Origin of the sequence: Prevotella disiens (genome assembly GCF_900454955.1) — a bacterium.
Classification (GTDB): domain Bacteria; phylum Bacteroidota; class Bacteroidia; order Bacteroidales; family Bacteroidaceae; genus Prevotella; species Prevotella disiens.
This window is the reverse complement of the sequence record NZ_UGTL01000001.1, coordinates 807,401-865,071: the sequence shown is the minus strand read 5'-3', so window position 1 is coordinate 865,071 and position 57,671 is coordinate 807,401. Positions and strand designations below refer to the sequence as shown.

Genomic DNA, 57,671 nt, shown 5'->3' with positions numbered 1-57,671 from the left:
TTGTTGGTTCTAATATTTTCAACACTTTGCTCATCGTGGGAGTAGCTGCTACGATTGCACCAATGGCGATTTTGCGTTCAACTGTAAGGAAAGATATTCCATTTGCCTTGGTGGCTTCAGTCATTCTGATGATGATGTGCTTTGATGGTAAGATAAGCCGATTAGATGCAGCCATTCTCTTTGCTTTTTTTGTCATTTTCATGTATATGACTTTATCAAGTGCAAAGGTTGAAAAGAATGCTGCTGAGGCGGAAAGTGAGTCTACTGATACTTTAGAAAGTAAACCTAAATTGTCGGGCATTATGTCTGTCGTTTGGATTGTGGTTGGTTTAGGCTGTTTGATAGGCGGTAGTACGCTTTTTGTTGATGGTGCTATTAAAGTGGCAAGTTACTTAGGAGTATCAGAGGCGGTTATTGGTTTGACCATTGTTGCAGGCGGTACATCGTTACCCGAACTTGCTACAAGCGTTGTAGCAGCAAAAAAAGGCAAGAGTGCGATTGCAATTGGCAACGTCTTAGGCTCAAATGTTTTTAATGTCTTAGGCATTTTGGGTGTTACGGGGCTTGTTAGTCCAATGCATTTGCAGGGAATTACAATGACCGATATATCTGTTTTGGTGATTTCTATGATAATGATTTGGTTCTTTTCGTTCACAAAGTACGTCATTGAGCGTTGGGAAGGCTTCGTTTTGTTTGCTTCTTTCATTACTTATGCCACTTATTTAATTCTTGGTGTAAGCTAATTTTCGCTCCTTTTTTTAGCGTGTGAAAGGCTTTATTGATAGGCTTTCACTGTTTACAATGTAAATCCTTGAGCGATTATAGTGTTGTCGTTGGTGCAATAACACTGTAATCGCTCAAATGTTTGCAGTGCTATCCCCTTTTCGAAATGTATAAGTAGTTTGGTGTTGTACACGTTTGTACAATCAGTTGTACAACAGCTGTATAATGAATTATACAAGCGTGTACAAACTTATCGTTGCACTATGGTGTTGATGGGGGAATAAGCGTTCAAGTAGCGTTTATTCTCAGGGGGAAATGTTTGGTGTAAACCTTATGAAAGCCTATCTTTTGCGGTTTAATACCATTGTACAGCATTGGTAATACCGCTGCGTTTGTCGTATTTAAGTGCATCGGTGAGCGTTGCAGCGTTGGCACGGAAAGTGAAATTATACGACGTATAAGGCGCAAGAACAATTGATGCACTCATATTAAAGCAGTGCAAATCGCGTGAAAGGCTTGCTGTTGTCATACTCATTGCGTGGTAATCGAAGTCGTAACCTGTTGAGAAATTAATGTTCCAACCATCGCTAATGCGTATGTTTCCGCTGACGTTTAAGGTTTGAGAGAACTTGTAAGGATAGCGCATAGTCTTTTTGTTGAACGTTCCTTGTAGGTTCTCGCGCATGGTGATACCATATCCTATAGTCAATGACCACGGCATACTGAAGCGCATATAGCCGTCTTCATCGGTTTCAGCAATGTTGCCACCACGACTTTTAGCAGAATATTTGCCTTGTTCCATCTTGTCGTCTATGTTCGATTCGATTTTAGTGTCAGGTCCTTCTTCATCTTTGTGCGTGTCATCGTCCTCTTTGTCTTTCCCACCACCAAACCATTTCTTTATCTTTTCAGGGGTAAGTGTGAACGAAAAGTTTTGCGACATGCCTTGGAAGCGTGGGAGACGGCCAAAGCCCCATTCTGAATGGTTACCCACAAATGGTTTTCCGTTGGCATCAAGTTCGTAGGCGTAAGTTGCAAATTGGGCATTCATAGAGAAAGTATAGTTCTTCCACCATTTTAAACGAAGGCGCATGCTGAGGTCGCTCCATGGGTGCCAATCGGCAGCAGCATTGTAAGACATGGACGCACCCAATTCGTCAATGATGCTTATCTTGCGATACCCTGTTGAATCCTTGTCGCTTCTAATCTTCATTTCAATGTTATTGCTCACGTCCCATGTTATCATTTCCGTCTTGGATCTCCCAGGAACACTATACAATTGCTCTTGAAATGGAGAATATTCAACGAGCTTTACGTTTCCGTTAGCGTCTGTATATTGATAGCTATCGTAGTATCCGTAACGGCGTGTGCCAAAATTTGGCGCATAAGAAAAGGTTATCGAAGGTGTTAAAACGTGGCGAATGGCTTGTATTTTGTTACCAAAAATTTTCTTGTTTGGTACCCAAAAACCATATAATTTAGTACTTGCCGAAAGATTTAACGACCAGTTATACACGTTATAAAAGCCTGAAATCGTGTCTTTTTTCTCTTTTCCTGCTACATTATCCCAACTGCGTGTAACCTTATTGGTGTACATACGGTCGGTAAAACTAAACGAAGGCGAAATATTAATGTTGTCAAACAACGTAAAATTACCTTGTATTGGGATAACGTGTTGAATGCCATGACGCCATTCTTTTGCAAAGTTAGCCTTTAACAGATGACTTTCTTTTGCGTTAATAGAATTAGAAAGCTGCCCCGTATAGCTCATGGAAATTTGCTCATACCAACGTGGCTTACCCACTAATTTCTTGCGTTTGAAAGGATAAAGGCGGCTCAAACTAACGTTCAAATCAGGCAAAGTGAGCTGAATTGTAGAGTCAATCATGTTCTGATTCAGGTTCATTGACGTACTAATAGATAGCCCAATATTTGGAAATTGCTTACTCCAACTTACGGAAGATGTACGAGTTGATTGCGTTCGAGCTTGTGGATTATACATACTATTGAGGTTGTTACGCTCATAACTTGACGTTGCAAAGTTCACACTCGCTGACAAAGAACTATTAGGATTGGCTTTTGGGTCTTGCGAATGATGCCATTGAACCTTGAAACTCTTTTGTTCCATGTAGTCGGGAAGCCCCTTGTCGCCAGTCTTGGTGTCTTGGTAACTAAACAGAAACGAACCAGAAAATCTGTAACGCTTGCGGTAATTTGTGGCAGCACTCACTCCCCATGAACCACGCGTATAGATTTCTCCCAATATTTTCAAGTCCCATTTATCGCTCAAAGCAAGGTAATATCCACCGTCACGGAGATAGAAACCACGTTCATATTCCTCGCCATAGCTTGGCATAATGATACCGCTTGAATATTTTTTACTGAAAGGAAAAAATCCGTAAGGTATTGCTAAAGGCAACGGAACATCGGCAACAACAAGGTAGGCTGGACCGAAAACAACATCTTTACCAGGGCGAACTTTGGCACGCGAAAGGGCTATATAGAAATCAGGGTGAGGCTTATCACAAGTGGTATAGCGACCATGCTCCAAATAGACCACACCTGACGAATCACGTTTTGCCTTTTCTCCGCTGAGATAACCTTCTTCTTGATGCGTGTATATTCCTTTTATCATACCCTTTTGCGACTTAAAATTGTATGCCATAGAGTCGCTACTGTATTCCTGACCGCTCATTGTAAAGACAGGTTTCCCCTTGATATTGTTTTCTTGGGTTGAGTCTGTTGTACCATTCGCACGCACAAGGCTGCTATCCATATTGAGTGCAACGTTATCACTCTGGAGTTTCATCTTCTGATAGTCTACCTTTGCCATACCATAAAGATATGCCATGCGTTTTGTAGCGTCGTAAACAAGTGAATCTTCTGCCGAATATTTTACAGGTGCTTCTATTCCATTCGACTTTGATTTCATGATACTATCGGTACGAATGGAATCGTCTACGGCTTTGTTATGGCGGAAAATAGCCAACTGAAGTGAGTCCATTTTCGTGGTATCTACTTGTGGAGCGACTGCTTCATTGCCTTTTTTCATACGATGTAGCAACGGGTCTACCGCAATTGTCGTATCGTTTTGCGGAACTATTTGGTGCTTAAAACGTGAGGGTATAGAAGGTACTGCCATGGCAATTGCGATGACAGATGATAAAAGCGGTATGATGAACTTTAATTTCATTGCCTATTATCGTGCAAAATTAAGCAAATAATGGGATAAATGGGAGTTATTTTTCTATTTTAACTTTTTGAGGGTTCAAAGTATTTGCGCCATGCTCGAAACCTTTCCACGCACTCATCACCAAACTTTTCCAAACTTTTTTCGGCTTGCTCGAATGTCTTTTCTACATCAAGATGCGTTTTAGAAAAGAATTTATCGGCATAACAGATGAGTTGTTCTTCGATAGTTTCGGGTAAAAAATCTTGTTCTGGTAAAGGTATTGCTTGCTTTTTAATTGTTTCTTTCGTTAGTCCTGTACCTGTATGGCGTTCGCAAACACGAGCGTGGTGTGGGAAACCTTCGGCTCTTAGCAATTCAGCACCGATGCGTCCATGCAAAATATAAGGCGCATCGCCAAAGCAATGAATGCCCGATGCGTTACATTGAAAGATACCAATGTCATGTACCATTGCTGCTTCTTCCACGAATTGCCTGTCAATGTGTAATTCGGGGCGTTCGTCTACGATTGTCAAAGCCTTGTTAGCAACGCTTCGGCTGTGTACAAGCAAAATGTTTTTAAGTTCATTTGCTTCGGGATAATATTTATCTATAATGGCTTGATAGTCCATTTTCTTTTATTTTTTTAATTTCTCTCAATACTTTTGTCTTGGCACATTTAAGCCCTGGCGTCAAGGGCATATTATCGTAAAAGTGCAATGTGGTTTCTAACTCGCTTAAAAGTTCTGGAAAAAACTTGCATTGTTGGAATGATAAATATATGCTTAGCGACCTTATGCCTATGGGGTGAGCAAAATTCGTGATATTGTTAAGACAAAAATCAAGAAATGATGTTTCGATTTCACTTTCTGAAAAAGTCTGCTTTAAAAGGATTGTGAGCAATAATCGAAGTTTGGTAGGATTAGAAGTGCGCTGCGCTTCGTCTATCATGAGTTGCTTTTTGCTCTTTAATCGTTCCCGTCCACTTTTATTAAAATGCGACATTATCCATGCAACGTTCTCCGAAACTCTTCGTTCGTCATCGAATAGCAATTGAAAGAAATCATCGAAAGCTTCTTCATCGTACATTGTTTGCACAATAGAAGCAATTTGTTTTACCTCTTCTTCGTGTATTCTTCCTATTAATCGCCCTCGCAATTCCATTTTTCCTATTTATTGAGTAAGACTGTTCCACTATTGAACGATGATGATTGGTAATGATTCTTCAGAAAAGACTGTACGAGCGACACCTTCTATTATAAGTAAACGATTTATTCACTGGCTGCAAAAGTTTTAAACTCTCTGCAACTTGTGAATAAATCGCTACCAATATAGTGTTTCAATAATTACTTTTCGTCGCGTTGAATGTAGGCAATCACATCGCCCTTATTGATTTTAGAGCCTTGCTTTGCGTTGATTTCAACCAATTTACCGCCCAAAGCAGCAGTTACTTCAACAAATTCACCCCATGGAGCAAGAATATAGCAGAACTTTTCACCTTCTTTATATTCCTTTCCAATGAATGGTTCTACTGCTGGTGCAGCTTCACCATCGCCTTGGAACTCCCAGAATATTTGTCCTTTGACAGGTGAAACAATCGCATCTGCCTTAGCGTGCTTGAATGCTGTTGCTTCTTCAACGCTAATTTTTGCACCAAGCTTAGCATCTTTAGCCTTCTGAAGGTCAGCAAGGAAATTCTTTTTAGCTTGTCCGCTCTTGTAATTGCGATATTGTTCTGGGTGCATAGCCAATTCGAAAAGCTCTTCGTCGTCTTCTCCATATTCCCAACCATTTTCGTCCATTTCCTTGCGGAAATCGTCCAATGCGTGTGGAAGCAATGTGTGTGGGTCGGCTTCAGTAAATTCAAGACCTTTCTCTTTCGCCAATTTAACGAGTTCTTCGTCAATCTTTCCTGGCACTTTACCACTCTTTCCGAGAATCATACCCCACATAGAATCGTCCATCATAACGAATCTTCCCTTACCTTGTTCAATAGTAAGGAGGTTCATCAAGGCGATATTCTTAGTGTATTGAGAGAAAGGAGTAACCAATGGAGGGTAGCCTACACGAGGCCAAACGTAAGCAACTTCGTCGAAGAGTTTTACCAACATATCGTCTAACGACAATTCTGGTTCGCCCTTTTTCTTACGTAAGTTGTTGATAGTAGTGTGAATGCCACCAAGGTCTGCCATCATTGAACCCATCATACCGCCTGGAAGACCACAACCAAGCAACAAAGAACTGCTGATTTTGTTCTTAGGATTGATGAAATAGCCCAACCATTCGTCAATAAATTCCTGTGTCATGGCACGCGCTTTCATATAAGCGTCCATGTTGATTTCTGGCACATCGAAACCTGCATTCTTCAACATACTTTGAACAGAAATAAGGTCAGGGTGAACCATACCCCATGACAATGGCTCGATAGCTACGTCAAGAATATCGGCACCATTCTTTGCCACTTCGAGCATTGATGCCATTGAGAGACCAGGCCCAGAGTGTCCGTGATATTCAATGATGATTTCAGGGTGCTTGTCCTTAATCATCTTTGTTAATTGTCCGAGGAATGCAGGCTGACCGATACCTGCCATGTCCTTCAAACAGATTTCTTCTGCGCCAGCTGCAATTTCTTCGTCAGCAAGTTTGCAGTAATATTCTAATGTGTGAACTGGCGAAGTCGTAATACAAAGCGCAGCTTGTGGAGTCATGCCAGCTTCTTTTGCCCATTTAATAGATGGTGCAATGTTACGAATATCGTTCAGTCCGTCGAAGATACGAGGAATATCTACACCTTGTGCATGCTTTACTTTGTACATTAAGGCACGTACATCGTCAGGCACAGGGTACATACGCAAAGCGTTCAAACCACGGTCAAGCATGTGAGTTTTGATGCCTGCTTCGTGAAGTATCTTTGTATATGCACGTACTGCTTTGTTAGGATTTTCTCCTGCAAGAAGGTTTACTTGTTCGAAAGCACCACCGTTTGTTTCTACACGAGCCAAGCAGCCCATTTCAACAAATACTGGGGCAATACGCTCCAACTGATCCTTGCGTGGCTGAAACTTTCCTGAACTCTGCCACATATCTCTATAAATGAGACTAAATTGAATTTTCTTTGCCATATTTTTATTACCTTTCTAACCCAAATTCGCTCATTGCGCATGAGTTTCTGGTGTGCAAATTTAGAAAAAAAATATTATACATCGGTACAAACATCTAACTTTTTGAATAATTTATATTCCTTTTTGCACAAACATAACACTTCTGTGCATGATTGTAATTTCTACTTTACACTATTCCCAATTATTTTATAAAGCTAAATAAATCTTTACAACTCATACGAGTTTCTAGAATTTAGAACAATATCCTTTGGATACGATTTTAACATAGCCTATTTTGCGGCTCAAAACAGGCTATTTTGAACGTCAAAACCTATTGTTTTGAATGGTAAAACAATAGGTTTTGAAACTTGATTTATAAGTGATTGATTTACAGATAGATACAAGTTAGTCAAAATTTCCCCTATTTTTCGCTTTGAATCGATGCTATGCAAGTCAAAAAATAGCGTATTTTGGGGCGTATAGGTCATTTTGCAAGATAAGAATTATCCTTGTGCTTTAATTCTATTTTTTTATTATCATCAGGGTCTCCTTGCCAAAAAACAGAATAGAATCTGAATAGTAAAGGTCTAGACCTCCTTGACCATTTCTATTTGGCAACTCGTATGTAATATGAATCAACTCATTATTAATGATAGACCAAGTTGCTTTATTCGTATTTATTTTAATTCCCTTGTTTTGTGGAAAAGGATTGATTTTTTCTATCCAGGTTGTTTGACATAACATTCTTGTTATCAATGTATTAGAAAACCTATTGTTTTGCATTCCAAAAACGGCTGTTTTGCAACGCAAAACCTACGCTTTTACCGTGCAAAACAGCCGCTTTCAGGCTGCAACTAATCAGCGAAAATGAAGAAATATAGAAGTTGGTGTAAACTGACTGAAAATGAGCAGGAAACGAAATAATTTGCATAGAAGTGCTCTTTTCAAAAAGGGCAGGAATATGCAGATTTAGGCAGAAGTTCAGTTACTAGAGCGTTACCCGATTTCGTCATAGGTAACGATGAAGTAATATTCGGTAACTGAATTATTTTTGCTCGTGTGGCTGTTGCTGCGGTCGGCAGTTTTCTGCATAAGTGAGGAACGCTTTGAAATTGGTATTTTTGCCACAAAACATCAAAGCGTATGAAAACAGAAAAAATGAAGGTGTTGCTCTACCTCAAAAAGAGCGGTCTTGACAAGTCGGGTAAGGCACCGATTATGGGACGGATAACCATTGGGCGTTCCATCGCACAGTTCAGTTGCAAGCTCTCCTGCAATCCTGACTTGTGGAATCCCCGTGAGAGCAGAATGGACGGAAAAAGTCGTGAGGCGGTGGAAGTGAATGGCAGGTTGGAGAACTTGCTGCTGTCCATTCAGTCAGCTTATCAGTCCATGCTATCCAAAGGTTACCCATTTGACGCAACCGATGTAAAGGAACTGTTTCAAGGCAGTGTGCAGACACGGTGCATGCTCATCGAAAGACTTGATATGCTCATAAAGGAGAAAGAAAGTCATGTCGGTGTAGACATCAGAAAAGAGTCAATGGCAAGCTATCACTCCACGAGAATCCACTTGCAGGAGTTCATCCAAGCGAAATATAAGGTTTCTGACTTAGCCTTCTCACAACTAACTGAGAACTTCATCCATGAGTTTCAGCAGTACTTCTTGGGGGAGTGTGGATTTCAGGAAAGTTCATTCTACAATGTCGCCACCCATTTGAAAACAGTTTGCAGGCTGGCTTACCGTGAGGGGTTGGCAGACGGTCTGCTTTTCGACAAAGTCAAAATCAGCAAGGGTAACAAGAAACTCCCCAAAGCACTTGACAGAGGGGCATTTGAGAAGTTAAAGACTCTCCACTTTGAGGACTTGGAGGAGGAAATGGAAACGGCAAGGGATATTTTCCTCTTTGCCTGTTATACGGGTGCTGCATATTGTGATTTGATGGAACTGGACAAGTCCCATCTTGTGCGTGATGACGAGGGTAGCCTTTGGCTGAAGTTCAACCGCCAAAAAACAGGTGTGCCTTGTCGTGTCAAACTGTTGCCCGAAGCCATACGGCTGATGGAGAAGCTCCACAGCGATGAAAGGGAAACATTGCTCCCTTTCATGGGATATGCTACTTACCAATCTTATTTGAAAGCCCTGCGGCTTCGTGCAGGCATCTCGTTTCCTTTTACCACACATACGGCAAGGCACACATTTGCCACGCTCATCACGCTCGAACAGGGTGTACCCATTGAGACCGTGAGTAAGATGCTGGGGCATTCCAACGTGAGCATGACCGAGCGTTATGCAAAGGTAACACCGCAGAAACTCTTTGAGGAATTTGACCGTTTCCTTTCTTTCACCGAAGAGATGCAGTTGGCTATCTAATCCTTATCAAGTCATTTGATTTCTTATCTATTCATTTAATTAACTTCAAACCACCAAGACAATGAGAAGTACATTCAAGATACTGTTTTATATCAACAAACAGAAGACAAAGGCAGACGGCAATACCGCCATTCTCTGCCGTATCACCATCAACGGAAAGAATACAGCCATTACCACAGGAGAAGAGTGTAAAGTCTGCGAGTGGAACACCAAGCAGGGGTTGACAACCAACAGGAAGACCAATCAAAGAATCAATGAGTTCAGGGAATTAGTAGAGAAAACCTATCGGGACATACTGACGAGGGACAGAGTGGTAAGCGTGGAACTTATCAAGAACCGCTTGCAAGGTATTGCCACCAATCCGACCACGCTCCTTGCCATGAGCAGGGCCGAACTGCAAACAGTCAAGGAAAGTGTTGGCAGATTAAGGGCAGAGGGAACTTATCTGAACCTGTTCTATTCTGACAGAAATCTCCGTGAATTTGTAGAAAACAAAGGAGTGCAGGATATATCCATCGGAACAATTACAGAGGACTTGTTCGAGGAATACCGCTTCTTACTCAAAAAGCGTGGACTGAAAGCATCTACCGTCAACAGCAACCTCTGCTGGCTGAGCCGACTAATGTTCCGTGCGGTCAGCAAGAGAATTATCCGCTGCAATCCGTTTGAGAATGCCAAGTATGAGAAAGAGGAAAAGAAGATACGCTTTTTGCAAAAGAGCGATGTGATGAAACTTATGGCAATGAAGATGAACGACAGAGAAGCGGAGCTGGCAAGACTGATGTTTGTCTTTTCCTGCTTCACAGGCTTGGCTATTTCAGATATGGAGAATTTGGAATACAAGCATATCCAAACGACAGCGGATGGACAGATGTATATAAGAAAGGAACGTCAGAAGACCAAGGTTGAGTTCATCGTGCCGTTACATCCCATAGCGGAAACCATAATCAGCCATTATCGGAAAGAGCCGGAAAGAAGCGAGGTACAGCAGACGGTGAAAGAAAAAGGCGACCACCTTGTTTTTCACCGTGATTGCAGCCGCAGTGTCATGGATGCCAAACTGAGTATTGTGGGAAAGGCTTGCGGTATCTGCCAAAGACTTTCCTACCACATGGCAAGACATACATTCGGCACGATGAGCCTAAGCTCAGGAATACCCATAGAAAGCATAGCCAAGATGATGGGACACGCATCCATATCCAGCACGCAGATTTATGCGTAGGTAACGGATAGTAAGATTTCTGAGGATATGAACAGGCTCATTGCAAAGTACAAGGCAGAAGATGAAGATAGGGCAAATGTAAATACGGAAGCAATAACAAACACAACGACAATTCCGTTAGTTGTCAATTCAAATGGCAGAAAGGAGGAAACGGCATGAAGGCAGGCAATCATCCCAAAAGAAAGGCAAGCGCAACCAATCAGCGCAGTTATCTTGATTGGAGCAGCAATATGCAGATTGTTTACAAGGGAAACGGAGCCATAGCCATGACAGAGGGCGAACTTGCAAGGTTCTTCGGAGTAACATGGAGAAAGCTCAATGGCAGGCTTCAAGCAATAGCCCACAATCCCAACCTGCACCCCGATGAGAGGAGTACAGGCGAGGAAGATATTTATGCAAACAAACAACTAAAAGGTTATGCGCCGCTCTATCCGCTCTCAACAATCATCGCCCTATCCTTTCAGTTAAACAGTACGGAAGCACATTTGTTCAGAGAGTATATCTGTGAGAGATTGCAGAAACCTGCATCCGTGATAACACCGATATTTCTGTTCGGTAACACGAATAACTAATGATTATTTCTTATCTTTCCTTTTTCTTTCACCGATTATATCTTACTACATAACTACAATAAGAGATAACACGGTGAAAGAAAAAGGATTGTGCCGTAGTTGGAAGATGGAATAACTATTACTACCAAGTGGCTACATACTACATCTATCCTTTATTCGCAAAGTGTTTCAGAAGCTGTACTTCATCTTTACCCATGCTTCGGAGTTCTTACTGTACATTTGAAACTTGCCTTTGTCGGCATGGAAATAGTCGTAGCCAGCGGTGAGTTCGATTTGGTCGTTAAGAGAATAGGAAGCCGAGAAACGATTGAAGATGCCGCCGTTTGTTACATCAATGTAGGCAAAGGTGGAGAGTTTCAGCGTGTTGCGCATCAGTTCCTTGGAGATACGTGCCGTGGCAAGTGCGGCATGCCGATAGACGGAAAGACCGTCAAGGTTCCCTGCCGTATATTTATGGAAGTATTGTGCACTGAAATTCCAATCGTTGCCCAGATACCAGTCCACACCGGCAAGGAAGTTGTACGTATTTCGGCACACCACATTTTGTCCCACACCTCTGCTTTGCGCCTCATCGAAATAGCAAGCAGCCTCGCCGCGAAGGACAAACTGTCCAACAGGCAGAGAGCAGTCGACCCCGAGCATCGTCATGCGGTGGTATTCACCCTTGACTAAAAGCGACTTTCCATCGTTGGACACAGTAAGGGAAAGAGCGGGCATCTTGTTCCACGTTCGCAGGACACTCAGTGAAAAATCAATCCCGCTGAGGTTGGTCGTTATCCGTCCGCCGTACTCCATATTCCGAAGTCTTTTCTCTGGTTTTCCACTTTCCAAATCTATGGTATAGGGAAGAGGGGCTGACGGCAGAGTCAATGCCCACGGATTGTGCCTGTCGGTGGGAAGAATGAAGAAATCCGCTACAGGATTGCATATCGCCTCGAATGTTACCGAACGCCATGTGTATCTTGTACGCAGGGCATTGACGGGCATACGGATGTCATCGTAGTCCTGCGCAAGGAACTCGGTGTAGTCGCAGGGCGACACGCAGTCGGTCAGTCGGAGGGCATCTGCCACTCCCCACACCACAATCTGTCGCCCCACGCGAAGGTCAAGGTTTCCTTTGGCGTATGCGAGATATGCCTCACGCAGTTCCAGTCCCGTGCGGTCTTTCAGTATAGCGTTGTAGGTGGCATTCATGGAAACAAAAAGGGAAGCAGCACCTTTTTCGAGTTTTACCTCTCCGCGTGCACGGGTTCTCGAAGCCATCCAGTCGGCTTTTCCCTCGGTGCGTGCGGCATGGTAAGTATCGAGAAATCCCTTTACCTGAACACGCAGGGAGTTGTCCTCCGTTTCTTCCTCTTGTATGTATTCCGCATCAACGGAATCGGTTTCCACCGCCGAGGTGTCAATCTGGGCTGCTGCCTGTGCCGAGAGCATCGGCACAAGCAACAGCGTCCATAATCGCAGCATTCTCATGGTCAGAGTCCTTTCTCTAATTTGGAGACGGTGAAGAGATTGGGCTGAACCTTCACGTTGAACCGCTGGTTGTTCATACGAATGATGGTCTTATGCCCCGTCTGCACGTTCTCCATCTGCATGAAGTGCATCGTCCAGAAGCCCTGCACCTTGTTGATGTTGGAGATGGTGAGCCGGCGGTGCAGCTTCTTCAGTTTATCGTAGTATTCAGCCTTGACCGGTATCAGGCAGTCCTGTCTGATCCATGTGATGCGATACGAATAGATCTCATCCTTGTCCTTGGGCGTGGACTGCACCACCCAGCATTTCTTTCCTCCCACGACCTCCTCGCGAAGCAGTTTGTGTGTTTCCTCGTCCACGCTGCGCGTGTTCATGTCGTTGTAGGTGAAGTCGCTGCCCATAAAGTAGTCGGTCTTCGACGATTTGCCGCTGATGCGTCTCGTCTTCTTCATCGCTGGCAGGTAGAGCCACTTGTCGTCCACCTTGTTGGCGTTGTCGTAGTCCCATGTGAGGAAGCCCGTACCTTTTACATCGCCGGGATAGGTGAAGAACATGATTTTTTTCGTGTTCCTGCCCACGTCCATTGCCCACGATTCGAGCTTGCGCACACGTTTGTGCCCGCTTCTCTGCACGAGCGTCATTTCGATGGTGGCATAGCGTGTGTCGCCATCGGCACGGTTTCTTACTTTCTGCATAACGTCTCTTCCTGTGAGACCTGCGGCGTTTGCACTGCAAATCGCAAACAAGGCGATGAGTGTCAATACTAATTCTTTTGCTTTCATTTTATACTGTTTTTTATTGTGAATTTGTCTTTTTTTCTTTGCCAAACACCCTGAGATACTTAAAGAGAACCGGTGTGAGGAACAGGTCGGCGAGCAATGCCGACACCATACCCGCCACGGCAAGGATGCCCCAGTTGACCATCTGCGTGGCGTTCGACGACATAAATCCTGCGAACGTCGCCGACACGACCACGGTGGACATCACGATGGCAAGCCCCTCGGTGCGGAACGTACCCTTGATGGCGTCAGCGTAACTGCCGCATCGGTTGTACTCCACATGGCTGTGGTTGATGAAGTGGATGGTGTCGTCAACGGCTATACCGAGTATCATCGGTATAAGAGAGGCGGTCATCATGTCGAGCGGATAGTCGAGCCAACCCATCATACCGCCCACTATGACCGCAGGAGCGAGGTTGGGGATCATGCCCACCAAGCCGACCTTCCAACTGCTGAAGACGAGCACGAGGATCACGCCGATGACCAGCACCGAGAGCAGCATCGACCACATCTGCCCACGCTCCACGTATTGCTGCATCACGGTGAACTGCGGTATGTTGCCCACCATCGAGATGTGCGCTTGAGGGAAGAGCCTCCGTGCCTCTGCCTGCAATGCGTCCATTTCCTTCTCCGCCTCGTTGGAGTTGTAGTTCTTGATTTCCACTTGAAGGCGTAGTCGCCGGTAGTCATAGTCCATCCAATACTCCGACTCCGTGCCGCCGGCGTTCTCGTAGAGCAGGAGGAGCTGTGCCACCATGTCTGCATCGTCGGGAATACGATAGAATTGTTGCTTGCCACCGTTGAGCGTGCAGTTCATGTCCTTGATGATGTCCGTCACGGAGTTGTGCCGCTTGGTGAGTAGATAGCCTTCTGTGATGGTAGCCAACTGATCGAGCCGTTTTAGGTTCTCGGGCTTCTTTGCGTCGTCTGCGTGCGGCAGTGTAATCATCAGGTCGTAGGAATACATCGACCCCAATTCCGTATCGCACAGGTCGAGGAACTTCTTCACATACTCCACCTTGCGCCCCATTGTCTTCTCCACATCGAACGCCGGCTCGATGAAGAACAGACCGATGCCGCAGAACAGCGTGAGCACCGACGACACGACAACGATACGCCGATGGTTGCGCATGACGAACCCGCCGAAACGCTCGAAGTGGTCGCCCACATAGCCCTCAAAGCTGTGCGACATGTTCGCGTGTGGCTTCCTGTCCCTGCCCAGCGACAGCAGCACTGGCGTAACCACGAGACACGTGAGCAGCACCGACAGCAGGCAGAGCGAGGTGTTCAGACCAATGGCTTTCATCGGCACGATGCTCATGGAGAGGAACGTCATCATCGCCGCCACGGTGGTCAGTCCCGAGAGCAATACGCCCCAGCCCGTCTCGCCCACGGCATCGGTAATGGAAGCCTTGCGCCTACCCGTTTCCACAAATCGTGTCTTGAAGAAGTTATATAGGTGAATGTTGTAGGCAATGGAACAGGCAAAAGTGAGTATGACGGCTATCATCGCCGTGCTCATGTCGATGTAAAGCCCCGTCCAGCCTATGATGCCGAAGCCGATGAGCAAGGCACATATTGAAGTGATTAACGGTGCAACGACTCCACGCAGCGAACGGGTGACGACAATCATCACCACAATGGAAACGAGGAAGGCGATGGCGAACAGCCGTCCCATCTCGCCCTTCAGATAGACGAACTTCTCATAGCTCATATAGGGCATTCCCGCGGCAGCAGGCGACAGTTCCGCGTATTTCGCCTTGCCGATGATGTGCCCGGCTTCCTTGCCCGTAAGCATATCAGGGGCAATATCGCTCGTCTTCTTCCACACGCTGTCAGCGGGGAACGGGCGTAGCTTCACCATGATCCATGTCATCGTGCCGTCCTTCGACACGAGTTTCTTCGAGAGGTAGGGCTTGCTGTATGCCTTGCGCCTAATTTCTTTCAGTCCGGCGGCATCCGATGGGATTTGCTCGGGCACAATCTGCTCGATGGTCATGCCCTCGTCGGTGCCAACGGCAAACTCAAGGTCGGTGAGCGACGTTACCTTGTCGGCATACGAGAGGCTGTCCTTCAACTCGTTGCTCAACTCACGGATGAGCGTGAGGCTTCGCTTGGAGAACACGTCCTTGTTCTTCACCAATACCGCCACATAGTAGTCGTTGCCGAAGATGGACTTGAACTCATCTGTTTTCAAGAGCATCGGGTCGTCGCTCATAAAGTAGTCGTCGAACGAGGTCTTCATCACGATACGCTTCGTTCCCACGAACGAGAATGCGACAAGCAGGGCGAACAGCCCTACCACAAGCAGCCGGTGGCGCAGTATCCACTCCGCCGTCTGCCTGAACTTACGGTTGATTTTTTCGATTTTCATTGTTGTTTTTATTTTATGATTTATTTTCCTGTTGTAATCTCACCATCTGGGCAAACTTGCCACCTTTTGCTATAAGATCTTTGGGCATACCCTGTTCGCTGACCGTCCCGCCGTCAAGTACCACGATGTGGTCGGCACCCAGCACGGTGCGCATGCGGTGGGCGATGATGATGACAGTCTTGCCCTGCACCAGTTCAGAGATACCAGCCTGAATCTTTGTCTCGTTCTCGGCATCAAGGCTGGCGGTGGCTTCGTCCAAGAGTATGACAGGAGCATCTTTCAGAAGCGCACGGGCTATGGAGATGCGCTGCCGCTCGCCACCCGAAAGGGTTTCCCCATTTTCGCCTATCACTGTATCGTAGCCTTGTGGCATACGGATGATGAAATCATCGCATTGTGCCAATCGTGCCACACGCTGCACTTCCTCGTCAGTGGCATCACGCTTTCCGATGCGGATATTGTCGGCAACTGTGGCATTGAAGAGTACCACGTCTTGAAATACTACGGCATAATTTTTGAGCAACGTCTCTGGTTCTATGCCCGAGATGTCGTGTCCGCCCAGCGTTATCTTACCACTATTCGTGTCCCAAAAACGTGCAGCGAGCTTGGCAGCGGTGCTCTTGCCACCACCTGAGGGACCAACGAGTGCGGTTATCTCGCCCTGTCGGGCAGTGAACGTGACATCGTGAAGTACCTGCTTGTCTGTTTCGTAGGAAAAGCTGACGTTGTGGAACTCAATGTCATAGTTTGAAACTTCCACCTTGGTGTCGCCCGTCTGTATGGGCATTGCCTCCATCTCCTTCATTCGTTTGATGCGTACATCGAGAAAAGTTAGAATAGCAAGGTGATTGCATACATCAAGAATAGGGTTGTAAACCATAGCCGAAACAAGGAGGAACGCCAAATAGACGAACACCGACACGTCGCCACGCTGAAGCATCCATGCGCCTACAACGATGACGGTAGGCATGCCCAGTTTAAGCAGTACAGCGGAGATGTTGACAAACACACTTACCAAGAGTTCACCGGCAACAAGTCCTTTTTCCAATGTTTTTAATCGCTGGTCGAACCGCTGGTTATATTCGTCCTCGCCATTGTACGACTTGATTTCCTGCACACACTCCAGTCCTTCCTGTATCTGTTCGCTCACTCCTCGTTTGATGTGGTAGATATGTGTAAAAGCCTTGTCCATGCGATTTCGTGAAATCAACAGCACCACCAAGGCAAATGGCACTACCCAAAACACAGCGATGGCTAATCGCCAGTCGTAACAGAACATTCCCGCTGCGATAATGACAATGCTCATCACGGAAGCAAACAGTTGGGGAATGGCGTGCGAGAACGTTGTTTCCAATTGTGTGCAGTCTTCCATCATAGTGGCAGTGAGGTCGGAGAGATTGCGCTCACCAAAGAAGGCGAGAGGCAAACGGCGCAGTTTCTCGGCTAAGGAGATACGGCGTTGCGCACTCTCATTATATACGGTGGTATAGGTGCTGTCGTATTGCCGACGAATCACGACGAGCATCACGACCATAAGCCCTGCTGCCATGAGGAGATAAAACCACAACGTATGAGGAGCATTCATTGACTTATCATCGAGATACTCCATCAGGAAGAAAAACAAATAAGTGGGTGGCAGCATTAGCACAAGGTTGAGCAGTGTCGAAAAGACGATGCCTTGCCGCAAGTCTTTTGCTCCTTTTTCCGTAAGAGCAAAACGGTTTTGAAAATATTTAATCATGACTTTATGACTTTTAATAGATTATAGTTTCCACGAAACAGATTGTTGATATTCATTCCACATACGGTGGTATTGCTTTTCCCTGCTCAATAGTTCCTCGTGCGTTCCCTGTTCGACTATCTTGCCGTTGTCCACAACTACGATGCTGTCGGCATCCTGCACAGTGGTAAGTCTATGGGCTATCATCAGCACGGTCTTTCCTTGGGTGAGATGTGCCAGTGCTTTACGGATAAGCTGTTCGTTTTCGGGGTCGGCGAAGGCGGTTGCCTCGTCGAGCACCACGATAGGAGCATCTTTCAGAATGGCACGGGCAAGAACAATACGCTGCTGCTCACCTCCCGAAAGATAAGTACCTTCGGCACCGATAACGGTATCCAATCCCTGTGGTAGCTGGTCAATAATCTCGCGGCTTTGCGAGAGGTCGATGGCACGGTTGATCTGTTCGGTTGTTGCATCAGGATTGCCGTAACGTAGGTTTTCGATGAGCGAAGTTTTGAACAGACGGGTGTTTTGGAAGACGAACGACACGTTGCGCATCAGTTCGTCCTTGCGCATATCCCTCACGTCTATGCCTCCTATGGTAACGCTGCCATGACGCACGTCCCAAAAACGGGGTATCAATCTTGCTATCGTGGTCTTTCCGCTGCCCGACGCTCCTACAAGCGCAACCGTCTTTCCTTCGGGAATGGTAAGGTTGATATGACTCACTGCATCTTTCTCCGCTCCCTCATATCGGAACGAAACATCGTTGAAACGAATGTCATACGCTTCTGCACGTTTTGGCTTGTCGTGCTGCGAGAGCGGTGCAATATCAGTGAGCTGCTCTAATCGTTCCACAGCCTCATTTGCTAAGAAAAGGTCCTGACTGAGATACATGGCTTTCATCACGTTGGAAGCGATGAGCGGTGCAATCACCACATAAAGTATCACGTTGGCAATAATTGTGCTTGTATCTCCACCGTGTCCTATCAGGATAATAGCGGTAGGAACGAGAATGAAGGCAAAGGCATTGATGGCAAGTATATAAAACGACATTGGCGTGCGCCACACAAGCGTACACTTGATGACAAGGTCGCGGTAGCTGATGATGCTATCGTAGAAACGTTTGAACGAGAAGACCGTCTGCTGGAACACCTTGACCACAGGAATGCCTCTGACATATTCCACCGCCTCTGCCCCCATCTTCTCCTGCGCATCAAGGTAGAGCCTTTGAAATTGGTTGTTCTTCGGGTTCATCATATATCCCATAATGCCTATAGCGCCAACGAGCGGTATCATTGCAGCCGTACCCAACTGCCAATCCACAGCGAATAACAGTACGATAACACCTATCGGAGCAACGACACAGCTCGCCACGTCGGGTAGCAGGTGCGCCACGAAAGTATGTGTCTGTCCCGAATCCTCATCAATGATTTTGCGCATACGCCCCGTATTTTGTCCATCGAAATAGCCCAATGGCGCGCGCATCAGCCGTTGCATCGCTTTGCGCCTCATGTCGGTTTCGATACGGAATGCTGCAAGATGAGAGAGCATCAGTGCCAAAAAGTAGAGCAACACGTTTGCCACCGATATGACAAAAGCCCATAGGGCATAGTCTATAAGAGGGGTGCTCGAGAGGTTGCCTTTGGCGATTAGTAGTGTGCGCACCACGAGCCACAAAAGTATGAATGGGACAAGCGACAGCAGTCCGTTGACTGCCGACAGCCCGACGGAGCAGGGCAGCAACCACTTGCGCCCTCCCATGTAAGCTCCTAAACGTTTGAGAGTTTTCATCATATATTATCGTCTTTTAATAATTAGTCTTTATGGTTTCAGTAATGCTTTCCAACCTGCCATGCTAAAATCCATGTACTGCTCCAAGGCAACTTTGATATCCTCGTCGCTGTAATCTTCGTGTTCTACAATCTCGCAGAAAACGGTTATCCATGTAGAGCAAGTGATGTGAACCAAGAATGGCGAAATGTTGGCGTTGAGATGTGGATATCGTTCTTTCATCAGTCGCAGGTATTCCATGCCCACCTTCATCTGTCTGTCCACCATCTTGTCTTTATATCCTTGTAGCGACGTACCCTCCGAGTTGAATAGGAGTAGTCGAAGCTCTGGGCGGAAGTCTTTGATGATGGCGAGCATGGCAAAGATGTAATCTATTTGGCGTTGCCGCATGTTGAACACATCTATCGACAGGAACTTTTCGTCATTGTGCGACAGGATGTGTTTGTTCAATGCCTTGGTGAGAGGACGCAACACCTCGCAAAACAGTTCGTCCTTGCTCTTGAAGTAATTGTATAGGTTTCCTACAGCGACACCTGACTTGCGAGCCACTGTGCGGATGGAGGTGCAGCGTACGCCATGTGCGATAAATTCTGCACGGGCGGTAGCGATGATGCGCTGCCGAATGTCATCTTTCAGAGTTTGCATGATGAGGGTAAAGGATTAATAGTGAACGTTGTTCTATTTTGTTCATAAAAAAAACGCACTGTTCTTTTCTTGAACAATGCGCTTCGATAGTCGAGGGATGTATATCCATATATATAATATGGTACTTTCGTTTTATCATACTCTTTTATTTATTTGCTGCAAAGGTACGAGGTGTGAACAAGTTTTGCAATACTTAAAAGTGGGTATTTTATAATGGGCATAAATTATAATAGTACCCTCTCGCAGAAATTAATCTCTAATTAGACAGTCGTGTCGTAGTGTGCAACTCTGAAAGCGAATACAATATTATCCGAGGCCTCTGCAAAACTCCATTTTGCCAGAAACACAATATCTGCCTACCAATAAGTTATACCTCCTGTCAGGGGACTTTTGCAGAGATCTCTTCTAAATAGCTTTTGGCAGTAGTCGCTAACGTGACGGGCGACTATATGGCACAGGGCTGCTCGGTGAGACTCGGCGGCATAGGCTCATTCTACTTCACGGCTGTGACGAACAATAACGGCGTGGCAACAGAAAAGGAAGTAACCGCCGCACTCATCAACAGCGTGCGTGTGTGCTTCATTCCCGAAACCCGCTTCCGTGGAGGCGGCACGAGGGTCACAGGTGGCGACTGCCGTGCCGTGCGTAGACTGGCGGTTGTGGACATCGAGTGAGAGGAAAGGGAAGGCGAAGTCGCCTCGGATGATTCTTCTTCGGGCGGTGGAGCAATCATCAACCCGTGACCGAAAGTTTTTTATAACTCTCTAATTTGTATGGTGCAAGGTCTGTTTCGAAATAGAGCTTGCGCCTGTTTTGGTATGACGGGCATATCATACATCTGTGGTGAAAGTCCACTCGGGGCGTAGTTGCCAACGAACCCCATAGCGACTTGCAAGTTTCAAGGGGCGACCCTTGGGAGAGAAGAAGCAATAGCGAACTCGTGGCCTGACGAACAGAAACCTAATATTAGCGGGAGTTCGATGAATTCAGAACAGAGCAAGCTGTGTGTCAATAGTCCTTTGTACATTGATACACGGTTTCTTGGGAAACAAACAATAGGCAGCAATAGCGCCTAATAAATTGGCGATGAAATTGTCAAAGCATCTATGTCTGGAGTGTTCCACCTGCGCAATATTCTTAAGCTCATCATTCACAGTTTCTATAATGGCTCTTTTTCTGAGTAAGAGTCTGTCAGAAACGCTCATCAAAGCTCCTTTCATATTGCTTTTCAGCTTGGTAATAAGTTGTATTCCGTCCACAAACAGCCTTTGGAAGAGATTCTTGCTGATGTACCCCTTGTCGCCGACCAGCTTGCCATATATGAAATCTACAAAAGATTTGTATTCCAAAGGCTTACGGTCATCAACATCTCCAGGTGTTATCATAAAATTGAGAAGTTCTCCTTTCTCATTGCAAATCAAATGTAATTTGAAACCGAAGAACCAACCCATGGAGCATTTTCCTCTTTGGGCTATACCTTTGAAAACCTTGTGAATATGTATTCTTTGGTTCTTGCAGACACGCAGTGGTGTGCTGTCAACAAAACTTATGCCCGTGCATTTGCCCAACAAGACTTTTTTGATAAACAAAGCGAGTGGAATGACAACCTCCCTTTCCAATTCTACTATACGGTTGTATGAGACAACTTTAGGAAACAAATTACGCAGATGCTTACATACTTTTTCAAGATAGAAATGTTTAAAGCAGCGATAACCAGAGTCATGAAAAAGAATCATATTATGCAAGTTCCAAAACGAAGTGCAATAAAAGAGTAACCCTCACCGAGAGATGCAGACGTTCTCGAAGCGTAGCGAGAGGTTGTCTGCATCTCTCGGCGAGGAAAAAAGAAACAACCAGCAATACAAATAAAAAAGGGAGACCTCTGTCTCCCCAAGATTAATTAATTTTGTATTGTGAAATATCATCAATTAACCTCGGAGCAAAGGTCGCAAATTTTCGCTTTACTCCAAAAGAAAACAGGGAGAAAAGAGATTGCCTCAATCGTCGGCATCAGTCAGTCAACACTCTCACGTGAAATCAAACGCAACAGCACGTCATCAGGGAAGTATATTTGGACAAAGGCGCACGATATGGCTATGCAGCGCAGAAAGAGAACGGTAAAGAACGCCAGGATCTCTGACGAATTAGTCTGGAGGATTAAGGAATATATCACCAATGACCAGTGGTCTCCACGACAAATATCAGGTTATCTGCGCAAGAATGAGGGGATAAAGGTATCCCACCATTCCATTTATAATATCATCTATAATGATACAACAGGGGAACTTGTCAAGCACACAAGGCATAAGATGAAATACAGGCATCGTCCCAAGGACAGACATCTTCCAATCAAGGACAGAGTGAGTATCCATGAAAGAAGTAAGGAAGTTGACGGAAAGAGATTCGGAGATTTTGAGATGGACTTGATTGTAGACCCTGACCAGCACGCCATACTCACGATGGTGGAGAAATCCACCAATATGCTGCTTATGCAGAAACTGCCATTTGGAAAGCAGTCAAAGCCTCTGGCAAAGGTAGTTAGGAAACTGCTACTGCCATACAAGAACAGTCTGAGGACCATTACAACAGACAACGGACCTGAATTTGCGGCACATAAGGACATTACCAAGTTCTTAGGCGTGCCCGTGTACTTCGCTGGTCCATATTGTTCTTGGCAAAAGGGAGCTATTGAGAATACAAATAAACTAATCAGACAATATATACCGAAAAAGGATTCGTTTGAACATTATACAGAAAAAAGAATTATGTCCATACAAAAGAAATTGAACGAAAGACCGAGAGAAAAATTAAACTTTTCTACACCTAAGTGCGAGTTCTTCAAATACGTTTTATAATTTTGCACTTGCTGGTTGACTCTGCGTTAGCATGACTTCTGCCTTTGACATCACGGAATTACGATGATAGTTTCTTTTTCCTGTAGGTTTTAGCGTATATTTTGCCACCATTGTATCAAAAAACTTGCAGAAATCATCTGCCATACAAAATATTTCAGTAACTTTGTCTTCGGTGATCATAGCGATTTTTGTTTGTAATTATTTGTATATCAAAACCATAAAGTCGCAAATTTCGCTAATCGCCAAATTTACAGACACTTATAATTCGTCGAACTCACGTTAAAATAGTTTTCACTTCATAATTATGCGCCATACTACATTCATCTTGTATTCTGCTCCTATATGTAATAATCCCTAATCAGATATGCGATAGCGGAGCCATTTGATATCAAACCATTTAGAATTTCAACATAAGCGGCTCTTAAAGCATCATTTTTACGAATGGCCTCCCTTGTCTTAGCATCATCATATAAATCCTCAACAGCATTTTGCCATCGTATCATCGAATGCCGATCTCTTGATGACTGACGAAGAATTGCTTTATCTATATGTCTTAAGCAATCAGGCATAAGCCACCTAAAACCAATCTTGCAAACAAGCCAAGGTAGGTAAGAAACGCCCTCTTGAGGTAGTATTTGCAAAAGCTTATAAATATGTTCATTCGCACCATTAGCGATTTCCCAATCTTCAAGCAAACTGGGGTTCATCACATCAAAACTAAGCATTAGCGAAGGAAGAACTTCCGTAGCATTATTTTTCTTATACCACTCAAACATAATCTCCCACAACTGCCAAAAATAATCTTTATTCGCTGGAGTGGCCATATAGCAATAATGGTTGAATACTGAGCCTATCGGACTCTCACGCCTGTCATAATGATACATAGTCCGTTGAAGACTTGACGCCAACCATATTTCTTCTATAAACTTACGTCTCTTTGGGGGCATCGCAACCATATATGCGGCACAGAACTCCTCTATTCGCATATCTTGCATTCTCACGACGTATCGATCAGATATTTTATCCGTCAAAGTATCCATGAATTGTTTACAATAGATAAATGTCATCTCATCTATAACCGTATCCTCTATATCTGTAGGAATCAGTTTGCAAACATGCGCGAATTTATCAATATCGTCTCGTTTACTTTCAGTATTGTGAATGTACAGCAAGATAATTTTCTCTGCTAATTCTTTATGGTTAGGCCATAACAACGACTTGAAGGAGTTCTCAAAACGAGTAAACAAAGAATCATTATCATCTATAGCATCAATCAATCCCCATACTATTTGCAACAATTGCTCATCGTCAGGCAGCCGATCAAGCAAATATACAAGCCCATCAGAGCTATACTCCGTGTACGGCTGAAACATTCCAGATTCCGCGAATCGAGACGTTTCTTGAACAATGGCTTCATAGCACCATGCTCGTTCTTCTTTGTTCAGGTTTTCCCAATGTTTCTTTACACCCAACGCAGCAACCAGTCCTTTTGCTTCAAACACACCACCTTGGTCTTTATGTAAGCAATATGCTTCACGCCACTCATCAATAACTTGTTCAGAATCCTCATCGTAGCGTGTTCTGGAGAGGTTACCCGTCAATAGTATCTTATTGAATTGGTTGCTAAACACCTCGTTTTGCGCTGCTTCCTTTTTTATATCCTCAGAAGGCCTCCCTTGTAAAATGATTCCCTCATCTGTCTTGCCTATAATTTCATACTGAGTTATATCCATACGACCGGCAGATACTTTTTCCAAATAAGTAGTGGCCGTTTCCTTCAGATGCTTGACAAGTTTTCTAAACTCTTCAGCAAACCCTTCTGTCATGGACATTCGCAGGATTATGCCTTCCAAATCCTGTTTTCTATGCGGCAACTGATAACTATTAGCAACATCTTTCTGAATATTCTTGGATGCATAGGGACTTATCATGGGTTGCATTAACTCAGTGCTTAATCTAGTTTTATCCCATAATATGAAATCTCTACAACTATAGATAGGCATGGCTTTCATGCCGACAAATATCGGAAATCTTGTAGCGACACTAGCCAATACTCCCCAAGCGCTTACATTATAACACTTTCTGTAAACAATATCAAATACAGCCAAAAGTCTCTCCGTAGAAAGAGCATACTTAGCACCATCAATATTGTTTTTGATGGAGTCCATCATCCACTTCTCAAATGTCATTAGAAGGCTTTCTCTCACATGTGATTGGTAATTGCGTCCTCTATACTCGCGCCACAGATAGTTATTGCCAAAGAGGGTTATTTCTTTTCCATCCACTACAACTTTTATTTTCTCTAATTCTTGTGCATGCTTGCGTTTGAGTTTTTTTATATCATAGTTAAGAATTTCACAGAGGAAGCCAATTGCATCAGCTGGGTGAGAATATAAGAAACATTTGTAAGAAGTTGTCAATCCGCTGGATTGATGAATCATAGGATAGTAATCGTGTACGATTCCTTCATCATCAAGCCATTCATGCCTGATTAGAGCTTTATATATTTCGGGATATGTATTAATAAAGCCAAGTGTTTCTATGCCTTCACTGAGTAAGAGAAACTCTTTAATAACTTTGTACTTATAAGAATCTGTCTCTAACGCCTTTTCTGTCCACATCTTAATCTGTTCTGGATTCTCATTCATCCACTTGAAAAGAAGGCGTATAACTTCCTTATCAGGTTTTTCATGTATTCTATCATCTGCAAGAGTCTGGTTTACATCATCTGCTAATATAGAAAAGACATATTTTTTTGGATTGGGAGCATCTTTCTCATAAAAACCGACAAGCTCGCATTGTAGTAATAATGTTATCAAATTGCTTTTATATGCGTTGAAGACATTTCTGTTCTCATAAAGAAATGTAACAAAGGTGTACCATCCCTTTCCAAACGGGAGCATAAAATCTGAGTTTCTTAACTTTGAACCTTCCTCGTTCATCCTTTGTTCCGTAAAAAACTCTTTAGTACTCCAGTCCACTTTTCGGAACATATACGATAATGCGACAGACAACCTTCCTAAAAGCAAATTATTGTCTTTTAAAAGAAAGTCTTTTATTGAAGCAAGGAATGATGCTCCCTTATCAGAAATAAGGATAGCATAGAATAAGGCATCATAGAACACGTCGTCCAAGCGAAGCGAGAGACTCTCTCTAATAAAAGCATCAAGATTTTGATCTTCCTCAGAAATATGTGTCTCAATATACTTCCGGAACATGTTTCTTGATGCAATGTTCGAATCTATGTTCCGATAGAACTGTGCAAGACTTATTTCACCTGATTCAACCTCTCTATAATTATTTGCAATATAGCAATATAAGCCCCAATCAGTAAATATATCATGTCCAGGGCGCAATAGACCTTGCTCTGGCTGTCCAACAAGAATATCATCAACAACGAGTGATTTTACAGCATCTGTCATCTCACATTTCACCAAATTCATACCTATTTTGGACGTTCTTCTTGCCACATCAATAAGAGCAGCTATGCGCTGACTGACCACTTCAGGCTTCTTTCCTGATATAATTTGTCGGCAAAGTATATCTTTGAATTCACTTTCTTTCAAAGTGCTTGCATTTGCTATAGTTGCAATGGAACAAGCAATATTCAGATAGAATGGATTTCTTAAGACATGTCGGGTTTTATCTGTTGAACAGTATGGTTGAATTTGAGGAATATCCTTTTCCACTGCCTTCAATTCGGCATCACTAAGAAGACCGATATCTATAACATAGCCATCAGTGACAATAATCCCATTACATGCCAGACACAATCTAAATTGATCAAGAGAATTTTTCCGAATTGTGAAGACTATTTTTACTTCATGATTCTCGTTCAGAAGATCCTCTATGAATAATACTGCTGTATCAGTATTGCCATTCAGCATTCGTTCAGCACTTTCCACGAGTAACACTTTACCACCATCTCCCCATATGGGTGATTTGAAAAGTTCAGGAAGCCTACTTGTTATATTCCAATTTGCCAGTATCTCTGATTCTTTTGATTCATCAAGGTCATCACCCAACACCGCCACAGAGCGATATTTGTCATTTGTTAACACTTCTTTTGCAAGTGCTGATTTACCTATTCCAGCTTCACCGGTAATGATAACGATATTGCCTGTTTCTAAAGAAGAATTTATCTTATCTTTATATTCTTGACGGGGCAATTGTATCTTTCCAACAATCTTATTTTTGATGCGTTTAAGAACGAATTCAGTATTTTCAATCAGTTTATTGTATTGACTGATAATCTGTTGACACAGTTCAATCGGGATTAGAGGTATCTCTGTCCAACCTTCACCTTTAATGACCTCATTAATTTTCTGTAATTTCCAACCAATGAATAGATTTCTCTCTTCCTCAACCCTATGAATAATGCCAACGAGGTATTTTTCCCCATTGGAACTGACAAATACGCCAGAGCCGGAGAATCCGCTTTCCATATACTGCATTTCTACACCATCTTTGCGTTCTTCGTCCAACTTAATATAAAGCTCATTACCCGCCTCGCTCTCTTGCGAAATATGACATTTGTTTTCTATCCTAAGTTTATTGTCGATTGCGTTTGACGGGAAACCATCTATCTCACACGGGTAGCCAGAACCTTCAAACGTAGCACACTTCACATTGGCAGCTATCGCCAAAGCAATGTCCTCTTGAAGTTTCATTACACAAATATCAAACTTCTCCTTAGGTGAAATTGCCATTTCATTTGGGGTGACCTCATTCTCATTGCCGTTAATATCGGTAATCACCATGGGGACTTCCCCCGTATATTCATCGCATACGTGAGCTGCAGTCAGCAGATAATAAGACTCATTCTGCTTGACTAACACTGCACTGCCTGTGTCGTTAGCTTTAAGCTTAACTGTAAAGTCGTAGTTCTTATTCATGTTATTCAAAAGTGAAGTTGGCGTCATCAATAATTTTTAGATTCCCACAATCATCGTTTGCAAAAATCTCCTTTAGTTTGAAGTTCATCTGGGTGAAATGCAATTCACAACCCGTTGGGTTTGCGGCATTTAATCTGGCTATGGTTTCTTTGTCAGGTAGATGATATCTATTAGCACCATTGCCAGAGATAACATATTTGGGACAGATAATGTCTTTCAAGAAAACGAATGAGCTATTCCTACAACTACCATGATGGGGAATATGCATAAGGTCAAACTTAAAGTCCCCATCCTTCAACATATTTGTATTCTTCAAGCCGTCAGACAAAAGAGAGGAACATGAATCGGCTGAAAACAGCAGGTTATAACCGTGATAGCTTAATACAAAAGCAATACTACTATTGTTTTTTACTTCATTATCTTCTTCGTACAGCGTCAGATTGAAATCCTTGAATTTCTTGTCATAGTCCCATTTTCCGCCTTTAATAAGTCCATCTACTGTTTGTGCGACATCTTTGAATTCTATGTTATTCCACCATTTTATATAGCATTTCATTGCGTTCTCATTTGGCGCAACCACGGTTATTGTAGCATCAGATAAAGTTGAAATATGTCCTGCAAGTATAGCCTGCTTAACAACTACATGCTTTTCCTTAAGTAAGTCGCGTAATTCTTTTCCGCCATGATAGCCTATTGTTCCTGTTCGCTGCACTTCATAGTCTCCTTTACCACCATAGTTCATCCAGACCTCTTTTAATCGTTCTTGGTGAGTTTCAAAGAATTCTGTGTCGTTGATAAAATTATAAAGCCCTCCTATATGGTCATTGTCAATATGAGTTATTACCCACAAGTCTATCGATTCCCCCATGCCGAATAAAAGTTCAAGTTCCTTCTTAAGTCTATCGGTATAGCAGAACTTTCGTGAATTAATATTACCACCATCCACAAATATATTATGCACACTGCCATCGTCACCAGTAAAACGGATGATAATAGCATCATAATACAGCATAGGTATATATTTCACAGATAACATAACAATAAAATGAAAATAGTAACGAAATACATGTATAAAGGGTCTTCTTCATATAACAGAAATGCTTTATGTCCACAACTGCTTCAAATCAGCATCCACTCCATCTTTAGAAACAAGCGAGTCCTTCGGAAGTACATTGTAGTTCTTGGAGATATTCTCTTTCTTGCCGGTGAACCATTCTCCGAAGACGGTCATCAGGTAGGATTCAATATCAAGGTTTTCCTTTCTGTTGTACTTAACTATGTTGAGTGCAAATTGTTTCAATTCCGCATTACGAAGATTCTTGTTATAAGCAATCTTTAAATCCTTATCGGCAGCAACATGTCCACGTTCAAGAAATAGCTTTGTGACCTGCCATACTTTTTCTACATCTTCTACAGGAGTCTTTGCTATAGTGAATACGAGCATGGTGTAATCTTCGGTATTCTTCATTCTTTCTTCGTGTTCCTGCTGTTCTCGTTGTCGGATAGCCTGGTTAAGTTTTTCTATCCTCTCCTGTCTCTCGATAATTGCGTCAACGGTAAGTGACTTACGTTTTAGCTCTGACTCTTTCTTTTCGTATTCAAATACCAACTTCTGTTTCTCGTAAGCGACTTGTTGACTAACCTGTTGGTCAACCAAAGTAAATACAACACTTGGCAGATTCGCTTTTAGGAAATCTACGATAACTGTTGTGTCTGTGTTCGGAATAGCGGCAATGTCATTGATGATTTTGTCAAGTTTGCCAGAAACCTTCTTCTCTTGTTTTACTTGCTGTGATTGCTGCTTTTCAATGATAGTTTGCAGATGCTTAGTCTTTTCCTCAATTTTAGTTTCCAAATACATCTGTACTCCAAGAATAACAGCCTTAAATGCCACGACAAGCATTGCAACTCCATATAACAATGAAGTATATGGTCGGAAATCGTTCCAGATATTATCTGCACTATTGGCAACACTGATTGCAATTAAAGCAAGAATCATGATTACTGCTATTGCAACCAGTGTCCAAACGACCTTCTCTATAATCTTGAAGAATTTTATCATATCATTTCTTTATGATTACCCAATTACCATCTTTGCGACCACCTTCACGTGTTAGAATGCCTTTGGCTTGAAGGTCTGCGATGTCCGTCCTTATAGTCCTATCTGTTACAGAAATTTTTCCAGAAGTCTTTTCCGAAATCTTTTGGGAAATAGCTTTTCCTGAAAGAGTGTCATCAACTGATATCGCCCACAAGATATATTTCTGTCTGTCAGTAAGTTCTATGTCATTTTCTTTTAGGAAACCTTTTAGGAAGTCTTTTAGGAAATCTTTCTTTCCGTCTTTCCCGAAATCATCCTTGATTTCCTCATCCAATTCCTTCCCTTTTGATGCAAGATAAGCCTTCTCGTCAACGAAAGCCTGATGTATTGGCATAGTTGCAAGAAAGTGCATATTGCGGTCATCTGTTTCAAATAGAGGCATAGGCGAGTCATTACGCTTGACTGCTTGGTAAATCTTCGGGAATCCTGTTGAACGTCCCTCGGTCAAGTGCATCTCTTTGAGGAAATCGCCTATACGACGATTACGATAATGACGTGATATCACTCGTGGTTTCTGCAAATCTGCATTAGTTATCGGTGGCATGGGTCCCTCAAAGTTAAGAACCTCTATACTGTTATGATTGATACGCACCTCAATAGGATTACGGTTATCCCAAGATTTATGGAATACGGCATTCGCCAAAATTTCCTCTAAAGCCTCGTATGGATAGTTGTAACAGCGGATAGCTTCAGCTTCACCACGTACTTTTATGACTTTCTCCAATAACACCTGCTCTCGGATGTACTTCAATGCAGCTTCCAATTGCAGATGTATAGGACCGTGAAGAATCTTCTCTGTGAAACGGTCCCCCACTTCATCAAGGAAATGAACAATCTCGATACGAGCGTATGGGAAATATTTCTCTGGCTCCTGTGAGAAAAGCAACAAGCCAACATTCTTTGGATGCAAATCCTCAGTGCTACCACCAATTATCTGTAACTGCCAGCCAAGTTCTGCCATCGGCATGTGCATGATTTCCTCATGCGTCATCTTGCTTCCAACACGTTTCAAGAAGTCTTCGATAAGCATACGGTCAAGTTTTTCAATGTTGGCAGTCTGATTGATACGGTCATCGAATGGAACTTTATTGCAAAGTCCCATCAGCATGCGTTCTTCTTCCTGATCAGCAATCTTTGTAACCGAACCTTTGCGGACAAAATACATCTTACCTGCCTTCTGTGCTTCCTTACCAAGATGTTTCGGAGCCTTATATGGACGAACCTCACCACCAGGCACATAGATTACAAGTATCATTTTGTCCATGAACTCCACAGGCTCTGCCAATGCGTTCACTGTTGGCTGCACCTGATTACACAAGTTCACCAATTCTTTCTGTATGGCATCAATGGAGTGCAAGTCTATTCCTACTGGAGGTAAGACAGGCACACCATCCTGTTCATCAACACCTACGATGATATAACCGCCACCCCAGTTATGGATGTCGTTAGCAAAGGCGCAAGCAGAATGGATAACATCTTCCGGATTCCACCCACGTTTGAAATCCAGACGTTCCCATTCTACGGTTTTTCCTTTCAGCAATTCGTCTATATTTATTGGCAATGCCATACGCTATATATTATATTAATGTATAATCTTTATTTCGTCGGACAAATCAAGTCCCTAATATCCACATCAAGGATAAAGGCAACCTGACGTAAAGTCTCCAAAGTTGGCTGCACTATGTTAGTGCACCATTTGCTAACTGTTGCTGGATCACGACCAACCTGTTCAGCAAGCCATTTAGCTGTTCTTTTCTGCTCAACCAACACTATTTTCAAGCGATTAATATCGCCCTTAGGCATATTATTCGTATTTTGGGTATTATTCGTGTTGCTCATATTTCGATTTCTTTGTGTTTTGTGCAAAGGTATAAATGTTTTTTGTAAAACACGAGAAAAATAATAGTTTTCTGAATTTAAGCAACTTAAAAAGACTTTTTGAGTCAAAACATGAAAAATGCAATATAAAAGGGAAGCATCTTCATAAATTCGTGTTTTTAACATAACCATTCAACGATTTGGGGTGATTGCTACCCAAAGAGTGTGATCAGCCATAAAGAGTGAGACGGTCGGAAAAGGGAAAGAGGGGGAGTGAGAACCTCGCATGAGGGTGCAACAGGGGTTAAAAATGGGTATCTTGTACCTTGGTTGTATCTCAGTTGGCATATATGGCTGATATACAACGGAGGTTAATAATTCGGCGGCAATAGCAAATGGCCGATATTTTATCAAAAATTCTATTCTTTGGAGCTTCCAAATTATTATTGCTACTTTTATATCGTATAATGCTATATTTAGGAGACTATTTAGTATCTTTGCACCCCAAATACATAGTAGTATGAAATTAAATCGAATAAAAGCAGTATTGGTAGAACAAGATAAGTCGCAGAAATGGTTGGCAGAGCAGCTTGGTAAAAGTTTTAGTACGACCAACGCTTATTGCTGTAATAGGCAACAGCCTAATCTTGACACCCTGTATCGAATAGCCCAACTGCTTTCGGTTGAACTCAAAGAATTGATTGTTGATAATACAAAGAGCGAGGACGTATGATTAAATTGATAATTGAGAATACAAACCGAATCAGGAACCGGTGTATATCTCGTGCCAAGGTCTTGGACTTCGTGGGCATACTTCAAGAAGTTCAGGGAGTACCTATTCAAAAATTGCGTAATTACAGACATGCATTTAATTATTACTGTCCGCTAAACTTTTTGGTAAGATACAAATTTAGGGCTGACACTTCTCACGAGGTATCAGCCCTTTTTGTTATCTTTGCTTTTGCTTCCAAACTCAGATAACATGGGCAAAAGTACACATTTCTTCGGACAGCCGATATATGGTCAGCTGATAAAATCTCTCGACCATGATAAAATAGTTGAAATAAGCCGTCGAAACGGCGGTGAGCGGTATGTGAAAACCTTTGACGGCTTCACCCATCTTCTTACGATGCTGTATGCAGTCATCATGCGCTTCGACTCCCTGCGCGAGATAGAGGCGGCAATGACGGCTGAGGTGCGCAAGCTTCACCACATAGGCATTGACAGGGTTCCTAAGCGCAGTACCCTGTCAGACGCGAACACCAGACGCTCGGAAAAGTTCTTTGAGGACGTGTACCGCGACCTTTACGAGTCCAATAAGGACAGACTTTCTTCGGACAGCCGACGCAATGGTACGGAGGAATGGATAAAACGTCTGAGAATCATCAATTCCACCACGATAACCCTGTTCTCTAACGTCATCTTCAAGGGCGTGGGACGTCATCCTAAGACGGGAAAGAAGAAGGGTGGCATAAAAGTGCATTCCGTCATTCATGCAAACGAAGGAGTTCACTGTGACGTGAAGTTCACCTCTGCCGCTACCAACGATTCCTTCATGCTCGCCCCCAGCCATTTCAAGCATGATGAAATCATTGCCCTGGATCGTGCATATATCAACTATGAAAAGTTTGAGGAACTGACCGAGAGGAACGTCGTCTATGTCACCAAGATGAAGAAAAATCTCAAATACGAGGTGTTGGTAGACTGCATGGATATGAACGAGGATGGGCTGATGGAAAATCGTGAGCAGGTGGTGGTGTTCAGGAAGGGCGGTATCAACCATATAGCGCGTATCATCACCTATGTGGATATCAAGAAGGGAAAGATGCCAAAGTTGGTATCCTTGCTTACCAATGACTTTGACATGTCCATGGAGACTATCGTAGCCATCTACCGCAGGAGGTGGCAGATAGAGTCTCTTTTCAAGCAGATAAAACAGAACTTCCCGCTTAGATACTTCTATGGGGAGAGTGCCAACGCCATCAAGATACAGATTTGGGTCACACTCATTGCCAATCTATTACTGTCACTGCTGCAAAGCTCATTGCAGAGGCGGTGGAGTTTCTCAGGGCTGGCTACTATGGTGCGCATAGTACTTATGGAATACCTCAACATGAATAACTTCTTCAACATGCCAGATGCCGACATGAAACTCATGCTTGAAGCAGCGGCTGAATCGCCACCAGAGGTAACAGAAAATGAATAAGGGGGCTTGTCACTAGCATGCTGTCATCCGAACTATTGTGTCTCAATGAGTTGGAATGAGGATTTCTATGTTTAGCGGACAGTAATAACATTTAATAGAAAGCCGTGACAAGGTGTTTGATGGGGAATCTGTCCTGCAGGAAACCATTATCGTAAAGGTAAGGAAGACACAGCAACAGCCCTCAACTATTCGCATAACGACATCTTCGACATCCGATTTCTCGGACGTAAGAAGTTTCGAAACGCCATACGATACCGTGGTTGGCAAGAACGAATATGTATACTTGGTTACGAATGAGGACGATGCAGATGTTCTTCAAAAGATAAATCACTTTGACAAGACTTTTCCCGAAATTAACTTGAAAATGCAGACTGGCATTATCGTTGATTTCAGAACTCGGGAAGTATTGCGAAATGAATTGGAAGAAGGAGCATATCCCTTGCTCTACTCCCAACACATCAAGGGGGGGTAGAGTTTTTTGGCCGCAGGGTAAGGATGGTGAAGTCATCAAGACTGAAAGAGAAAGTTATTTAACGTGAGTTCGACGAATTCAGAACAGAGCAAGCTGTGTGTCAATAGTCCTTTGTACATTGATACACGGCTTCTTGGGAAAAATCGAGTAGGTTGGGAAACGAAAGTTTTTTAACCTACTTTCGTTTCCTTCCCTCTCACACCACCGTACGTGCCGTTCGGCATACGGCGGTTTAATTCGTTTTCAAAGCGTGTCTAATCGTGTAGTAGTCCAAACAACTTACAAGTCCTCTTCGAGCAAGCACTTCTTTTGATATCGCTTTTACCACGCATGTACGTCTCACCACCCATTCATAGCGGTCTCCGCTGTAGGAGGTGAGCTTGGCGAAGTCGTTGCACACACCAAGCTTGCGCAGTCCCCAGGCTCGCTTTTGAGGAGTTTTCCATTGCTTCCATATCACCTTACGTAATATCGTGCGCAGATGTTCGTCTATCTTCGCCATATTGCTTTTCATGACACCAATGACAAAGTAGTTTATCCATCCACGTATCAACCAGTTCAGCATAGTGATGCGGTCAGACATGGAGATGCTCCAGGAGCGTTTGCATAGTTTCTTCAGCTTTCTGACTAACTTCGCTACGGAGGCCTCGTGAGGTCTCGCCGTCCATTGCCTTGTCTGAGGGGATTTGTAAAATCCGAAACCAAGATATTTGAGTTTACTCGGTCGACAGACGTGCGTCTTAGTGGAATTGACCTTGAGTCCCAAGACACGCTCTATCCATTTGGTGACAGAATGCATCACACGTTTGGCACTTGCTTCGCTGCTCACTGCTATAACGCAGTCGTCCGCGTAGCGAACATAGCGCAGGTTCCGTCTAACGAGTTCCTTATCAAGCTCGTTGAGCATCACATTGCTCAACAAGGGTGACAGATTGCCGCCTTGGGGCGTGCCAAGTTCTGTAGCTTCGTAAATACCATTCTCCAGAACGCCCGACTTCAGATACTTGCGTATCAGACTTTCGGTGTCTGGGTCATGGATGACGCGACCAACATAGCTCATTAGTTTGTCCTGAGGGACTTTGTCGAAGAACTTCTCCAAGTCTATGTCAACTATCCACTCCGAACCCTCGTTGAGGTATTCCAAAAGCTTTTGCACGGCTTGCTCGCAGCTCCTGCCGGGGCGGAAGCCGTAGCTGCCATCTTGGAACTCTGCCTCGAAGATGGGTGTAAGGACTTGGACAATGGATTGTTGAAGGGTTCGGTCGACAACAGTCGGGATACCAAGCTTGCGAACTCCTCCGTTGGGCTTGGGTATCTCAACCCTCCGAACGGGAGCTGGTTTGTACCTACTCGCAAGGATAGACTGCTGGATACTTGTCCAGTTGGCGTTCATGTAGTCACGGAGTTCCTCGACTTTCATGCCGTCTATCCCAGAGGCGCCCTTGTTGGACACAACTCGATGGAGAGCCTCACGAACGTTGTCCTTGGCAAGTATCTGTTCGATTAGTTTCATCTTCCGTCTTTCTTAATTTCCGCTTCCGATGCATGCGTGCTTAGCTCTATGTGGACACTCGCATTGACGTATTGACCGTTGCTACTCGTCAGCAAAACATCGGAACATACATTCTTGATTAACGTTACAAATTATTCGGTCCTTCGGCTTGTTCTACTCAAGAAGGGCTACTTCGACCTCTACTGACTCCTCGGCATTCGTTTTTATTATCCTTAAGGACTGCCAAGGCCTCACGGGATAAGACATACATCTTTCATCTTTTACCAGACTAATTTACGCATCAAGGGTACGGTTGCCTTTTGGAACTTCACTGTCTTCGGCCAGCTTGTCCGCTTGATACGCCTTAGTATTAGCGGGAGTTCGACGAATTTAGAACAGAGCAAGCTGTGTGTCAATGGTCCTTTGTACATTGATACACGGCTTTTTGGGGAACAAACAATAGGCAGCAATAGCGCCTAATAAATTGGCGATGAAATTGTCAAAGCATCTATGTCTGGAGTGTTCCACCTGCGCAATATTCTTAAGCTCATCATTCACAGTTTCTATAATGGCTCTTTTTCTGAGTAAGAGTCTGTCAGAAACGCTCATCAAAGCTCCTTTCATATTGCTTTTCAGCTTGGTAATAAGTTGTATTCCGTCCACAAACAGCCTTTGGAAGAGATTCTTGCTGATGTACCCCTTGTCGCCGACCAGCTTGCCATATATGAAATCTACAAAAGATTTGTATTCCAAAGAATTACAGTCATCAACATCTCCCAGTGTTATCATAAAATTGAGAAGTTCTCCTTTCTCATTGCAAATCAAATGTAATTTGAAACCGAAGAATCAACCCATGGAGCATTTTCCTCTTTGGGCTATACCTTTGAAAACCTTGTGAATATGTATTCTTTGGTTCTTGCAGACACGCAGTGGTGTGCTGTCAACAAAACTTATCCCCGTGCATTTTCCCAACAAGACCTTCTTGATAAACAAAGCGAGTGGAATGACAACCTCCCTTTCCAATTCTACTATACGGTTGTATGAGACAACTTTAGGAAACAAATGACGCAGATGCTTACATACTTTTTCAAGATAGAAATGTTTAAAGCAGCGATAACCAGAGTCGTGAAAAAGAATCATTATTAGCATGACTTCTGCCTTTGACATCACGGAATTACGATGATAGTTTCTTTTTCCTGTAGGTTTTAGCGTATATTTTGCCACCATTGTATCAAAAAACTTGCAGAAATCATCTGCCATACAAAATATTTCAGTAACTTTGTCTTCGGTGATCATGGCGATTTTTGTTTGTAATTATTTGTATATCAATACCATAATGTTACAAATTTCGCTAATCGCCAAATTTACAGACACTTATAATTCGTCGAACTCACGTTAAAATAGATATATTTCTATCCAAGTGACTAAGTCTTTTATGGAGTTTTCTCTAATCGTTCTTGTAACTATTCTCCAGCATCCTTTCCAAATCCGACACCTTATAGAGTATCTTCCCTGCGAACTGAGTGTAGGGAACAATCTTTCTGTCCCAATAGTCCTGCAAGGTACGGGGGCTAATATACAGCCGCTCGCATACCTCCTTGCCTGTTAGGAAATGCTCACCACCAAACAGTGGTTTGTGTGTTTCTGCCACTTCCTTAATCCGTTTGCTCACACTGCTGATAGCGGACAACACCACCTGCATATCGTCCATATCCATGTTTAAGTCTCTTATCTGTTCCATAATACTCTTATCTTATTTGTTGTCCTTAGATTTGTCTGTATTTGATTTCACTGATTTGATTTCCAACAATCGTTCCACGTCCTCACGCTTGTAATAGCACTTATGCCCGATTTGGGCAAAGGGCAGCACGCCCGTATCACGGTAATACTGCAAGGTATGCTTGCTGATGTTGAGCAGTCTGCACACATCACCGTTGTGCAGCCAATCGGTGTGCCTGCTCTGTTCTCCGAATGCCTTGTGGCAGGTCTCGGCAAGGCAGAGTATCTCGTTCCTCAGCTTTGCCCAGTTTGAATCCGTAATGATAAAATATCCCATAATTCTATTGTTGTTTTGTTTGTAATTCTGTCTTATTGGTATTGATAATACTTTTGTCTGTCTTGCGTTTCACCGCACGTTTCTGCCTGCAAAAGTAGGGAGTGTTTTCCATACTTCAAAGCACAAGGGAACAGTAGGGAAATACAGGGAAAAACAAGGAAAGGCGGTTTTAATTTTAGCTTTCTTTGCCTCCTCACTCCATTTTATCATATCCTTTTAGCCGATGCAATACTATGCAGAACGGAGCAAATAAGCACCTGCCTTTCTTGCACAATTTCGATACTTGTCCTCTTGTTTAGGGCTTAAATCCATGCTTTCCGACAGTTTCCTGTCAAAAATCCGTGAGAAATTCATTGCCAATGAGTGCAACATTATGCAAGCACTCTCCGAATGCTTGGAACTTTCATCTTCTCGTAATAACTTCACTCTCTGAAACCAAACCAATCATATAATGAAAAAGAATGCAGATAAAAGCAAATCTGAGGGAGAAAACAATATTCCCAAGCAAAGGAAGACTTCCTCAAAAAACGGTGAGATAGAAACCTATCTTTCCTCTCGCTATGAGTTCAGATATAACACGGTGTTGGGAAGAACCGAATATCGTGGCAAGAATGATGCTCTGTTCTCAAAAGTGGGTCGCTATGAAATTGACACGCTCCGCAGGGAGATAGACAACGACATCGGGATTATTACATCGTCCGATAATCTCTATTCCATTATAGAGAGCAGCTTCTCTCCACGTATCAACCCTATACAGGAGTATTTCAAAGCGTTGCCCTTGCTGGATATAGTCAGTAGTTGTGGTAACACTAACGAATACAATAGTTGCTGCAATGCTTCTTCCCTTTCACTGAAAGCCATTCCCGCTTTGGCAAATTGCATTGCCGTGCGTAACCCCGACAAGTGGATGCCATACCTCACCAAATGGCTCGTGGCAGTGGTTGCCAATGCTATGGACGACCGTGAGTGCCGTAACCACATCTGCCTTGTGCTCACAGGCGATCAGGGCAAGTTCAAGACCTCGTTCCTTGATCTGCTTTGTCCGCCTGCCCTGCGCGGTTACAGCTATACGGGCAAGATATATCCGCAGGAGAAGGACACACTCACCTATATCGGGCAGAATCTCATCGTAAACATCGACGACCAGCTCAAAGCCCTCAACAAGCGTGACGAGAATGAACTCAAAAAACTCATCACCTGCCCGATGGTCAAGTATCGTATGCCCTACGACAAGTATGTGGAGGAATATCCACACTTAGCGAGCTTCGTTGCATCGGTAAATGGTAACGATTTCCTTACCGGCCCCACAGGCAGCAGACGGTTTCTGCCCTTTGAAGTGCTTTCCATAGATATTGAGAAAGCAAAGGCTGTTTCTATGGATAATGTCTATGCGGAAGCGAAAGCCTTGCTGAACATAGGTTTCCGCTATTGGTTTGACGATGAAGAGATAACGGAACTATACTGGGAGAGTGAGGATTTCCAAGTGCAGACCGCAGAAATGGAACTACTGTTGCGCTGTTTTGAGAAACCAACGGAGGATAATCCCCAATAAAGACAGGTAAATAAGCTACGCAATGTTGCTGTTTTGAGAAACCAACGGAGGATAATCCCCAATGTACTTATATGACCACCACCGAGATAATCACCTACTTGGGACTTTACACGCATCATCCCTTGTCCTTAAAGCACATGGGCGAAGCCCTTAGGAGGGCAGGCTTTGAGAAAGTAAGCCGAAGGCGTGACGGTGGCAGTCCCATCTATGTATATAAGGTAAGGAAGATTCTCCCTTGTCCCTTGCCAAGTTATTGCAGCAACCAAATGTAGTAGCCGTATGTCGTAAGTTCGTAGTATGACTTGGTACTACAAAAATACATTGAAAATCAATTACTTAACTTAAAATAGTATGTAGTAAGAAGAAAGATGAAAAAGTTTGGAGGGGGAAAAACTTCTGAAAAGAGATTTTCTTTCAATAATCATTCACCTACCATTCAAATATCATTCAAATACACCATCGTCATTCAAACACAAATTATTCAATCAATTCAATTAAAACATATCACAATGAAAGAAGAAGATTTATCACGCATCAAGCAATACCCCATCGTGGAGTATCTTGAAAGGAGAGGCATCAAGCCTGTACGCAGAACACCAGTCTATGCGTTGTACCGCTCACCGCTGCGTGTAGAAACACATCCGAGTTTCAAGGTGGACACAGAGAAGAACCTTTGGATAGACTATGCCGAAGGCAGGGGCGGAAGCATTATCGACCTCTGTATGCGTTTGGAGGGCTGCACGCTATCGGAAGCCATTTGTCGTTTGGGACAGACCGCTTCCGATAATATACCATGTAGTTCTCGTAAAAACTTCGTGCCTAATAATTTACAACCTACAATGGCTGCAAACGAGGCAAGGAGACTGATAAGCATATCAGACACCCTGCCGCCATATTTGCAGGAGTATCTTACAAAGGTACGCTGCATTAATTTGGAGAAGGCAAAGGCTTTCCTTAAATGTATCAGCTATGAGGTAAGAGGCAGGCGCTATCAAGCCATCGGCTTTGCCAACCTGTCGGGAGGATATGAGCTTCGAGACAATCACTCGTTCAAGGGAACGATAGCCCCGAAGGACATTACTTCCATATTTACGGACAAGATAATAAACCCAATACAGCCAATTTGCGTGTTTGAGGGATTTATGGACTTCCTCTCCTTTCTTTCAATGAAAGAGGAGATAGCCAGCCACTGCCTTGTGATGAACTCCGTCAGCAATGTGGCAAGGACAGTTCGCTATCTGAACAACCACAACCTATCCCATATCCGTGCCTTCCTTGATAATGATGAAGCAGGGCGAAGAGCTACCAATGATTTCGTCAAGGCAGGTTTCAAGGTGGAGGATATGTCCCGATATTACAAGGACTTCAAAGACCTCAACGAGTTTCATGTCAGCCGTATGCGTAAGCAGGAGCAGCAGAAAGCGCAGGAACGGACACGGATGTCGGTTACGGAGCAAAATCAAAACATGAAATCAAAACAAGTCAAACATAAAATGAGATAAAAACATGGAAAAGCAAAAAGTCAGTAACGAGGGAATGGATAATACCATCCATTCCACCAAGCAGTATTTTGGACTAAATCAGATAGAAAATTCGTCTGAACATATCATTGCCGAACTTCGGGCAAGGAAAGCAAGACTTATTCAAGAGTCTAACGAACAGGACACAGAGAACACTACGCACTCTGAACCTGCGCAGTATACAGAGAATGCAACCGTTCAAAGGCGCATCAGTGCCAAAAAGAGAAAGGAGACGCTCGAAGCCTACAAGCAGGCCTACCTTGTTCCGACAAAACTGAGCAACCGAAAGGCAGTCTATCTGAGCCGAGAAACGCAGGAGCATGCCGACTTCATCGTGCGCAGGTTAGGCGACAGGGGCAGCAACCTTTCAAGCTTTGTGGAGAACATCGTGCGCCTTCATCTGGAGGAGTACGGTGAAGACATAGAGAAATGGAGGAAGCTGTGAGGCACAGGAAAAGGGGGCGAGGACTTTTGGGAAAAGGGGCAACTATTCCACTTAAAGCCATCACCCCTTTTCAGGGTATATGATCACAGATATTTGCCAAACATACTGAATGGTGAGAACACCATGAACACAGTTAAACGTAGAATGCACAGCATTCATTTTCAAACAGCAAAACGCCTTGTGTGTAAACGTTTCGATAGCTGATATTGCAAGACGTCAGTTTGTACCCACAAACTGCTCTTGCTCCCCTCGTCAGACTATCGGGGAGATTAGACCGTAATCACTCCGTTCTCATCGGTCAGTATTCAGGAATTAAGAAACAATGAATCATCTACAATGATAAACTTTCAAGGAAACTTATATGAACAGATATAAAGGAAAAGCTGCCCGATGGCAGCAACAGGATAAAGAAGAACAGCGGATGAACAAAACGGAGTTCATCAAGGTAAGATGTACCAGTGAAGAGAAGAAACGTATCAAATCAAGGGCGGAAAGCACGGGACGGAAATTCTCCGATTATTGTCGGGAAATACTCCTTAACGGCGAGATAATAGCCGTCCCCAAGATGACCGACAACGAGAGGGAAGCCATTGCCATCCTCCAACATACAGGAAGATTCTATGGGCAGGTTTCCAACCTCATCAAGGTCAAGGACGAAGATTGGCTACATATCACAAAGAACCTCTCGCTATGTGCCAAAGAAGCATTTAAGCGATTTTACGACCCGCATTTTCGTGTGGACGATGAGGTATATAAGGTCTTAAATCTAACAAGAAATGATAGGAAAATGTAAGGCGATAGCACACGGAAGCACAGCTTTGGACTATATTTTCAGAGAAGGCAAGCTCGGTTATCGGCTTGCCTTCCACAATCTTTGCAGCAGAGATCCAAAGACTATCTATGAGGAAATGAAGATGGTCAGCGAGTACAACACACGGTGCAGGAATAAGTTCCTCCGCATAGAAATAGGCATCGCGCCAAAAGACGAGAAAAGACTGCCTGTATCCGAGCTTATGGGAATAGCCCATCTGTTTGCCAAGCGAATGGGACTTGACAACCACCAATGGGTGGCGGTAACGCACAAGGACACTGATAATAGACACATTCACATCATCGCCAATCGTATCAGCCTTTACGGAGAGGTCTATGACACCACCTTTGTGAGCAATAGGGCAGCAAAAGTGGCGGAGGAAATAAGCAGAGAGAAAGGCTTGACCATTGCAAAGGAGGTCAAGGCAGAAAAGAAATATCAAAAGACAAAAGCAAGTCCAACGAGAGAGCAAACCAAGAAAGAGGTGCAGCAAATCTGTTATGCCCTGCTTGACAAGTACAAAGGAACAGGCGTCACGGGGCATTCCATGTTCCTCTACGACCTTAGTAAGAGTGGCGTAACCATTGAACGTTTGAGGAACAAGCAGGGCAAGGTCTATGGCTTGAAGTTCTCATACGCAGGACAAACTTTCAAGGCTTCCGAAATCGGCAGGGAGTTCGGCTACCGTTCTTTGCTGAAGAACTTTGAAGCATCCAACAAGGAAGAACCAAAGAAACCATGCCTAACGATACAAGAGGCAACAGAAAAGAAAGAACAATCTGATACAGGCTATCAACTTGTACCCAAAAGCTGTTCCTCAATCTCACGAGCATCAGAAGAAACTCCGCAGATAGCACAGGCTATCGGTACAATAGCAGATGCAACCGTTAGCGCAGTCGATGAAGCAGTGGAAGTATTGGGCGATTTGATGACACCAACTTCGCAAGGCGATGACTATGCAGAAACAGCGTGGCAGCGCAAACTTAGAAACCAAGCCAACAGAAAGAAAAGACGTGGAAGAGGATTATAACCCTAATCTGAACAAAATCTGAACAAAAATGCAAAAAGAAGAATATCTCATTAAAAACGCTTGCTATTCGGTAACAAAGTATTATCTTTGCAAACGGAATAACAAGCGTTCTTTGTTAGGCAGAAAACAGCGAAGCCAAGTAGCTCGCTCGTTTCCAAATCGTTACCTGTTTAGTTTCACTAACAATGTAACTTCTTTATTTTCAGATAGATATATTTTTATAATTATCTTACCGTGCAAAACAGCCGCTTTCGCAATGCCAAATCGAAATTATCATTTTTTAGTAGAAATATCTTTACAAGCCGAAAGTGTTTATCCTTCTTTATTTCTCTTGCGTGTTGTTCTACCAGCAGAGTGTTAAGACTTGCCCAAAAGGTTTCCGTAGTATTCATTTACCTTTATTCAATACCCATCAGTTCGCGCCAGCCGCCAAGGGTGAAATGTATATAGTCGGTAATGATTTGGTTTATTTCAGTCTCGGTTAAGTCATCGTGGGTAACGATATGCCTAATGACACCTGCCCACAAATCGCAAAGAATGCGGGTGAAGTGTAGGGAAATGTCTGAATTGATATGTGGAAATAGGCTTTTTATGCGGGAGAGATAAGTTATTCCGTCGGTATATGTCGCTTCCAATAGTTGGTCGAAATAGTTCTCCAACGATGTGCCGGCTGTTTCGAATATAAGTAAACGCAACTCTTTCCGAAAGGGAACAATCAGCGATGCCACCTGTTCGCGCATCATCTCATAGTAGAATTCATGGTGAAAAATGTCGAGCGTTATATATTCTTCGCCGCCAGTTTTGCTGCGATAATCCTTGAAAGCCTTGAAAAGAGGAGCAAGGACAGCCTTCAGTAAGTCGTCCTTGCTCTTGTAGTAATTATATACATTGCCTACTGCTACCCCAGCTTTGTCTGCAATAGTCTTTATGGACGTATGCTTCACACCGTTCTTCATAAACTCGTTGCTTGCAACGATAAGTATCCGGTTGCGTATCTCGTCTTTCTGTATTTGCATAGACAGTAGCTTTTAGTAAATAGTAGGCACGATTGATTGTCTTATTCTGCAAAGCTATGGAAGAAACTTGGATTTCCCTTTACCTGCATAATTGGTCCTGCTACTTTCTTTGTTGCAGGGTCGTAGGTATAGAAGCCGTTAGCCTTCTTGTTGGAACTGCCGAATACAAGCAAGTTTCTGTGTTTGCCAATAGCGATGCCTTGTGGGTTGGAAATCTCCATTCCTTCGATAGTACTCATTGTCTTTTGTTTCAAATCAACTACAACAGGTATATTGGTAAAGCTTACATAAGGATTTTCAAAACCCTTTGAGTCGAGGGCAAACGAATTGGCATAGGTGTAGACCTTTCCGTTACCTGCGTAGTAGAATGTAGAGAAGAAGTCGGCAAACTTCGTTGGCAGTCCTGCTACTTCTACTTGGTCGAGGCGTATGCAATAGTCGGGGTCTATCTCGGTAGTTCCGTTCTTGATACGTGCAATACCGCCATGGAATTGTGGGATAAAGCCGAACGAACCGATACAGTTAATATAGATGTCTTTGTTTTCGTCTATAAAGATAGAGCCTGGGTCGATGGGGCGGGTGGCAAAGCTCATTTCCAACGAAGTATTGACGATGTGTTTCTCTACTTTATCGGTCTTTGTGTCTATTACTGCAAGCTCTATATTGTTGCGCGCTGGCATGAATTGTGCGTTCATTTGGTTGAGACCGATGAAAAGTTTACCATCTCGTATGACCATAGCTGCAGGAGCAACATTCGTTTCTGCTTGTTTAAGACCGTTCAAATCAATCTCCCCAATACGGGTCATAGTGGTAGGATTGAACACTATTATGCTGCCTAAACCCTGCAAACTGACGTATGCTTTCTCGCTGTTCAGTTCAGTTACGCAGCATGCGGCTGCCTTTGGTGGTATCTGCAGTGCGCCTTTCTTGTGCCATTTGTTGTCGGAATATATCCTATAACGTGTAATTTCTGCTTTTGTATTGCCCATATAGTCTGGCAAAACATAGATATTTCCCGATTTCGCAACTATCGGAGCGGTACCGAATCCTACAGGAATACCATTGCTGTTGTCGTAGTTTCCTGGCACCATATCGGGGAGACTCTGCATGTAAACGCTACCACTGTTTCCCTCAGGATTGGTGATACCAGCGGCAAAGATAATTCCCTTGAACGCCTTTCCTGTAGGTTCGACGGGGTTTGGTGTAGGTTCGACGGGTTTTGGTGTAGGTTCGTCGTTGTGGCTGCATGAGCTTACGAGTGCCATCATTGCGATAGCGGGAAGAATAAATCTTAAATTTCTCATTGTTTTATATGTTTATTAATTAATTATTTAAATAGGTATCTCACCTTTATTCCTATGTAGCGACCTGGTAACGGGCGGTTTAATTCAGAAACAATACGACGGTCGGTAAGATTTTTAACCTTGAAAGTAATCGTCCAACGGTCGTTGCAGAAGCTGTGTTCTAAGGCTGCGTCCATTGTCATTGAGGTTGGAATTTTGCGTTCTTGGTACTTACTAACCTCAAAATCGTAAAAGTATTGGTGTATATACGAAGCGTCGAAAAGCAGCCGTGTGTTCTGTCCGCTGCCACCAAAGAGGTTTTCTTTGTGCAGTTCGGCACCGAAGTTGGCAAGCAGATAAGGTACGTTGGGAATGCGCTTGTTGCGTGTAGGGTTCTCTACCTCTGTTCCTGGGATTGTTTTTCGGACGTCGCGAAGGTCTTGATAGGTTCCGTTTGCGTAGAGATAGAGAAGTGGGCAGATGTCGCCCTTGGCTTCCAACTCTACTCCTTTCGTACGTACACTGCCGAAGTTTCGGTAGCGTGCCATAGTTGGAATCATGTCGGGGGTGAAGCGTATCATATCTTCCAACTGGTTGTAGAAGCCATTCAACTCTACTTCTATAAGTCCTCCATCTGCCTTTATGTGGCGATAGAGAAGCCCGAGGTTTACTCCTGATGTGCGTTCGGGTCTCAATGCTGGCGAGGCGAGTATCGAATAACCGTTGCCTATGAGTTCTTCGCTTGTCGGGATACGTACTTCCGAGTTGAAAGAAGCCTTCAGCATCAAGTCGTTTGTGAATTTATAGCGCATGGCATTGCTGAATCCAATGTAGTTTTTGGAGGTTTTCACAGGTTGAGGCTCCTTCACAGAGAAGATGTCGATGCTGCGAGAGTGAGATGAAAAGAGGAAATCCTTCAATGTAAAAGCATTCTGAAAGCGTCCGTCGAAGAGTGTTAGGTCGTACGAAAGTCCTACGGTCAGCGTTTTCATCTTGCTTGGGAAGTTGGCACGGAAGCCCAACGACTTATCCATCAGTGAATCGTTAGGGTGCAGGGAGTTATGGTCTGCGTAAATGTTAAGGTTCAATGCGTGGTGCATATCAAGGGTATAGCCCATATTGAGCTTTGCCGCCAGTTCGTTGGAACGGTTGTTGCCGTCTGACGCAAAGTTGTTTTGCTCGCCTCCAAAAGATGAAACGGGAGGAAGCACCTTGCCGTCCCAGTCGTAGCGATGTTCAGCCTTGTCGCACAATCCATATTTGCCGATGATGTAACCTGCATTGAAATCGAAGTCCAAACCATCTAAAAAGAAGTTTTTACGTTTCAGTGTCAATGCTGTAACGTAGTTGATTGAATGGTTATAAGCCTCTCGTACGTTAAGGTCAATGCCCTGTATTTCCTGTCGAGTTTTCATAAAAATGAGTTCCCACTTCATCTCGTCGAACCACCATTGGGTAGCTTTTACCGACATACCTCCCATTATCTTGTTGAAACGGTCGTGGTCTCGCTCAACAATACGGCCGTCAAGATTAGCCAAAGTCATTTTATAGTTGTTCTTGGCATACGACACCACACCGCCAACACCGAATTGCAAGCCACTCTTGCGGTTGGTTCGTTTCAGTACGGAAGAGACTTGATGAGTATTGAACGACCCAATTTCGTAAGAAAAATCCAAGTAAATGGGTGGATATTCCTTTGTTACAACATTGACAGCCCCGCCCAATGCAGAACCGCCAAACTTGTAAGGGACGATACCTTTATATACTTCTATACGTTCGATCATATTTGTAGGAATATCGTTCAGTGCCACGAAGTTGCTGAGTTGCGACATAGGTGCCTCGTCAACGTACATACCCATTCGCTTTCCCTCTAATCCACGAACCGATATACGCGACGCACTTCCCATGCCACCAGTGTTCCGCACCGTAACGCCTACGGTGCGAGCGAGCACGTCGTTGATATTAGAGGCTGTGCCTTGCAGTTGCCGCTGCCCGATAACAGATATGGGCATAGCAGACTCTCTTAGCTTCCGCATCTCGCTTCGGGTGGTTACTGTTACTTCGTCCAGCACGTTGTCAACGGGCTTCAAGCGTATGTTGCAGCACACGCTGTCGTGCAATACTATCTCCCGACTTTCTGTTTTATAGCCCAAATATTGAAAGTTCAATCGCACTTGCTGCCGTCCTTGAATATTCAGAATATAGCGGCCATTGGCATCAGCAACCGTTCCCTTCCCATCTTTTGCTATCGAAACCCCTGCGCCAGCAATAGGCTCGCCAGTCTTGTCGTCGGTAATCTGTCCATATACGATGGCTTTCTGTGCTGAGATTGTCATTGTGCACAGCAGGCAAAGCAATGCCAAGCAAAGCCTCTTGCCATGCAACCGCACGTCAGTTCTCCTTAATACTCCTGCCGATGGCTTCTTCTTGACTCTTGTCTCTTTCATAATAGAAGTGTGGTAAAAACGAATATTATCCATAATTGTTCAAAAATAAAGTGCGCTGTCTTTAATTCTGACAGCGCACTTTCTGTATTAGGGCATTGCCCCATAGTTTTATTTCTCTTCCTTTTTGGTATCATTTAAAGTTCTTTTGTATGTAAATATACAATTTGTGTGCAAAGGTAGGGTTAATATTATAAACTATCAATACCTAAAAATGGGTAAATCTTTATTCGTATTTATTTTAATTCCCTTGTTTTGTGGAAAAGGATTGATTTGATAAAAATCAACATTCTTTATACTACATACTCCGTTTTTGTAGAAAACTATTTTTTCTCCATTATTAGTATTCCATGTACCAACAATATCTTTGTAAATGTTTTGACGTGAACAAGCGTACAAAACCATCACAACTATAAGCACAAATTGAATATTCTTCATTTTTCTAATTTTAAATGTTTCACTCCAATTAAAGAAGTGGTGCATTCAACAAGCAAGTACAAATATACAATATATTTTCATAAAAACACTTTTGTAGTGGTTTATTGTCGAGCATTTTCCTACAGACTTATACGCATTAAAATCTCTTTTGATGTTTAAAACTTATTATTTCCCAGTGGTATAGCATGTTTTCAAAAAGAAACAATATATCTTACAAGTTTTTTGGGGCTATTTAATCGAACACACTATATCAGTTTCAAAAAGTTTCCCTATGAAAAGCTGTGAGTATTCGATAGGAAAACTCTTTGACACTATGAACTGTCATTTGATTTTTAGCTGATTATTTCTTCTCTTCCTCTCCGTTAGCTATTCTTATTTGCTTGATATTTTCTTTTTCGCCTACCAACCAAATAATGTCGCCAGCTTGAAGAATGTGGGCTGGATTGATAAGCGTAATCTGCGGTTGCCCTTCGTCTACGCCTACCACCATGCAATTATACTTGTCGCGTATGCCACTTTCGGTTAATGCTTTGCCAATGAAAGGATTGTTGTCGGACAAAAGAATTTGTCTTAACAATATTTCTCGATTCTCTATGTCGTAATCTTCTGCTTTTACTTCTTGTCGCATAGCTGCTGAAATGGCTGCAAGCTGCTGGTCGTTGCCAATGACTTGTATCTTGTCGTTCGGAAAAATAATGGTATTTCCTTTCGGTATGTTCAACCTTTGTGTGCCACGAAGAATGCTGCTGACGTGCGTTCCAAAGCGATTGCGCAATTGAAGTTTGTTCAACGATTTGCCTGCCCACAAGGAATTTTCTGTTATTTCAAACTCTCCGATGTGAATATCCCTGTCTAATAAGTGTCCTTCAAATCGTGGTTTGCGTTGTCCGTTTACCTGTGCTGCAATTTCACGGCTACGAAGATTTTGCACGAACAAGCGTTCCAAAGTTATGCTACGATGTTTCATGCTGCGTGAAAGAATCATCAACGTCAAAAGACCTATGGCAATGACAATGAGCAAAGCGTTTTTGAAACGAGTAAGATAGTTGCAAATATAGAAAATGAACATCAATGCAATGAACATTCGTACTAAAACGGTGAACACCAATGGCAAGCGATTCGTGCGGTGGCGTGTCCAAAGTGTTTTAAATTCTTCGGAATGGTTTTTCTTCATCACAAAAGCACGCAAAAAAGGAGCAATGAGGAGAGTAGTGAGGAGTCCGCAAATAGCATTTCCAACCCAATGTTCGCCCGTTATTTCTATTGAAAGTCTGCGTAAAATTGGTAAAACGATTGAAAACATAATGATGATAGTGGCTGCTGAAAGTATGCTATAAACGACCGTATTGGCAACCATAGCACGAATAAGTGTGCGCCAAAGATTGTCAGACGAAAAGTTTTGAGGTGTCCCCACTTCTATATGGTTCACACGTCTTGCCCATTGTTTTGGCAAATGTCGCAAAATAAAATCGTAAGTAGGGTTGGCTGCACGAATCATGTAAGGCGTAAGGAAGGTGGTTACAACAGAAACGGCAACCACAACAGGATAGAGAAATTTGCTGATGACACCTAAAGACAATCCTAAAGTAGCAATAATAAAAGCAAATTCGCCCACTTGTGCCATTGAAAAGCCACAACGTAAAGCGTTTTTAAGCGACTGCCCACCAAACATATAACCCATAGTTCCGAAAAGAGCTTGCCCGAAAAGAATCGTTATAACCAATAAACCAATAGGAACTGCATATGTAACAAGGATTTTAGGGTCGACCAACATGCCCACAGATACGAAGAAAATTGCGCCAAAAAGATTCTTTATAGGCTCAACCACTTTGATAATTTTTTCAGCTTCAATGGTTTCTGCCAATATACTACCCATGATAAACGAGCCGAAAGCTGCACTGAAACCTACTTTTGTAGAGATAACTGCCATGAGAAAGCAAAGTCCTAAAGCCAAGACAAGGAGGGTTTCGCTATTGAGTATGCCTCTGACTTTGCGCAAAAATAAAGGAATGGCAAACAAACCAATGACAAACCAAAGAATAAGAAAGAAACCTATTTTCAGTAAACTTTCTATCAATTGCACTCCATCGGGACTATTTCCGCTTGCTACGGCACTCAACATCACCATCATGACAATGGCTAAAATATCTTCCAATATGAGTACACTCATCACTGTTGTAGCAAACCCCTGTTGCGATAGCCCCATATCGGTAAAGGCTTTATATATGATAGCCGTTGAACTCATTGCCAACATACCGCCAAGAAAGATGCAATCCATTTGTTTCCAACCAAAGCCATGACCAACAGTAATACCTAACCCTAACATGCAGAAGACTATGGTGCAGGCTGCAATGATAGGGGAGGCACCCATTTTGAGAATCTTTTTCACAGAGAAATCTAATCCTAAGGAGAACAAAAGGAAGATTACCCCAATGTCTGCCCATGTCTTTATGTCGGCTTCGTCTACAACACTCATGATATAAGGCATGTGTGGCGAAACCAAAAAGCCAGCCACAATGTAGCCCAAAACCAAAGGTTGTTTGAGTTTTTTAAATAATAAGGTAACACAACCTGCTACTACAAGGATAAGTGCAAGGTCGGTTACAAGGTTTGGAAGTTCTGCCATAATAATGTGTTTGAGTGGAAAAAAGGATTTTATATAAGAAAGTGGGCTCCAACATCGTCATTAGTTGGAGTCCACCTCTATCAAATTTTTCTTAGCAATTTTGTTGCTATTGCTGCATTTCAATCGTTGTAACCTGCGGTTAGACGACTAATATTGATGACTACTTGCATAGCTTTTTCCATTACTTGGATAGAAACGAACTCGTAAGGACCATGGAAATTCACTCCACCAGCGAAGATGTTTGGACAAGGAAGTCCCTTAAAGCTGAGTTGAGCACCGTCAGTACCGCCACGAATAGGTTGTACCAATGGTTTCACCTCGGCTTCTTCCATTGCTTTGAGTACAAGGTCGATAACATGAATATTTGGGTCTATCTTTTCCTTCATGTTATAATATTGATCGTTCATGTTCATCTCAACCGTACCTTCTCCGTACTTTTCGTTCATAGCCTTCACGCAGTTCTCCATCATTTTCTTGCGATTTTCAAACTTCTCTCTGTCGTGGTCGCGAATGATGTAGCTTAATTTTGCTTCTTCGCAACGGCTATCAATGCCCAAAAGGTGGTAGAATCCTTCGTAACCTTCTGTTGTTTCAGGGATTTCGTCTTGTGGCAACATTTCGTTAAACTCAATTGCCAAACGGCTTGCATTGACCATTCTGCCCTTTGCATAACCTGTATGAACGCTCAAACCCTTGATGTGAATCTTTGCACCAGCGGCATTGAAGTTTTCATATTCCAATTGTCCGAGGTCGCCACCGTCCATGGTGTAAGCCCATTCACAACCAAATTTCTCTACATCGAAGTGGTGTGCGCCACGTCCAATCTCTTCGTCTGGATTGAAACCAACACGAATCTTGCCGTGTTCTATTTCTGGGTGGTCGCGCAAATAGCACATTGCTTGTACGATTTCAGCAATACCTGCCTTGTCGTCAGCACCAAGAAGCGTTGTACCATCGGTTACAATGAGGTCTTCGCCCTTGTGGTCTAAGAGCTCAGGGAATTGCTTTGGCGATGAAACCATGTTCTCATTGAGCTGAATATCGCCGCCATCGTAATTCTTAACAATGCGTGCTTTGATGTTAGCACCACTTGCGTCTAAAGCGGTATCGTAGTGAGCAATGAAACCAATTGTAGGAACTTTCTTTGAAGTAGTGGCTGGCAAGGTAGCGTAGATGTAGCCCATGTCGTCCATTTCAACTTCTTTCAGTCCTTCACGCTCAAGTTCCTCCTTGAGATACTTTGCGAAAACGAGTTGTTTCGCAGTGCTTGGCACAGTTTCAGATTCGTCTGCTGACTGTGTGTCAAACTTAGTATAATTAATAAATCTTTCTGATATTTCCATGTTTTGTTTTTATTTTTACTAATCTCTTACTTGCAAAGATAACTAAAAACTGATTTATAGCAAAACTTGTAGCCGCTTTTTTATAATTGTTATACTTTTTATATGCTAATCTTTAAAAGATAAGTAAATTCCAAAAGCAAAAATAACAGAAAGAAAGAACCCTATATCCTCAATGAAAGAGGACATAGGGCACTGTCTGAAATATAAATGTATACGCCCCAAACGCACTATAATGCTGCGTTCGCCGTCAATATTATTGGTCTACAAATTTTATTTTCCTGTTCAGTTCATCTATACGAGCCTGCAATTTGACTATTTTCTTTTCTATTTTATTCGTCTTTTTCTGAGCTTTCTTCAACTTTTTGTTAACAGCTTTTGCTTCTTTCAAAACCTTAATCGTCTCCTTTGCATCTTTTACAGTGCTCTTTGCGTCCGACGAATTAAATTCTGTTGTTACAACATTTGCCTCTGCATTCACTTCAGATGCCTTGCTTATGAGGTTGTTGTAGGTAGCCTTCTCTTTTTCTAAGTCGAGCTGAAGTTTGTTTAATTTAGAAGTTAATTTCAACACTTTCTGTTGTTCCTTCAACTTATCCACTCTATTTACATCTTGTGCAAAGCCTGAAACAGCTGCTAAAGCCATTATCCCAATTAAAAATAATCTTTTCATTTCTTTATTAATTTTATTAATACTGCAAAGATAACTTTATTTTTCTTAACATGCAAATTTTTATCCAAATATATCGCAGATTCAACCAGCAAGTGTAAAATTACCTTATTTCCGCAAACAATTTCCTTATTTGTTTCAAAACTTGTTTGCGTCTCATTTAACCCTACAAGAAAGTTCGATTTGTCATTTTTTGCTCAACTTACCACAAATAGGTTGGTTATTGGACACAAGTTCCCTTACCCATAGGGAATGGGGAAGATAAAATTCAGCAAAGAGTTTGAAGCTATTCTTTAAAAATCTTGATATAATACTTTTTGGGTGTGTATAGGTTTAAGACGTATCTCCTTCTTGTCTTAATCCATTTGGCAGGTACGTTGATGAAGTGTAATATGAACTTCTTCAACATTACTGTAACGAGCATAAAGACGGTGTTCTGCTCAAGAAAGGAGAAAGGCAGGTGTACCCAGCCAAGAAAGTAACCATAATCGCCTTTATAAGAATATGTTGCATCGTATTTGTGTGCAGGAATAAACTGGTGGTCAAAGTCTAACCCAAGTTTAACACCTATCATCGTAGAATCTTGCTATTATTATACTTTTTCAGTTTTGGCTATGGACTCTGTGTCCTACAAATTTTTATTTTTCTGAATGGTGCATATTTCAGTTTTAATTTATCGTATATAGCAGTTGCCTGCTTTGAGGGATTGCTGCATTGTCGCATCTGTACGATGTCTCCTAACGGGTTCCTACCTTCCGTGGTTACAAGTTTCTGGGTGCTCAACCTCCGCACGATTTCGGTCCAATAGCAGGATTCGCCTTCTCGCTTCAACTGGCAGCGGATGGTATTTACCACCCAGTAGGCAAGCAGACCGAAGAAAAGATGCGCATCGCTCCGGTCATCGGTCTGATGATATATAGGACGGAGGTTCAGGTCGGTCTTCAACTGCCTGTTGGTACATTCGATTTCCCGTATGAGGTTGTAATAGTCCCATGTGGTACGCTCGTCGAGTGTTTCTACATTGGTCCGTAGGAAGTATACGCCGTGTCCGGACTCGATGGCTGAGAGGTCTTTGAGCTTCCAGTCTACACGTAGCATTTCCTTTGGTTTTTCTTCGTTTCTAATGTAGTCTATCGCATAGTATCTTGCGATAGAAGGATATTTCTGTATGGCTCGTCCCGTACGCTCTACAACCTTCTCGTAGAGTTTCGTTCCACCTTTCTTTGCAATACCATCATTTATCTTCTTCAGCTCTGTCTCAAACCTTTCACGCCAAAGTTTGTTCATTGACGATTCGGTCATAGCCTTAGATGGAGAGGTTATCTCAAGATAGTAGTCCTCACCTTCGGTGTGTACCTTGTTGAGCGTTATTGTTTGCTTTCGGGCGTCTTTTACCATCACGCTCTTATGGTCCTCACTGAGCGTGTAATCTTTCAGCTTGGTGCGAGATACGCAGAGATAGTTGTAACCCTTTGCCTTAATAAGATTTAGATTCTCTCCGGTTGCAATACCTGCATCCATCACAATAAGCGATTTTTCTTTTTGTACAGGATTCTTGTCTGCCAGCGTATCTATCATATCAGGCAGTGATTTAGGGTCAGCCGTATTACCTTCCAGGATAGAAGAATAGCGTATGAAGCCCTCCTTATTGATACACAGGGCCAGGACGAGAAGTTTACAATCTGATCGCTTCTCTTTTGACCTACCAAACTGTGCCTTCTTGCTTTCACGCTTACTACCCTCAAAGTAGAAATTTGTCAAGTCAAAGAGCATCAGCTTGTTATCTATATTAAAAAGGTTATCTGTTACATTGCACAAGTGACATTCTATCTTCTCTTTGAGTTCATAGAGTTTGTCCGTTACCTTGTACAGGGCATTGATACCCGGAGTCCAGTCTTGCGAACCAGTGTAAAGTTCGGCGGCAGCCGAATTATCCCTGAGATAATAATACGAGGAACGTTCAGACACGGCATACACAGTCCGGATGATGAGCGCAGAGAGTGCGGTGTGGATAGAATGGTTGCTCCATCCTTGGTCACGCAGGAACTCTTCCAGTCCCAGCTTATCAATGGTCTGCTTACAGAGCCATTCTGCACCAACATTCCTTGCGTCAGTATGTTCTGCCGTAGCAAGATCGATATAACGTTCAGACTCCTTTCTTGCTTTCTGTTCCTTCTTATCGAATCTATCAATTCCACCTTCCTCTTTCATCCGCTGCCACCACTCATCCGCCTTAGCCTGTTCCAGTTCAGTAAGTCCCTCCAAATGCTTGCCAAATAAAGAATTAGTTCCTCTGTTCTTAAAACGCTCTGTAAGTGCAAAAGCAATCCTTCTCACCTGCAAGGCTGTGAGAGAAGGTTCAAAACCAATATTGAGCAGAATGAGCGAATGTACGTGTCCAGCCACGTCACGATATGACTCTTTTAGTCTATAATAAAGAGCCTTTTCACCAGTTGCCGGATTAAAACGTGTCTGTACATTTGCGTGCATAGGTGCAAAGTAACAAAAAAAAATTGATATGCTGGTGTCCTACAAATCAGATTTACTCCGTATTCAGAAAACGCTACGGCTGATTATTAAGTACTTAGCAAACCTGAAACCCTCAAAACACACTGAAAATTTATGAAAAATAATTATGCCCGTTAAACTTGGGCTAAATCAACGCTGCTTCCTTCGTGTATTAAGCCAAGATGCTTAACCATCGTCAGAAGAAGTTCTTTTTCAAAGTGCGATTTCTCGCCACGAGCATGTACAAATTTCGCTTTGCTCATTTGCATGCTTCGTCTGGCTTAACGAAATCGTTCTCTTTTAGAGCTCTCTATGGTGAGGGCAAGGGTATTGTTTTGAACAACAAATACGATGAGCTTATTGATTATGATAAGGTGGGCAATATCACAACGCTCCAACGATATGGGAAATCTGATAATGGCTTTGGACTGATAGACAATCTTTCGTATGTCTACAATAATAACCAACTTATGAAGGTTACGGATACTGCCGATTCCTCCGTGACTTATTATAGTGCTTTTCATTTTGTCGATGGTGCTGATGCGGAAACGGAGTATGTTTATGATGCCAATGGCAACATGACACAAGATTTTAACAAGAAAATTTCAAAAATTGAATATAATTCTCTAAATTTGCCGTCAATGATACAATATAGCCACGGAGACCAAGCCCACTATGGGTATGATGCTGTGGGGAGAAAGTTGAGCGTAAGCCACATAATTTCTCCTGTCAATATATATGTGCCTATGGGCTCAACTACTCTACCTGAAAATGCTTTTTTAGAATGGCGAGGCTTTGATGTATACGCAGATAACATACAATATTTCATGGAAAAGTCTTTATCTGTATTTCCAACACGCTTGAATTTCGATGGTGGTTACCCAACACGCTTGAATTTCGATGGTGGTTACATCACTTCGATTGACGATACACCTGTTTACCACTATTACTTACAAGACCATTTGGGCAATAATCGTATGGTGGTGAATGCTAATGGCGAGGTGGAACAGGTGAACCATTACTATGCCTTTGGTGGACTTATGGGCGAAAGTACGGGTGGCGACACGCAGACTTACAAATATAATGGTAAGGTACTCGACCGCATTAATGGTTTAGATTGGTACGACTATGGTGCTCGCAACTATGATGCAGCCTTGGGTAGGTGGCATGTGGTAGATCCTTTAGCGGAGAAGTATTATAATGTCAGCCCTTATGCGTATTGTGGAAATAATCCTGTGAATCGGATAGACCCAAATGGTATGGAGATGGATTGGGTGCAAAGTGACACACAAATGAAGTATGATAGACGTATTATAGACGAAGAAACGGCACAACTATATTATGGCAAATCTGCTATTTACAGACCTTTGGGGTATTCGTACATTGCTACTACTGGTGAAAATATCACATTATATGATAATGCCAATTTTATGAGCAATGGTATTATGAAAACAGCCTTTGACTATACGCCAATTATATCAAGTAAAAATTTATCTCCTTTTTTTGACTCTATAGATAATTTTAACACTTGGGGGCTTGGAATAATAGGGGGATTTAGTTCTAATGCTTATAGAGCGTCAGTTATAAGCACTGCCTTATCTGCACAATTTTATCAAAAATCGACCTTAGTAAATAGTTTAGAAAAATTAAGTGGAACTTACAAGTATGCAAAAAAGATAGGAAAATTAGGAACTGGAGTATCCATTGTTACTGGAGCTTTTAATATTTTTAAAGGTTATGAACAGGATGGTTATAGAATTCATTATAATACCACAAAGGCTATAGCTGAAAATAGCTTCGGAATTAGTATGGGAATCTATGGTGGAACTCAAGGAGCCAAGTTGGGAGCTACTATAGGCTATTTATGTGGAGGATTTGGTGCAATTCCAGGTTCTATTATTGGAGGAATTATAGGAACATATTTGGGTGATAAAATCGGAAAGGGTATAGGAGATATAGTAAATGAAATTTTCTATCAATAAGTCGTATATGAAATTAATAGAATACTATTTGAACATATTCCACTATGTTATATATGTATATTGTATAAAATACAAGCGTTTTTTACCAGGTTATAGTCCAAGTCATAATTCTGGAAATATATTGATGATACTGACTGTAATTCCTTCAATCATTATATTTAACAGT

42 protein-coding genes and 6 pseudogenes (1 of these 48 cut by a window edge) are annotated in these 57,671 nt (G+C 43.0%); 16 read left to right on the top strand and 32 right to left on the bottom strand.

Annotated elements, in window-relative coordinates; translation table 11 throughout:
• On the top strand, positions 1-743 hold the 3' portion of the coding sequence (locus tag DYI03_RS03790; RefSeq protein WP_021668248.1) for a calcium/sodium antiporter. The gene continues 217 nt to the left of window position 1, outside the view; the window shows 743 of its 960 coding nt (coding positions 218-960); its start codon lies off the left edge, out of view; its stop codon occupies positions 741-743.
• A gap of 335 nt (positions 744-1,078) precedes the next feature.
• On the opposite strand, the gene DYI03_RS03785 is transcribed toward DYI03_RS03790, so the two are convergent.
• The 5 genes from DYI03_RS03785 to DYI03_RS13845 form a co-directional block, all read right to left on the bottom strand.
• Positions 1,079-3,916, bottom strand: a complete 2,838-nt coding sequence (locus tag DYI03_RS03785; protein WP_021668247.1) for a putative LPS assembly protein LptD — start codon at positions 3,914-3,916, stop codon at positions 1,079-1,081.
• A gap of 59 nt (positions 3,917-3,975) precedes the next feature.
• Positions 3,976-4,524, bottom strand: a complete 549-nt coding sequence (locus tag DYI03_RS03780) for an HD domain-containing protein (protein ID WP_021668246.1) — start codon at positions 4,522-4,524, stop codon at positions 3,976-3,978.
• Positions 4,499-5,056: a hypothetical protein gene (locus DYI03_RS03775; protein WP_021668245.1), complete on the bottom strand. Its 558-nt coding sequence runs from the start codon at positions 5,054-5,056 to the stop codon at positions 4,499-4,501. The genes DYI03_RS03780 and DYI03_RS03775 overlap by 26 nt, the downstream gene beginning before the upstream one ends.
• 182 nt (positions 5,057-5,238) lie before the next feature.
• On the bottom strand, positions 5,239-7,014 hold the full coding sequence (locus DYI03_RS03770; protein WP_004356377.1) for a biotin/lipoyl-binding protein: 1,776 nt from the start codon (positions 7,012-7,014) through the stop codon (positions 5,239-5,241).
• Between the two features lie 975 nt (positions 7,015-7,989).
• The gene (locus DYI03_RS13845; protein ID WP_262510455.1) at positions 7,990-8,121 is read right to left on the bottom strand and encodes a hypothetical protein; all 132 of its coding nucleotides are present in this window, start codon (positions 8,119-8,121) and stop codon (positions 7,990-7,992) included.
• A gap of 15 nt (positions 8,122-8,136) precedes the next feature.
• On the opposite strand from DYI03_RS13845, the gene DYI03_RS03755 reads away from it, so the two are divergent.
• The 3 genes and pseudogenes from DYI03_RS03755 (at position 8,137) to DYI03_RS03745 (ending at position 11,160) form a co-directional block, all read left to right on the top strand.
• On the top strand, positions 8,137-9,366 hold the full coding sequence (locus DYI03_RS03755) for a site-specific integrase (protein WP_025064678.1): 1,230 nt from the start codon (positions 8,137-8,139) through the stop codon (positions 9,364-9,366).
• A 61-nt stretch (positions 9,367-9,427) separates the two neighbouring features.
• A pseudogene (locus DYI03_RS03750) lies at positions 9,428-10,747 on the top strand (tyrosine-type recombinase/integrase).
• Positions 10,744-11,160, top strand: a complete 417-nt coding sequence (locus DYI03_RS03745; RefSeq protein ID WP_021669559.1) for a hypothetical protein — start codon at positions 10,744-10,746, stop codon at positions 11,158-11,160. The pseudogene DYI03_RS03750 and the gene DYI03_RS03745 overlap by 4 nt, the downstream one beginning before the upstream one ends.
• A 168-nt stretch (positions 11,161-11,328) precedes the next feature.
• Here the strand turns inward: DYI03_RS03745 and DYI03_RS03740 are convergent, their stop codons facing one another.
• From DYI03_RS03740 to DYI03_RS03715, 6 genes are read right to left on the bottom strand one after another with little or no spacing between them, the layout of a single operon-like run.
• Entirely contained in the window at positions 11,329-12,633 is a 1,305-nt protein-coding gene (locus tag DYI03_RS03740) for a DUF1302 family protein (protein WP_025064677.1), read from the bottom strand.
• 2 nt (positions 12,634-12,635) lie between these two features.
• Positions 12,636-13,415 carry an outer membrane lipoprotein-sorting protein gene (locus DYI03_RS03735; protein ID WP_025064676.1) on the bottom strand — a complete coding sequence of 260 codons (780 nt, stop codon included), beginning with the start codon at positions 13,413-13,415 and terminating at the stop codon, positions 12,636-12,638.
• Positions 13,416-13,428: 13 nt separating this feature from the next.
• Positions 13,429-15,786, bottom strand: coding sequence for an efflux RND transporter permease subunit (locus DYI03_RS03730; RefSeq protein WP_036859123.1), 2,358 nt, complete (start codon positions 15,784-15,786; stop codon positions 13,429-13,431).
• A gap of 13 nt (positions 15,787-15,799) precedes the next feature.
• Entirely contained in the window at positions 15,800-17,527 is a 1,728-nt protein-coding gene (locus DYI03_RS03725) for an ABC transporter ATP-binding protein (protein WP_021670285.1), read from the bottom strand.
• A gap of 21 nt (positions 17,528-17,548) precedes the next feature.
• On the bottom strand, positions 17,549-19,303 hold the full coding sequence (locus tag DYI03_RS03720; RefSeq protein ID WP_115367895.1) for an ABC transporter ATP-binding protein: 1,755 nt from the start codon (positions 19,301-19,303) through the stop codon (positions 17,549-17,551).
• A 27-nt stretch (positions 19,304-19,330) separates the two neighbouring features.
• The gene (locus tag DYI03_RS03715; protein WP_004354983.1) at positions 19,331-19,945 is read right to left on the bottom strand and encodes a TetR/AcrR family transcriptional regulator; all 615 of its coding nucleotides are present in this window, start codon (positions 19,943-19,945) and stop codon (positions 19,331-19,333) included.
• A gap of 449 nt (positions 19,946-20,394) precedes the next feature.
• On the opposite strand from DYI03_RS03715, the gene DYI03_RS03705 reads away from it, so the two are divergent.
• On the top strand, positions 20,395-20,619 hold the full coding sequence (locus tag DYI03_RS03705; RefSeq protein WP_159105338.1) for an HU family DNA-binding protein: 225 nt from the start codon (positions 20,395-20,397) through the stop codon (positions 20,617-20,619).
• 312 nt (positions 20,620-20,931) lie between these two features.
• On the opposite strand, the pseudogene DYI03_RS03700 reads toward DYI03_RS03705, so the two are convergent.
• A pseudogene (locus DYI03_RS03700) lies at positions 20,932-21,681 on the bottom strand (IS982 family transposase); the annotation flags it as partial.
• A gap of 177 nt (positions 21,682-21,858) precedes the next feature.
• Here DYI03_RS03700 and DYI03_RS03695 point away from each other — a divergent pair.
• Positions 21,859-22,800: an IS30 family transposase gene (locus DYI03_RS03695; RefSeq protein WP_115367893.1), complete on the top strand. Its 942-nt coding sequence runs from the start codon at positions 21,859-21,861 to the stop codon at positions 22,798-22,800.
• A gap of 27 nt (positions 22,801-22,827) precedes the next feature.
• On the opposite strand, the pseudogene DYI03_RS03690 reads toward DYI03_RS03695, so the two are convergent.
• The 6 genes and pseudogenes from DYI03_RS03690 to DYI03_RS03665 form a co-directional block, all read right to left on the bottom strand.
• Positions 22,828-22,980 (bottom strand): annotated as a pseudogene (locus DYI03_RS03690) (IS982 family transposase); the annotation flags it as partial.
• Between the two features lie 158 nt (positions 22,981-23,138).
• Complete coding sequence (locus tag DYI03_RS03685; RefSeq protein ID WP_147287661.1) at positions 23,139-27,695, bottom strand: ATP-binding protein; 4,557 nt, start codon at positions 27,693-27,695, stop codon at positions 23,139-23,141.
• 1 nt (position 27,696) lies between these two features.
• Positions 27,697-28,707: a ComEC/Rec2 family competence protein gene (locus DYI03_RS03680; protein ID WP_036870338.1), complete on the bottom strand. Its 1,011-nt coding sequence runs from the start codon at positions 28,705-28,707 to the stop codon at positions 27,697-27,699.
• Positions 28,708-28,797: 90 nt separating this feature from the next.
• Positions 28,798-29,757, bottom strand: coding sequence for a hypothetical protein (locus DYI03_RS03675; protein WP_021669514.1), 960 nt, complete (start codon positions 29,755-29,757; stop codon positions 28,798-28,800).
• 1 nt (position 29,758) lies between these two features.
• The gene (locus DYI03_RS03670; RefSeq protein ID WP_021669513.1) at positions 29,759-31,363 is read right to left on the bottom strand and encodes an RNA-binding domain-containing protein; all 1,605 of its coding nucleotides are present in this window, start codon (positions 31,361-31,363) and stop codon (positions 29,759-29,761) included.
• Positions 31,364-31,392: 29 nt separating this feature from the next.
• Positions 31,393-31,599 (bottom strand): helix-turn-helix transcriptional regulator, encoded by a 207-nt coding sequence (locus DYI03_RS03665; RefSeq protein WP_025064736.1) that lies wholly within the window; start codon positions 31,597-31,599, stop codon positions 31,393-31,395.
• Positions 31,600-32,134: 535 nt separating this feature from the next.
• Between DYI03_RS03665 and DYI03_RS03660 the strand changes: the two genes are divergently transcribed.
• From DYI03_RS03660 to DYI03_RS03650, 3 genes are all read left to right on the top strand, one after another.
• Positions 32,135-32,347, top strand: a complete 213-nt coding sequence (locus DYI03_RS03660; protein ID WP_021669511.1) for a helix-turn-helix transcriptional regulator — start codon at positions 32,135-32,137, stop codon at positions 32,345-32,347.
• 249 nt (positions 32,348-32,596) lie between these two features.
• A complete protein-coding gene (locus tag DYI03_RS03655) occupies positions 32,597-33,820 on the top strand; it encodes an IS4 family transposase (RefSeq protein WP_115367892.1) in 1,224 nt (407 codons plus the stop codon).
• Positions 33,821-33,932: 112 nt separating this feature from the next.
• Entirely contained in the window at positions 33,933-34,292 is a 360-nt protein-coding gene (locus tag DYI03_RS03650; RefSeq protein ID WP_021668126.1) for a hypothetical protein, read from the top strand.
• A gap of 232 nt (positions 34,293-34,524) precedes the next feature.
• Here DYI03_RS03650 and ltrA read toward each other — a convergent pair whose 3' ends face one another.
• From ltrA to DYI03_RS03625, 4 genes and pseudogenes are all read right to left on the bottom strand, one after another.
• Complete coding sequence (gene ltrA, locus DYI03_RS03645) at positions 34,525-35,805, bottom strand: group II intron reverse transcriptase/maturase (RefSeq protein ID WP_115367891.1); 1,281 nt, start codon at positions 35,803-35,805, stop codon at positions 34,525-34,527.
• Between the two features lie 369 nt (positions 35,806-36,174).
• Positions 36,175-37,080, bottom strand: a pseudogene (locus DYI03_RS03635) (IS982 family transposase).
• Positions 37,081-37,231: 151 nt separating this feature from the next.
• The gene (locus tag DYI03_RS03630; RefSeq protein WP_021668101.1) at positions 37,232-37,525 is read right to left on the bottom strand and encodes a helix-turn-helix domain-containing protein; all 294 of its coding nucleotides are present in this window, start codon (positions 37,523-37,525) and stop codon (positions 37,232-37,234) included.
• A gap of 12 nt (positions 37,526-37,537) precedes the next feature.
• Positions 37,538-37,840: a helix-turn-helix domain-containing protein gene (locus DYI03_RS03625; protein ID WP_021668100.1), complete on the bottom strand. Its 303-nt coding sequence runs from the start codon at positions 37,838-37,840 to the stop codon at positions 37,538-37,540.
• 451 nt (positions 37,841-38,291) lie between these two features.
• Here DYI03_RS03625 and DYI03_RS03620 point away from each other — a divergent pair.
• The 6 genes and pseudogenes from DYI03_RS03620 (at position 38,292) to DYI03_RS13605 (ending at position 43,559) form a co-directional block, all read left to right on the top strand.
• Positions 38,292-39,664, top strand: a pseudogene (locus tag DYI03_RS03620) (virulence-associated E family protein).
• 237 nt (positions 39,665-39,901) lie between these two features.
• On the top strand, positions 39,902-40,894 hold the full coding sequence (locus DYI03_RS03615; protein ID WP_025064832.1) for a toprim domain-containing protein: 993 nt from the start codon (positions 39,902-39,904) through the stop codon (positions 40,892-40,894).
• 4 nt (positions 40,895-40,898) lie between these two features.
• Complete coding sequence (locus DYI03_RS03610; protein ID WP_025064833.1) at positions 40,899-41,357, top strand: DUF3408 domain-containing protein; 459 nt, start codon at positions 40,899-40,901, stop codon at positions 41,355-41,357.
• A 361-nt stretch (positions 41,358-41,718) separates the two neighbouring features.
• Positions 41,719-42,150 (top strand): plasmid mobilization protein, encoded by a 432-nt coding sequence (locus tag DYI03_RS03605; protein ID WP_115367890.1) that lies wholly within the window; start codon positions 41,719-41,721, stop codon positions 42,148-42,150.
• A complete protein-coding gene (locus DYI03_RS03600; RefSeq protein WP_115367889.1) occupies positions 42,134-43,198 on the top strand; it encodes a relaxase/mobilization nuclease domain-containing protein in 1,065 nt (354 codons plus the stop codon). The genes DYI03_RS03605 and DYI03_RS03600 overlap by 17 nt, the downstream gene beginning before the upstream one ends.
• Positions 43,199-43,226: 28 nt before the next feature.
• Complete coding sequence (locus DYI03_RS13605; protein ID WP_199898201.1) at positions 43,227-43,559, top strand: hypothetical protein; 333 nt, start codon at positions 43,227-43,229, stop codon at positions 43,557-43,559.
• A 37-nt stretch (positions 43,560-43,596) separates the two neighbouring features.
• Here DYI03_RS13605 and DYI03_RS03585 read toward each other — a convergent pair whose 3' ends face one another.
• The 10 genes and pseudogenes from DYI03_RS03585 to DYI03_RS13840 form a co-directional block, all read right to left on the bottom strand.
• The gene (locus DYI03_RS03585) at positions 43,597-44,214 is read right to left on the bottom strand and encodes a TetR/AcrR family transcriptional regulator (protein WP_004354881.1); all 618 of its coding nucleotides are present in this window, start codon (positions 44,212-44,214) and stop codon (positions 43,597-43,599) included.
• Between the two features lie 41 nt (positions 44,215-44,255).
• Entirely contained in the window at positions 44,256-45,518 is a 1,263-nt protein-coding gene (locus DYI03_RS03580; protein ID WP_021668871.1) for an NHL repeat-containing protein, read from the bottom strand.
• 23 nt (positions 45,519-45,541) lie between these two features.
• The gene (locus tag DYI03_RS03575; RefSeq protein WP_021668872.1) at positions 45,542-47,944 is read right to left on the bottom strand and encodes a TonB-dependent receptor; all 2,403 of its coding nucleotides are present in this window, start codon (positions 47,942-47,944) and stop codon (positions 45,542-45,544) included.
• A 198-nt stretch (positions 47,945-48,142) separates the two neighbouring features.
• Complete coding sequence (locus DYI03_RS03570; RefSeq protein ID WP_147287660.1) at positions 48,143-48,379, bottom strand: hypothetical protein; 237 nt, start codon at positions 48,377-48,379, stop codon at positions 48,143-48,145.
• A 340-nt stretch (positions 48,380-48,719) separates the two neighbouring features.
• Positions 48,720-51,005, bottom strand: a complete 2,286-nt coding sequence (locus DYI03_RS03565) for a cation:proton antiporter (RefSeq protein ID WP_021668875.1) — start codon at positions 51,003-51,005, stop codon at positions 48,720-48,722.
• A gap of 119 nt (positions 51,006-51,124) precedes the next feature.
• On the bottom strand, positions 51,125-52,348 hold the full coding sequence (gene pepT / locus DYI03_RS03560) for a peptidase T (protein ID WP_021668877.1): 1,224 nt from the start codon (positions 52,346-52,348) through the stop codon (positions 51,125-51,127).
• 253 nt (positions 52,349-52,601) lie between these two features.
• Complete coding sequence (locus tag DYI03_RS03555) at positions 52,602-53,018, bottom strand: hypothetical protein (RefSeq protein WP_004354862.1); 417 nt, start codon at positions 53,016-53,018, stop codon at positions 52,602-52,604.
• 283 nt (positions 53,019-53,301) lie between these two features.
• Positions 53,302-53,487: pseudogene (locus DYI03_RS14015) on the bottom strand (IS1380 family transposase); the annotation flags it as partial.
• A 140-nt stretch (positions 53,488-53,627) separates the two neighbouring features.
• The gene (locus DYI03_RS03545; protein ID WP_115367885.1) at positions 53,628-55,505 is read right to left on the bottom strand and encodes an IS1634 family transposase; all 1,878 of its coding nucleotides are present in this window, start codon (positions 55,503-55,505) and stop codon (positions 53,628-53,630) included.
• 152 nt (positions 55,506-55,657) lie between these two features.
• Positions 55,658-55,786, bottom strand: a complete 129-nt coding sequence (locus DYI03_RS13840) for a hypothetical protein (RefSeq protein ID WP_262510444.1) — start codon at positions 55,784-55,786, stop codon at positions 55,658-55,660.
• On the opposite strand from DYI03_RS13840, the gene DYI03_RS03540 reads away from it, so the two are divergent.
• Positions 55,763-57,505, top strand: a complete 1,743-nt coding sequence (locus tag DYI03_RS03540) for an RHS repeat domain-containing protein (protein WP_244916332.1) — start codon at positions 55,763-55,765, stop codon at positions 57,503-57,505. The genes DYI03_RS13840 and DYI03_RS03540 overlap by 24 nt on opposite strands.
• Positions 57,506-57,671: the final 166 nt, after the last annotated feature.

Bases quoted from the DNA above. Each gene is read 5' to 3' on its own strand.
- DYI03_RS03580 (WP_021668871.1), bottom strand. From the start codon at position 45,518: ATGAGAAATTTAAGATTTATTCTTCCCGCTATCGCAATGATGGCACTC.
- DYI03_RS03660 (WP_021669511.1), top strand. From the start codon at position 32,135: ATGAAATTAAATCGAATAAAAGCAGTATTGGTAGAACAAGATAAGTCG.
- DYI03_RS03675 (WP_021669514.1), bottom strand. From the start codon at position 29,757: ATGATAAAATTCTTCAAGATTATAGAGAAGGTCGTTTGGACACTGGTT.
- DYI03_RS03540 (WP_244916332.1), top strand. From the start codon at position 55,763: ATGTACAAATTTCGCTTTGCTCATTTGCATGCTTCGTCTGGCTTAACG.
- DYI03_RS03730 (WP_036859123.1), bottom strand. From the start codon at position 15,786: ATGAAAATCGAAAAAATCAACCGTAAGTTCAGGCAGACGGCGGAGTGG.
- DYI03_RS03665 (WP_025064736.1), bottom strand. From the start codon at position 31,599: ATGCCTAAGGGCGATATTAATCGCTTGAAAATAGTGTTGGTTGAGCAG.
- DYI03_RS03680 (WP_036870338.1), bottom strand. From the start codon at position 28,707: ATGCTGTATTATGATGCTATTATCATCCGTTTTACTGGTGACGATGGC.
- DYI03_RS03545 (WP_115367885.1), bottom strand. From the start codon at position 55,505: ATGCACGCAAATGTACAGACACGTTTTAATCCGGCAACTGGTGAAAAG.
- DYI03_RS03565 (WP_021668875.1), bottom strand. From the start codon at position 51,005: ATGGCAGAACTTCCAAACCTTGTAACCGACCTTGCACTTATCCTTGTA.
- DYI03_RS03735 (WP_025064676.1), bottom strand. From the start codon at position 13,415: ATGAAAGCAAAAGAATTAGTATTGACACTCATCGCCTTGTTTGCGATT.
- DYI03_RS03685 (WP_147287661.1), bottom strand. From the start codon at position 27,695: ATGAATAAGAACTACGACTTTACAGTTAAGCTTAAAGCTAACGACACA.
- DYI03_RS03615 (WP_025064832.1), top strand. From the start codon at position 39,902: ATGAAAGAAGAAGATTTATCACGCATCAAGCAATACCCCATCGTGGAG.
- DYI03_RS03715 (WP_004354983.1), bottom strand. From the start codon at position 19,945: ATGCAAACTCTGAAAGATGACATTCGGCAGCGCATCATCGCTACCGCC.
- DYI03_RS03610 (WP_025064833.1), top strand. From the start codon at position 40,899: ATGGAAAAGCAAAAAGTCAGTAACGAGGGAATGGATAATACCATCCAT.
- DYI03_RS03740 (WP_025064677.1), bottom strand. From the start codon at position 12,633: ATGAGAATGCTGCGATTATGGACGCTGTTGCTTGTGCCGATGCTCTCG.
- DYI03_RS03785 (WP_021668247.1), bottom strand. From the start codon at position 3,916: ATGAAATTAAAGTTCATCATACCGCTTTTATCATCTGTCATCGCAATT.
- DYI03_RS03725 (WP_021670285.1), bottom strand. From the start codon at position 17,527: ATGATTAAATATTTTCAAAACCGTTTTGCTCTTACGGAAAAAGGAGCA.
- DYI03_RS03555 (WP_004354862.1), bottom strand. From the start codon at position 53,018: ATGAAAAGATTATTTTTAATTGGGATAATGGCTTTAGCAGCTGTTTCA.
- DYI03_RS03630 (WP_021668101.1), bottom strand. From the start codon at position 37,525: ATGGAACAGATAAGAGACTTAAACATGGATATGGACGATATGCAGGTG.
- DYI03_RS03575 (WP_021668872.1), bottom strand. From the start codon at position 47,944: ATGAAAGAGACAAGAGTCAAGAAGAAGCCATCGGCAGGAGTATTAAGG.
- DYI03_RS03720 (WP_115367895.1), bottom strand. From the start codon at position 19,303: ATGATGAAAACTCTCAAACGTTTAGGAGCTTACATGGGAGGGCGCAAG.
- DYI03_RS03755 (WP_025064678.1), top strand. From the start codon at position 8,137: ATGAAAACAGAAAAAATGAAGGTGTTGCTCTACCTCAAAAAGAGCGGT.
- DYI03_RS03625 (WP_021668100.1), bottom strand. From the start codon at position 37,840: ATGGGATATTTTATCATTACGGATTCAAACTGGGCAAAGCTGAGGAAC.
- DYI03_RS03585 (WP_004354881.1), bottom strand. From the start codon at position 44,214: ATGCAAATACAGAAAGACGAGATACGCAACCGGATACTTATCGTTGCA.
- DYI03_RS03670 (WP_021669513.1), bottom strand. From the start codon at position 31,363: ATGGCATTGCCAATAAATATAGACGAATTGCTGAAAGGAAAAACCGTA.
- DYI03_RS03780 (WP_021668246.1), bottom strand. From the start codon at position 4,524: ATGGACTATCAAGCCATTATAGATAAATATTATCCCGAAGCAAATGAA.
- ltrA (WP_115367891.1), bottom strand. From the start codon at position 35,805: ATGAAACTAATCGAACAGATACTTGCCAAGGACAACGTTCGTGAGGCT.
- DYI03_RS03775 (WP_021668245.1), bottom strand. From the start codon at position 5,056: ATGGAATTGCGAGGGCGATTAATAGGAAGAATACACGAAGAAGAGGTA.
- DYI03_RS03705 (WP_159105338.1), top strand. From the start codon at position 20,395: ATGGCACAGGGCTGCTCGGTGAGACTCGGCGGCATAGGCTCATTCTAC.
- DYI03_RS03655 (WP_115367892.1), top strand. From the start codon at position 32,597: ATGGGCAAAAGTACACATTTCTTCGGACAGCCGATATATGGTCAGCTG.
- DYI03_RS13840 (WP_262510444.1), bottom strand. From the start codon at position 55,786: ATGAGCAAAGCGAAATTTGTACATGCTCGTGGCGAGAAATCGCACTTT.
- pepT (WP_021668877.1), bottom strand. From the start codon at position 52,348: ATGGAAATATCAGAAAGATTTATTAATTATACTAAGTTTGACACACAG.
- DYI03_RS03600 (WP_115367889.1), top strand. From the start codon at position 42,134: ATGATAGGAAAATGTAAGGCGATAGCACACGGAAGCACAGCTTTGGAC.
- DYI03_RS03605 (WP_115367890.1), top strand. From the start codon at position 41,719: ATGAACAGATATAAAGGAAAAGCTGCCCGATGGCAGCAACAGGATAAA.
- DYI03_RS13605 (WP_199898201.1), top strand. From the start codon at position 43,227: ATGCAAAAAGAAGAATATCTCATTAAAAACGCTTGCTATTCGGTAACA.
- DYI03_RS03770 (WP_004356377.1), bottom strand. From the start codon at position 7,014: ATGGCAAAGAAAATTCAATTTAGTCTCATTTATAGAGATATGTGGCAG.
- DYI03_RS03745 (WP_021669559.1), top strand. From the start codon at position 10,744: ATGAAGGCAGGCAATCATCCCAAAAGAAAGGCAAGCGCAACCAATCAG.
- DYI03_RS03570 (WP_147287660.1), bottom strand. From the start codon at position 48,379: ATGAAGAATATTCAATTTGTGCTTATAGTTGTGATGGTTTTGTACGCT.